Annotated in this window: 50 protein-coding genes and 2 tRNA genes (2 of these 52 cut by a window edge); 18 read left to right on the top strand and 34 right to left on the bottom strand. The window is 67.3% G+C overall.

The genetic code is table 11. The annotated features are described in order from the left end of the window. The 7 genes from B2J86_RS00510 to B2J86_RS00480 all read right to left on the bottom strand — a co-directional run. Positions 1-166: the beginning of a carboxymuconolactone decarboxylase family protein gene (locus tag B2J86_RS00510; protein WP_173024455.1), read on the bottom strand. Its footprint begins 314 nt before the window's first position; the window shows 166 of its 480 coding nt (coding positions 1-166); it begins with the start codon at positions 164-166; the stop codon falls past the left edge of the window. Positions 167-209: 43 nt separating this feature from the next. After that, positions 210-608 carry a DUF488 domain-containing protein gene (locus B2J86_RS00505; protein WP_173024454.1) on the bottom strand — a complete coding sequence of 133 codons (399 nt, stop codon included), beginning with the start codon at positions 606-608 and terminating at the stop codon, positions 210-212. Then, a complete protein-coding gene (locus tag B2J86_RS00500) occupies positions 605-2,170 on the bottom strand; it encodes an FAD-dependent oxidoreductase (RefSeq protein ID WP_173024453.1) in 1,566 nt (521 codons plus the stop codon). The genes B2J86_RS00505 and B2J86_RS00500 overlap by 4 nt, the downstream gene beginning before the upstream one ends. 166 nt (positions 2,171-2,336) lie before the next feature. Continuing rightward, on the bottom strand, positions 2,337-3,509 hold the full coding sequence (locus B2J86_RS00495) for a PLP-dependent aspartate aminotransferase family protein (protein ID WP_173024452.1): 1,173 nt from the start codon (positions 3,507-3,509) through the stop codon (positions 2,337-2,339). Positions 3,510-3,606: 97 nt separating this feature from the next. Continuing rightward, positions 3,607-5,199 (bottom strand): sensor domain-containing diguanylate cyclase, encoded by a 1,593-nt coding sequence (locus tag B2J86_RS00490; RefSeq protein WP_169169900.1) that lies wholly within the window; start codon positions 5,197-5,199, stop codon positions 3,607-3,609. A gap of 88 nt (positions 5,200-5,287) precedes the next feature. Then, positions 5,288-6,655: a 3-deoxy-D-manno-octulosonic acid transferase gene (locus B2J86_RS00485; protein WP_169169883.1), complete on the bottom strand. Its 1,368-nt coding sequence runs from the start codon at positions 6,653-6,655 to the stop codon at positions 5,288-5,290. 12 nt (positions 6,656-6,667) lie between these two features. Continuing rightward, complete coding sequence (locus B2J86_RS00480) at positions 6,668-8,056, bottom strand: phosphomannomutase/phosphoglucomutase (RefSeq protein ID WP_173024451.1); 1,389 nt, start codon at positions 8,054-8,056, stop codon at positions 6,668-6,670. A gap of 147 nt (positions 8,057-8,203) precedes the next feature. Here B2J86_RS00480 and B2J86_RS00475 point away from each other — a divergent pair, with 147 nt between their 5' ends. From B2J86_RS00475 to B2J86_RS00460, 4 genes are all read left to right on the top strand, one after another. Beyond that, positions 8,204-9,757: a DNA-3-methyladenine glycosylase 2 family protein gene (locus B2J86_RS00475; protein WP_173024450.1), complete on the top strand. Its 1,554-nt coding sequence runs from the start codon at positions 8,204-8,206 to the stop codon at positions 9,755-9,757. A 58-nt stretch (positions 9,758-9,815) separates the two neighbouring features. Beyond that, on the top strand, positions 9,816-10,346 hold the full coding sequence (locus B2J86_RS00470; protein ID WP_169169880.1) for a methylated-DNA--[protein]-cysteine S-methyltransferase: 531 nt from the start codon (positions 9,816-9,818) through the stop codon (positions 10,344-10,346). Next, positions 10,343-11,269, top strand: coding sequence for a DMT family transporter (locus B2J86_RS00465; protein ID WP_173024449.1), 927 nt, complete (start codon positions 10,343-10,345; stop codon positions 11,267-11,269). The genes B2J86_RS00470 and B2J86_RS00465 overlap by 4 nt, the downstream gene beginning before the upstream one ends. Positions 11,270-11,675: 406 nt before the next feature. Then, positions 11,676-15,512, top strand: a complete 3,837-nt coding sequence (locus B2J86_RS00460; protein WP_173024448.1) for an EAL domain-containing protein — start codon at positions 11,676-11,678, stop codon at positions 15,510-15,512. 76 nt (positions 15,513-15,588) lie between these two features. Here B2J86_RS00460 and B2J86_RS00455 read toward each other — a convergent pair whose 3' ends face one another. After that, complete coding sequence (locus B2J86_RS00455; protein WP_173024447.1) at positions 15,589-17,484, bottom strand: propionate--CoA ligase; 1,896 nt, start codon at positions 17,482-17,484, stop codon at positions 15,589-15,591. Between the two features lie 205 nt (positions 17,485-17,689). Here B2J86_RS00455 and chrA point away from each other — a divergent pair, with 205 nt between their 5' ends. After that, the gene (gene chrA, locus B2J86_RS00450) at positions 17,690-19,054 is read left to right on the top strand and encodes a chromate efflux transporter (protein ID WP_173024446.1); all 1,365 of its coding nucleotides are present in this window, start codon (positions 17,690-17,692) and stop codon (positions 19,052-19,054) included. Positions 19,055-19,118: 64 nt separating this feature from the next. Here the strand turns inward: chrA and B2J86_RS00445 are convergent, their stop codons facing one another. After that, complete coding sequence (locus B2J86_RS00445) at positions 19,119-19,724, bottom strand: isochorismatase family protein (RefSeq protein WP_169169875.1); 606 nt, start codon at positions 19,722-19,724, stop codon at positions 19,119-19,121. 159 nt (positions 19,725-19,883) lie between these two features. On the opposite strand from B2J86_RS00445, the gene B2J86_RS00440 reads away from it, so the two are divergent. After that, positions 19,884-20,435, top strand: a complete 552-nt coding sequence (locus B2J86_RS00440; protein ID WP_173024445.1) for a C40 family peptidase — start codon at positions 19,884-19,886, stop codon at positions 20,433-20,435. Positions 20,436-20,485: 50 nt separating this feature from the next. Here the strand turns inward: B2J86_RS00440 and B2J86_RS00435 are convergent, their stop codons facing one another. Further along, entirely contained in the window at positions 20,486-20,854 is a 369-nt protein-coding gene (locus B2J86_RS00435) for a hypothetical protein (RefSeq protein WP_173024444.1), read from the bottom strand. Between the two features lie 259 nt (positions 20,855-21,113). On the opposite strand from B2J86_RS00435, the gene B2J86_RS00430 reads away from it, so the two are divergent. Both B2J86_RS00430 and B2J86_RS00425 read left to right on the top strand, forming a co-directional pair. After that, positions 21,114-21,365, top strand: coding sequence for a GlsB/YeaQ/YmgE family stress response membrane protein (locus tag B2J86_RS00430; RefSeq protein ID WP_169633072.1), 252 nt, complete (start codon positions 21,114-21,116; stop codon positions 21,363-21,365). Between the two features lie 20 nt (positions 21,366-21,385). Beyond that, positions 21,386-21,883 (top strand): hypothetical protein, encoded by a 498-nt coding sequence (locus B2J86_RS00425; RefSeq protein ID WP_173024443.1) that lies wholly within the window; start codon positions 21,386-21,388, stop codon positions 21,881-21,883. Positions 21,884-21,939: 56 nt separating this feature from the next. On the opposite strand, the gene B2J86_RS00420 is transcribed toward B2J86_RS00425, so the two are convergent. Next, entirely contained in the window at positions 21,940-22,713 is a 774-nt protein-coding gene (locus tag B2J86_RS00420) for a DUF4114 domain-containing protein (RefSeq protein ID WP_173024589.1), read from the bottom strand. A gap of 231 nt (positions 22,714-22,944) precedes the next feature. Continuing rightward, positions 22,945-23,901 (bottom strand): class I SAM-dependent methyltransferase, encoded by a 957-nt coding sequence (locus tag B2J86_RS00415; protein ID WP_173024442.1) that lies wholly within the window; start codon positions 23,899-23,901, stop codon positions 22,945-22,947. A gap of 162 nt (positions 23,902-24,063) precedes the next feature. Between B2J86_RS00415 and B2J86_RS00410 the strand changes: the two genes are divergently transcribed. Further along, positions 24,064-24,315 (top strand): GlsB/YeaQ/YmgE family stress response membrane protein, encoded by a 252-nt coding sequence (locus B2J86_RS00410; RefSeq protein WP_169170234.1) that lies wholly within the window; start codon positions 24,064-24,066, stop codon positions 24,313-24,315. Positions 24,316-24,360: 45 nt separating this feature from the next. Here B2J86_RS00410 and B2J86_RS00405 read toward each other — a convergent pair whose 3' ends face one another. The 4 genes from B2J86_RS00405 to aceE are packed head-to-tail and all read right to left on the bottom strand — an operon-like array spanning position 24,361 to position 30,952. Then, positions 24,361-24,582: a DUF3079 domain-containing protein gene (locus B2J86_RS00405; RefSeq protein ID WP_173024441.1), complete on the bottom strand. Its 222-nt coding sequence runs from the start codon at positions 24,580-24,582 to the stop codon at positions 24,361-24,363. 30 nt (positions 24,583-24,612) lie between these two features. Beyond that, positions 24,613-26,490: a dihydrolipoyl dehydrogenase gene (lpdA, locus tag B2J86_RS00400; protein WP_169633069.1), complete on the bottom strand. Its 1,878-nt coding sequence runs from the start codon at positions 26,488-26,490 to the stop codon at positions 24,613-24,615. A 12-nt stretch (positions 26,491-26,502) separates the two neighbouring features. Further along, positions 26,503-28,197 (bottom strand): dihydrolipoyllysine-residue acetyltransferase, encoded by a 1,695-nt coding sequence (gene aceF / locus B2J86_RS00395; protein WP_173024440.1) that lies wholly within the window; start codon positions 28,195-28,197, stop codon positions 26,503-26,505. 19 nt (positions 28,198-28,216) lie between these two features. Beyond that, positions 28,217-30,952: a pyruvate dehydrogenase (acetyl-transferring), homodimeric type gene (aceE, locus tag B2J86_RS00390; RefSeq protein ID WP_169633067.1), complete on the bottom strand. Its 2,736-nt coding sequence runs from the start codon at positions 30,950-30,952 to the stop codon at positions 28,217-28,219. 168 nt (positions 30,953-31,120) lie between these two features. Between aceE and B2J86_RS00385 the strand changes: the two genes are divergently transcribed. The 5 genes from B2J86_RS00385 to B2J86_RS00365 all read left to right on the top strand — a co-directional run bounded on the left by B2J86_RS00385 (position 31,121) and on the right by B2J86_RS00365 (position 38,024). Then, positions 31,121-33,676 carry a PAS domain S-box protein gene (locus B2J86_RS00385; protein ID WP_169168572.1) on the top strand — a complete coding sequence of 852 codons (2,556 nt, stop codon included), beginning with the start codon at positions 31,121-31,123 and terminating at the stop codon, positions 33,674-33,676. Next, complete coding sequence (locus B2J86_RS00380) at positions 33,673-34,299, top strand: response regulator transcription factor (RefSeq protein WP_169168571.1); 627 nt, start codon at positions 33,673-33,675, stop codon at positions 34,297-34,299. Before B2J86_RS00385 ends, B2J86_RS00380 begins: the two co-directional genes overlap by 4 nt. 71 nt (positions 34,300-34,370) lie before the next feature. Continuing rightward, complete coding sequence (folD, locus tag B2J86_RS00375; protein WP_169168570.1) at positions 34,371-35,225, top strand: bifunctional methylenetetrahydrofolate dehydrogenase/methenyltetrahydrofolate cyclohydrolase FolD; 855 nt, start codon at positions 34,371-34,373, stop codon at positions 35,223-35,225. A gap of 59 nt (positions 35,226-35,284) precedes the next feature. After that, positions 35,285-37,315, top strand: coding sequence for a M3 family metallopeptidase (locus B2J86_RS00370; protein ID WP_173024439.1), 2,031 nt, complete (start codon positions 35,285-35,287; stop codon positions 37,313-37,315). Between the two features lie 49 nt (positions 37,316-37,364). Beyond that, positions 37,365-38,024, top strand: a complete 660-nt coding sequence (locus tag B2J86_RS00365; RefSeq protein WP_169168568.1) for a glutaredoxin family protein — start codon at positions 37,365-37,367, stop codon at positions 38,022-38,024. Between the two features lie 55 nt (positions 38,025-38,079). On the opposite strand, the gene rpiA is transcribed toward B2J86_RS00365, so the two are convergent. Then, positions 38,080-38,769: a ribose-5-phosphate isomerase RpiA gene (gene rpiA / locus B2J86_RS00360; RefSeq protein WP_169168567.1), complete on the bottom strand. Its 690-nt coding sequence runs from the start codon at positions 38,767-38,769 to the stop codon at positions 38,080-38,082. Between the two features lie 36 nt (positions 38,770-38,805). On the opposite strand from rpiA, the gene B2J86_RS00355 reads away from it, so the two are divergent. After that, positions 38,806-39,876 carry a quinone-dependent dihydroorotate dehydrogenase gene (locus B2J86_RS00355; RefSeq protein ID WP_169633064.1) on the top strand — a complete coding sequence of 357 codons (1,071 nt, stop codon included), beginning with the start codon at positions 38,806-38,808 and terminating at the stop codon, positions 39,874-39,876. An 87-nt stretch (positions 39,877-39,963) separates the two neighbouring features. On the opposite strand, the gene B2J86_RS00350 is transcribed toward B2J86_RS00355, so the two are convergent. The 15 genes from B2J86_RS00350 to uvrB all read right to left on the bottom strand — a co-directional run bounded on the left by B2J86_RS00350 (position 39,964) and on the right by uvrB (position 51,244). Continuing rightward, on the bottom strand, positions 39,964-40,278 hold the full coding sequence (locus B2J86_RS00350) for a hypothetical protein (RefSeq protein WP_169168565.1): 315 nt from the start codon (positions 40,276-40,278) through the stop codon (positions 39,964-39,966). Beyond that, positions 40,275-40,670 (bottom strand): phage holin family protein, encoded by a 396-nt coding sequence (locus tag B2J86_RS00345; RefSeq protein ID WP_169168564.1) that lies wholly within the window; start codon positions 40,668-40,670, stop codon positions 40,275-40,277. Before B2J86_RS00345 ends, B2J86_RS00350 begins: the two co-directional genes overlap by 4 nt. 51 nt (positions 40,671-40,721) lie before the next feature. Continuing rightward, the gene (locus B2J86_RS00340; RefSeq protein WP_169168580.1) at positions 40,722-41,033 is read right to left on the bottom strand and encodes a DUF883 family protein; all 312 of its coding nucleotides are present in this window, start codon (positions 41,031-41,033) and stop codon (positions 40,722-40,724) included. Positions 41,034-41,176: 143 nt separating this feature from the next. Then, complete coding sequence (locus tag B2J86_RS00335) at positions 41,177-42,274, bottom strand: NAD(P)/FAD-dependent oxidoreductase (protein ID WP_169168563.1); 1,098 nt, start codon at positions 42,272-42,274, stop codon at positions 41,177-41,179. A gap of 177 nt (positions 42,275-42,451) precedes the next feature. Next, positions 42,452-42,526 (bottom strand) — tRNA-Val (locus B2J86_RS00330). A gap of 35 nt (positions 42,527-42,561) precedes the next feature. Further along, positions 42,562-42,636 (bottom strand) — tRNA-Val (locus tag B2J86_RS00325). A 25-nt stretch (positions 42,637-42,661) separates the two neighbouring features. Next, positions 42,662-43,390, bottom strand: coding sequence for a DNA polymerase III subunit epsilon (gene dnaQ / locus B2J86_RS00320; protein WP_169168562.1), 729 nt, complete (start codon positions 43,388-43,390; stop codon positions 42,662-42,664). A gap of 1 nt (position 43,391) precedes the next feature. Further along, complete coding sequence (gene fdx / locus B2J86_RS00315) at positions 43,392-43,730, bottom strand: ISC system 2Fe-2S type ferredoxin (protein ID WP_169168561.1); 339 nt, start codon at positions 43,728-43,730, stop codon at positions 43,392-43,394. Positions 43,731-43,751: 21 nt separating this feature from the next. Beyond that, positions 43,752-45,635: a Fe-S protein assembly chaperone HscA gene (hscA, locus tag B2J86_RS00310; RefSeq protein ID WP_173024438.1), complete on the bottom strand. Its 1,884-nt coding sequence runs from the start codon at positions 45,633-45,635 to the stop codon at positions 43,752-43,754. A 67-nt stretch (positions 45,636-45,702) separates the two neighbouring features. Next, positions 45,703-46,221, bottom strand: a complete 519-nt coding sequence (gene hscB / locus B2J86_RS00305; protein ID WP_169633062.1) for a Fe-S protein assembly co-chaperone HscB — start codon at positions 46,219-46,221, stop codon at positions 45,703-45,705. Between the two features lie 65 nt (positions 46,222-46,286). Then, the gene (iscA, locus tag B2J86_RS00300; RefSeq protein WP_169168558.1) at positions 46,287-46,610 is read right to left on the bottom strand and encodes an iron-sulfur cluster assembly protein IscA; all 324 of its coding nucleotides are present in this window, start codon (positions 46,608-46,610) and stop codon (positions 46,287-46,289) included. A 7-nt stretch (positions 46,611-46,617) separates the two neighbouring features. Then, the gene (iscU, locus tag B2J86_RS00295; protein WP_169168557.1) at positions 46,618-47,022 is read right to left on the bottom strand and encodes a Fe-S cluster assembly scaffold IscU; all 405 of its coding nucleotides are present in this window, start codon (positions 47,020-47,022) and stop codon (positions 46,618-46,620) included. Positions 47,023-47,064: 42 nt separating this feature from the next. Continuing rightward, positions 47,065-48,285, bottom strand: a complete 1,221-nt coding sequence (locus tag B2J86_RS00290) for an IscS subfamily cysteine desulfurase (protein ID WP_169168556.1) — start codon at positions 48,283-48,285, stop codon at positions 47,065-47,067. Positions 48,286-48,384: 99 nt separating this feature from the next. After that, on the bottom strand, positions 48,385-48,921 hold the full coding sequence (gene iscR / locus B2J86_RS00285; RefSeq protein WP_169168555.1) for a Fe-S cluster assembly transcriptional regulator IscR: 537 nt from the start codon (positions 48,919-48,921) through the stop codon (positions 48,385-48,387). Positions 48,922-49,150: 229 nt separating this feature from the next. Beyond that, positions 49,151-51,244: an excinuclease ABC subunit UvrB gene (uvrB, locus tag B2J86_RS00280; RefSeq protein ID WP_169633061.1), complete on the bottom strand. Its 2,094-nt coding sequence runs from the start codon at positions 51,242-51,244 to the stop codon at positions 49,151-49,153. A 114-nt stretch (positions 51,245-51,358) separates the two neighbouring features. Between uvrB and B2J86_RS00275 the strand changes: the two genes are divergently transcribed. Continuing rightward, on the top strand, positions 51,359-52,555 hold the full coding sequence (locus tag B2J86_RS00275) for an amino acid aminotransferase (RefSeq protein ID WP_173024437.1): 1,197 nt from the start codon (positions 51,359-51,361) through the stop codon (positions 52,553-52,555). 126 nt (positions 52,556-52,681) lie between these two features. Here the strand turns inward: B2J86_RS00275 and ygiD are convergent, their stop codons facing one another. Continuing rightward, a complete protein-coding gene (ygiD, locus tag B2J86_RS00270; RefSeq protein ID WP_173024436.1) occupies positions 52,682-53,539 on the bottom strand; it encodes a 4,5-DOPA dioxygenase extradiol in 858 nt (285 codons plus the stop codon). A gap of 159 nt (positions 53,540-53,698) precedes the next feature. On the opposite strand from ygiD, the gene B2J86_RS00265 reads away from it, so the two are divergent. After that, positions 53,699-54,592: a CaiB/BaiF CoA-transferase family protein gene (locus B2J86_RS00265; RefSeq protein ID WP_173024435.1), complete on the top strand. Its 894-nt coding sequence runs from the start codon at positions 53,699-53,701 to the stop codon at positions 54,590-54,592. Positions 54,593-54,912: 320 nt separating this feature from the next. Here B2J86_RS00265 and B2J86_RS00260 read toward each other — a convergent pair whose 3' ends face one another. Beyond that, complete coding sequence (locus B2J86_RS00260; protein ID WP_173024434.1) at positions 54,913-55,725, bottom strand: DNA-binding transcriptional regulator; 813 nt, start codon at positions 55,723-55,725, stop codon at positions 54,913-54,915. Between the two features lie 228 nt (positions 55,726-55,953). Here B2J86_RS00260 and B2J86_RS00255 point away from each other — a divergent pair, with 228 nt between their 5' ends. Next, positions 55,954-56,153 carry the start of a bifunctional 3-(3-hydroxy-phenyl)propionate/3-hydroxycinnamic acid hydroxylase gene (locus B2J86_RS00255; RefSeq protein ID WP_173024433.1) on the top strand. The gene runs 1,570 nt beyond the window's last position, so only the first 200 of its 1,770 coding nucleotides appear in the window; its start codon is at positions 55,954-55,956; its stop codon lies off the right edge, out of view.

Below are 56,153 nucleotides of genomic sequence, written 5' to 3'. Positions count from 1 at the left end.
TGTGCATATCCAGGCAATACGCACAGCCGTTGATCTGCGAGACGCGCGTCTTCACCAGCTCCAGCAGTGCCGGCTCCAGCCCCGACTGGCGCACATATTTTTCCAATCCCTGCATGGCCTGGAAGGCACCGGGCGCGGCTTTTTGGTAGTTGATTCGTTGTTTCATCGGGATCTCCTGAAAACTGCCTGCGGCGTGGCGCCCTTCCCGCTCAGGGCGGCCGTGCGCGCGATGGGCCAATGGACGGCGCCAGCAGCAGCGCCCGCACCACCACAGCGTTGTTGTGCGCCTCGTCGTGCGCGCCGTACACCAGCGTCAGCGGCCCTTTGCGCGCCAGCGTGCGCAGGGCGTCGACCTGCCCGGCGTGGGGCTGCAACTCGGCGGTGTAGCGCCGCTGGAATTCCGCCCAGCGCGCCGGGTCGTGGCCAAACCACTGGCGCAGTTCGGTGCTCGGGGCCAGCTCCCTGTTCCACTGGTCCAGCGCCAGGGCCTCTTTCTTGACGCCGCGCGGCCACAGCCCGTCGATCAGAATGCGCATGCCGTCTTCGGGCGCCGGCGGCTCGTAGGCGCGCTTGATCCGTACATGGCTGGCGGGAATGCGGGCACTCATGGCAGCGCCTTTTCGGCCGCCGCCGCACGGTGGGCCGCCAGGGTGCGTTCGAGCTCCACCTCGGCGCGCAGGCCCGCCAGATCCCGGTGGACCGTGGCCACCGCCAGGGTCCGACCGCCGCGCCGGTAGGTGACGGTGCAGTCCTGCGCGTCCAGGTCGCCGTCGATGGCGGCTTCGTCAAAACGCTCGGCGTGGCCCACATAGGCCAGGCCAAAGTCGTATTGCTCGGTCCAGAAAAACGGCACGGCGTCGTAGCGCTCGCGCCGCCCCAGCAGGTTGCGCGCGGCGGTCTGGCCCTGGCGCCCGGCCACCACCCAGTGCTCGACGCGGATGCGCTCGCCGCTCAGGGCGTCGGGCCAGCGCACGATGTCGCCCGCGGCAAAAATGCCCCGCACGCTGGTCTGCAAATAGTCATCGACCAGCACACCGTGGTCGACGGCAAGGCCCGCCTGCTCGGCCAGATCCAGTGCCGGGCGTACGCCAATGCCGACCACCACCAGGTCGGCGGCCAGCTTATCGCCGTTGCCCAAGAGCACTTCATTCGCACCGATGCGCGCCGGCTCGGAGCCCAGATGGAACACCACACCGTGCTGCTCGTGCAGGGCCTGCAGGTAGCGGCCCACCTGCGGCCCCAGCACCTTCTCCATCAAACAGGTTTCGCGCCCCACTACGTGCACTTCTATGTTGCGCGCGCGCAGCGACGCGGCCACCTCCAGGCCGATGAAGCTGGCACCAATCACCACGGCGCGCTGCGCGTTCTGGGCCGCAGTGGCCAGCGTCTCGCCGTCGGCCTGCGTGCGCAGGCAGTGGACATGCGGCAGCTCGGCGCCGGGAATGGACAGCCGCACCGGCTCGGCACCGGTCGCCAGCAGCAGCGCGCCATACGCCACCCGGCTGCCATCGCCGAGCAGCAAATGGCGCTGCGCCACGTCGATGCGCGCCACGCGCGTGCCCAGGCGCAGGTCGATGTCGTGCTCCCGGTAGAAGCCGGCCGAGCGCAGTGGCAGCCACTCGGCCGGCGCCGTGCCGGCAAGGTAATTCTTGGACAGATTGGGCCGATCGCAGGGCAGCGCCGCGTCGGCGCTGAGCAGCGTGACAGGGCCGGCATAGCCTTCGCTGCGCAGCGTTTCGGCGGCCGCGTGGCCGGCCGCGCCACCGCCGACGATCACGATGGACGGGGGCAGACCCCGATGGGCGGGCAGCTGGCGCGTGGGCGCGGGCAGGCGCTTGCCGGTCACATAGGCCTTGCCCTCGCGCAGCTCCACCGGCCAGCACGCGATGCCGTCCAGCGCTGGCGCGCGCAGCGCCTCGCCTGTGCGCAGGCTGAAGGCCGCGTGGTGCCACGGGCAGCGCACCGTCTCGCCCACCAGCAGGCCCTCGGCCAAAGGCCCGCCATAGTGCGTGCACGTGGCGCCCACGGCAAACACTTCATCACCCCGGCGCACCAGGAGCACGGCCTCGCCGTGGGCATGGCCCAGCAGCCTGTCGTTGGGCGGAATGCGCTCCAGGGCTACGCCCTGGGCGAAGTCGTCGCCCGGCAAGGGGGGGTCGGTATCACTCATGGCACGCTCCTGTGAGAGACGCGGCGCCGCACCCTGCCGGCGGTCCTGCCGCACAGCACTCCACGCGCAAAGGGGGGCGCCGGCACCGCATGCACCACCCGCACAGGGCTACAGCCTACGCCGGCCGCGCCAAAGTGTCACGCAACAGGAACATTTACCGCAGGTCTCAAACGGCATGCTGCAGCGCGCGCGCCAGGTCGGCGATCAGATCGTCGGGGTGCTCGATGCCCACGCTCAGGCGGATGAAGCCCTCGCTGATGCCATGGGCCGCGCGCAGCTCGGCACCGAGCGCGCTGTGCGTGGTCGACGCGGGGTGGCAGGCCAGGCTGTCAACATCGCCCAAGGACACGGCCTGCGCAAACAGCTGCAGCGCGTCGAGCACGGCGGCGGCCGCCGCGCGCTCGTTGCGCGCCAGCTCGAAGCCCACCATGCCGCCAAACCCGCCCTGCAGCAGGCGCTGCGCCAGCGCATGCTGCGGGTGGGTGGGCAGGCCGGGGTAGTGCACGGCGCGCACGGTCGGGTGCGCCGCCAGAAAATCGGCCACTGCGGCCGCCCCCGCGCAGTGCGCCGCCATGCGCAGCGGCAGCGTCTTGATGCCGCGCAGGAACAGGAAAGCCTCCTGTGGCGCGAGGTTGCCGCCCACATGCGCCAGGCCGGTCTTGCGCACGGCGGCAACCAGCGGCGCGGCCCCCGCGACCACGCCGCCCGTGGCGTCGCCGTGGCCGCCCAGGTACTTGGTCATGGAGTGCAGCACCAGGTCGATGCCGAGTTCGAGCGGGCGCAGCAGGCAGGGCGTGCAAAAGGTGTTGTCGGCCACCGTGGTCAGGCCGCGTGCGCGCGCCAAGGCAACCACCTCGGCCAGGTCGTGCAGGCGCAGGTCGGGGTTGGTCAGCGTTTCGACCCACACCAGGCGCGTGGCCGGGGTGAGGCTGGCGGCCAGGCCCTGCTGGGTGGCATCGACCGCGCGGAGGCCCCAGCGCTCGCCCATCGACCGAAAGAGCGCCTCGGTGCCGCCATACAGCGGCCCGAGAAAAGCGATCTCGTCGCCCGGGCTCAACAGGCCCAGCACCACCGCCGACGTGGCCGCCGTGCCGCTGGCGAACGCCACTGCCGCGGGCGCCCCTTCGAGGTCGGCCACCTTGGCCTCCAGCGCCGCCACCGTGGGGTTGCCGAAGCGGCTGTAGCGGTAGCCCTCGGCCGTCCCCGCAAACAGCGCGGCGCCCTGCGCCAACGTGCCGTAGTCGAACGCCGTGCTTTGCGTGATGGGCGTGGTGATGGCCCCGCTGTGGGGGTCGGGGTGCTGGCCGGCGTGGACGGCGCGCGTGCGCAGGTGGGTCATGGCAGAACTCCTGGTGGGGCGCTGGCTGCGGGCGCCATAACTACTTAATTGATAGCACCCAACGCTTTACTGGCGAGCGTTTATAGCCTATTTTCCTCTATCGCACGCCAGCGGTCTCTTCTTCCTGGCCCGCCAGCACCACGCGGTTGCGGCCGGTGTGCTTGGCCCGGTACAGCGCCTGGTCTGCCGCCTTGAGCACCTGCGCCGCCTCGCCCACGTGCAGCGGCCACTGCGCCACGCCTAGCGAGATGGTGATCTGGCCCACGGGCAGGATGGACGTGCGCTCCACCAGCTGGCGCAGCCGCTGCGCCACCTGCTCGGCCGCCGCGGGCGCCACGTCGGGCAGCAGCATCACGAACTCTTCGCCGCCCAGCCGGCACAGCACGTCCTGCTCGCGCGAGCAGCTGCGCATCAGCTCGGCCAGGCGCTGCAGCACCAGGTCGCCGGCATCGTGCCCATGGATGTCGTTGACCTGCTTGAAATGGTCGACATCGAGGGCCACAGCGGCAAACGGCCGTTGCTCGGCCTGCCACAGCGCCAGCGACAGGTCCAGGCCCCGGCGGTTGTCCAGGCCGGTCAGCGGGTCGGTGCGCACGTCGCGGTGCAGCTTGCCGATCTTCTGGTGCAGCAGGTTGACCCCCACCAGCATGGCCCGCCGCAGTTCCGAGGTCTCGAAATACCACGAGCGCACGTGGCGCAGACTGTCTGCCGTGCCTGCACGGTCCATGTGGCGCGCCCCGTCCGCCAGCTGCCACAGCGGCCGGGCGATCAGCCAGGCCGACCACCAGATCAGGCCCATCAGCACGGCCGCCAGCGGCAGCGTCTTGTAGAGCACGCCCTGCATCAGCCCATCGAGCGCCGACAGCGCGGACGCGACGGGGCGCTGCGCCACCACGCCCCAGCCGGCCGTCGCAACGGGGGCATAGCCGGCCAGCATGTCGACCCCCAGGCTGTTGACCACACGCTGCTCTCCGGGCTCGCTGCGCAGAACGGCGTCGATGACCGCGTTGCCGGCCACCTGTTGCCCCAGGCGCGCCGCGTCGGGGTGGTAGATCAGGCGCCGGCTGTGGTCGACGACGTACAGGTAGGAGCCGTCGCGGTAGTAATGCTCGCCCAGCAGGCTGTGCAGGATGCTGGTTTGCTTGAGGTAGATGCTGCCGCCCACCAAGCCGTGGTAGCGCCCGGCGCGGTCGATGACCGGGTGGGAGATGAACACCAGCAGGTTGCCGGTCTGCGCCAGGTAGGGCAGGCTGACAGTGGGGCTGCGCACGCGCAGCGCTTCCTCGATGCCGGGGGAGTGCAGCTGGCGGCCCTTGAGCTGCAGCGTTTCGGGAGAGGTCGCGCGCACCCAGCCGCCGTCGTCCGCGAACAGCACCGAATTGAAGCTGTTCGTCTGCAGGCGCAGGCGCTCGGCCTCGTCCGCCAACAGGCCCTCGTCGCCAAACCGCTCGGCCACCACGCCGGCGCTGTAGGCCAGCTGCTGCTGGGCAGACTGCAGAAAGCCCTCGACCGAGTCCGCCAGCTTGCGCGCATAGACGCGGTTGCTCTCGAGCGCGTTGTCGATCAGCTGCTGGCGCTGCACGGTGTAGCTCGCATACAGGCCGTTGGCCAGGGTCAGGGCCGCGCTGACGGTGGCCAGCAGCAGGATCAGGCTGCGCAGGTGGATGCGGAACAGGGGGGCACGGGTCATGGATGGCGTGGCCGCGCGGGAGCGGCCGCAGTCAGGCAAAGGCGTTCATTCTCGCCCGGACGTGGCGGGCGGGCACTTTGGAACGTGTTTACGATTTATCGGTGGCTGCAGCGGCCAGCAGGGCTGCCACGGCCGCCGCCGTGGCCTGGGCGGCGCCGCGGTGGGTGCGCGCAAAGCCTGCGGCCTGGGCACGGGCACGGTCCAGGCGCGGCGCATCGAGCGCCAGCGCGCAGGCCGCTTCCACGCCCTGCCCCAGGTCGGCCACGCGTTCGGCGGCGCCGGCCGCGCAGGCCAGCTCGGCCGCCTCGGCAAAGTTGAAGGTGTGCGGCCCCAGCACCACGGGACAGGCGCAGGCGGCGGCCTCGATCAGGTTTTGCCCGCCCAGCGGCGCAAAGCTGCCGCCCAGCAGCGCCACATCGGCCAGGCCGTAGTAGAGCGCCATCTCGCCCAGCGAGTCGCCCAGCCAGACATCGGCGCCCTCGGGCTGCGTAGCCCAGTGGCTGCGGCGCGAGACGACCAGGCCCGCGTCGCGCAGCAGCTGGGCCACGGTGTCAAAGCGCTGCGGGTGGCGCGGCACGATCAGCCACTGCACGGCGGCAGAGGACAGCCGTGCTTCGCTATCGATAGCTGCACACGCTGGTGCAGACTGGGCCAGAGCCCGTTTTGGCTGAATTTCTTCCAGCCACATCGCTTCTTCGCCCTCGCGGCTGCTGGCCAGCAGCACGACGGGGCGTGGCGACTGCGCGCGCCACTGCCGGCCCTGGGCCAGCTGGGCGGCATCGGGCACGACGTCGAACTTAAGGTTGCCGAACACGCCCTGCACCGACGCGCCGAGGCTGCGCAGGCGCGCGGCATCGGCCTCGGTCTGCGCCCAGACGGCGGCCAGCGCGGCATAGGCGGGGCGCGCCAGCCAGGCCATGCGCCGGGCCTGGCGCAGCGATTTGTCGCTGAGCCGCGCATTGGCCAGCACCAGCGGGATGCCACGCCGCCGGCAGCCTGCCACCAGGTTGGGCCAGACCTCGGTTTCCATCAGGATGCCGATGGCCGGGCGGAACTGGCGCAGAAAGCGTGCCACGGCCGCGGGCGTATCCCAGGGCTGCCAGACCTGCAGGTCGCCGGGATGCAGCAGCTTTTCGCCCTCGGCGCGGCCGGTGGCGGTGCCGTGCGTGAGCAGCAAGCGCATGCCGGGCCGCTGCCGGCGCAACTCGGCCAGCAGGATCGCGGCAGCGCGCGTCTCGCCCAGCGAGACGGCGTGGATCCAGACCAGGCGGGCGTCCGGGTCGCTGCTGCCCCCGGGCGCCAGGCTGTCGAGCTGCGGCGGGTAGCGGCCAAAGCGCTCCCCGACATGGCGGGCGTAGCCGGGCTCGGCCACGGCGCGGCGGCGCAGCTTGCGCCGCAGCAGCGGCTGGGCGGCCCAGGCAAGGGCCGAATACAGCCAGCGTGCGGCGTGGGCCATGGAAATGCGTGCTCAGTGCGCCGCGCCGCCGACCTCGGCGCCGGGCTTGACGCGGTGCAGCAGCGCGAGCATGTCGGCACGGATGCGCTCCAGCGCCTCGGGCGTGTGGCCCTCGAAGCGCAGCACCAGCACGGGCGTGGTGTTGCTGGCGCGGATCAGGCCAAAGCCGTCGGGCCAGTCCACGCGCAGGCCGTCGATGGTGCTGATCTGCGCGGGCGCGGCCAAGGCGGCGGGGGCCAGCGCCTGCAGCGCGTCGCTCAGGCGGTGCGGCTCGCCCTCGGCGCAGGCGACGTTGAGTTCGGGCGTCGAAAAGCTCGTCGGCAAGCCGTTGAGCACGGCGCTGGGGTCGGCCGAGCGGCTCAGGATTTCGAGCAGGCGGGCGCCGGCATAGGTGCCGTCGTCAAACCCGTACCAGCGCTCCTTGAAGAAGATGTGGCCGCTCATCTCGCCGCCCAGGGGCGAGTCGAGCTCCTTCATGCGCGCCTTGATCAGCGAATGCCCGGTCTTGTACATCACGGGCACGCCGCCGGCCGCCACAATCGCAGGCGCCAGACGCTGGGTGCACTTGACGTCGAACAGGATCTGGCCGCCGGGCACGCGCGCGAGCACGTCCTGCGCGAACAGCATCATCTGCCGGTCGGGGAAGATGTTGCTGCCGTCCTTGGTGACGATGCCGAGGCGGTCGCCGTCGCCATCGAAGGCCAAGCCCAGTTCGGCGTCGCTGCTGTGCAGGGCCTGGATCAGGTCGCGCAGGTTCTCGGGCTTGCTCGGGTCGGGGTGGTGGTTGGGGAAGTTGCCGTCGACCTCGGAAAACAGCTCGACCACCTCGCAGCCGAGCGCGCGGAAGATGTCCGGCGCCGAGGCGCCGGCAATGCCATTGCCGCTGTCGACGACGATCTTCATCGGGCGGGCCAGCGCAATGTCACCGACGATGCGCGCACGGTAGGCGGGCAGCACGTCGGCCTCGCGCAGGCAGCCGCCGGCGGCCAGCTGCCAAGTCTCGTTCTCCATGGTGCGGCGCAGCGCCTGGATCTCGTCGCCAAAGATGGCGCGGCCGTTGAGCACCATCTTGAAGCCGTTGTAGTCCTTGGGGTTGTGGCTGCCCGTGACCTGGATGCCGCTGGCGCACAGCGTGCTGGCGGCGAAGTACAGCATGGGCGTGGTGCAGCGGCCGATGTCGATCACGTCCAGCCCGGTTTCTGCCAGCCCGAGCATCAGCGCCCGCGCCAGGGCCGGGCCGGACAACCGGCCATCGCGCCCCACGGCGACCGTGGTCTGGCCCTCGGCGCGCGCTGCCGTGCCAAAGGCCCGGCCCAGCCCGCGCGCGAGGGCTTCGTCCACCGTGGTGGGCACGATGCCACGGATGTCATAGGCCTTGAAGACGGAGGAAGAGGGTTGCACGGGCGGGCCTTCGCAGGAGGTGAAAAATGGGCTGCATTGTAGGCGTCGCCACCGCCGGCTGCGCCCGCGCCACCCTGGCGGCGCGGGCCCTGGCGCATGTCCGAAAACGGCCAGCGGTGGCACGGCGCCGCCCTATGATGGACTGCCATGCGCACTTCTGTCCCCACCTCCTCCCCACAGCCCGACGCCACGGCGGACGAGGGCCGCTACCTGGCCCTGAAAGCCCGCGACGCGCGCTTTGACGGGCGCTTTTTCACCGGTGTCACGTCCACCGGCATCTATTGCCGCCCGGTCTGCGCCGTGCGCACGCCCCGGCGCGAGAACTGCCGTTTCTTCACGCTCGCGGCCCAGGCCGAGAGCGCGGGCTTTCGCCCCTGCCTGCGCTGCCGGCCCGAGCTGGCGCCGCAGGCGCTGGTGTGGTCGGTGCAGGACGCCTCGGGCATTCTGGTGCGCCAGGCCGTGCGCCTGCTGGCCAGCCCCGACTTCTGGGGCGGCGCGGCGCCGAGCGAAGGCGCGGTGGCGCGGCTGGCCGCGCGCCTGGGGGTCAGCGACCGCCACCTGCGCCGCATTTTCGAGGCCACGCTGGGCGTCTCGCCGCTGCAGTACCTGCAGACCCAGCGCCTGCTGGCGGCCAAGCAGCTGCTGGCCGACACGGCCCTGCCGATCACGCAGGTGGCGCTGGCCAGCGGCTTTGCGAGCGTGCGGCGCTTCAATGCCGCCTTTGCCACGCACTACGGCATTAGCCCCACCGCCGTGCGCCGCGCCGGCACCGCGCGCGCGGGCGACGAGGGCGCCCTGGTGCGCCTGGGCTATCGCCCGCCCTTGGATGCCGCGGCGCTGCTGGCCTTCTTCGCGCAGCGGCAGATCGCGGGCATGGAATGGGTCGAACCCGGCGAGGCCCTGGTGCTGCGCCGCACGGTGCGGATCGCGCATGCGGGCACGGTGGCCACCGGGTGGCTGAACGCACAGTTCGAACCGGCGCGCCACCGCCTGGTGCTGCAGACCAGCGACAGCCTGCACCCGGTGCTGCCGCTGGTGATTGCGCGCGTGCGCGCCTTGCTCGACCTGGACGCCGACCCCGAGGCCATCAACGCCACGCTGCATGCGCACTTTCCGCACGGCGATGGCCTGCGCGTGCCGGGCGCGTTCGATGGCTTCGAACTGGCGGTGCGCGCCGTGCTGGGCCAGCAGATCACCGTGGCGGCGGCGCGCACGCTGGCGCAGCGCCTGGTCGAGCGGTTTGGCGCGCCACTCGCCACGCCGTGGGCGCAGCTCACCCGGCTGTTCCCGGCCCCCGCCGTGCTGGCAGAAGCCGATGGCGATGCGCTTGGGCAATTGGGCATCGTGCGCCAGCGCCAGGCGGCCATCGTGGCGCTGGCCCGCGCCGTCGGCAGCGGCCAGCTTCAGCTGCACAGCAGCGCCGACGTGGGCGCCACCACGGCGCAGCTCTGCCAGCTTCCCGGCATTGGCGACTGGACCGCGCAGTACATCGCGATGCGCGCACTGCGCTGGCCCGACGCCTTCCCGAGCGGCGACGTGGCGCTGCACAAGGCGCTCGCGGTGCAGGGGGAAAAAAGCCCGGCGCGCGCTGCCGCCGAAGCATCGCTGGCCTGGCAACCGTGGCGCAGCTACGCCGTCATCCGCGCCTGGGCGGGCAGCCAAGGGCCCGCGCAGGGAACCGTGAAACTATCAAATCAATAGCTATCAGCGCTTACCCCATAAGCGCCAGAGCACGATTTGTCATTTAATCGAGACCACCATGCAATTCCATCCATCCACCGTGCAGACGCGCACACCCTCGCCGCTGGGCGACATCCGCCTGGCTGCCTCGCCGCTGGGCCTGGTCGGCCTGTGGTTTGACGGCCAGCGCCACCTTCCCGCCCAGCTCGACGGCCCGCAGGCCTGGCCGCAGGATGACCAGCACCCGGTGCTGCAGGCGGCGGTGCAGCAAATCCACGCCTACTTGCGCGGCGAGCGCACGCAGTTCGACCTGCCGCTCGACATCGCCGGCGGCACGCCGTTCCAGCAAACGGTGTGGCGCGCGCTGCTCGGCATTGCGCGCGGCCAGACCCTCAGCTACGCCGCGCTGGGCGCGCAGATCGGTTGCCCCACGGCCGTGCGCGCCGTGGGCACGGCCGTGGGACGCAACCCGCTGAGCGTGGTCGTGCCCTGCCACCGCGTGCTGGGCAAGGACGGCAGCCTGACCGGCTACGCCGGGGGTCTGGAGCGCAAGAGCGCCCTGCTGCGGCTCGAAGGCGCTCTCCTTTCGGCCCCCGAGGTGCCAGCATGAACGTGCCGGCCACCAAGCCGGCGTCGGCCTGGCTGGGCGAGTTCGTCTTGCTCTCGTCTCTGTGGGGCGCGTCCTTTCTGTTCATGCGCCTGGGTGCGGCGGAGTTCGGCGCGCTGCCCACGGCCGGCCTGCGCGTGGCCCTGGCCACGGTGTTCCTGTGGCCCATCCTGGTGCACCAGGGCCAATGGCCGGCGTTGCGCGCGCACTGGAAGGCCATCCTGCTGGCCGGGCTGATCAACTCGGCGATTCCGTTCGCGCTGTTTGCCTGGGCCGTGTTGCACATTACCACCGGGCTCACCTCCATCCTGAACGCCACGGTGCCGCTGTTCGGCGCGCTCGTGGCCTGGGTGTGGCTGGGCGACCGCATCAACCGCCTGCGCTGGCTGGGCCTGGCCCTGGGTTTCCTCGGCGTGGCCCTGCTGGCCTGGCGCGCTCCCGGGGGCGCGGGCTTCAAGTCGGACAGCGCGCTGTGGGCCATGGCGGCCTGCCTGCTGGCGGCGGCCTGCTACGCCGTGGCAGCGAGCTACGCCCGGCGCTACCTCACCGGCATTCCCCCGCTGGCCACGGCCACCGGCAGCCAGCTCGGCGCCGCGCTGGGCCTGGCGCTGCCCACGCTGTGGCTCTGGCCCGCCACGACGCCGGGACTCCGCGCCTGGGGCGCGATCGTGGCGATCGCCGTGCTGTGCACCGGCATTGCCTACATCCTGTACTTTCGCCTGATCGCCAACGCCGGCCCCAGCCGCGCGCTGGCCGTGACCTTCCTGGCGCCGGTGTTCGCAGTGTTCTATGGCGCGGTCTTCCTGGGCGAGACCATTACGCCCTGGATGCTGGGCTGTGGCCTGGTGATCGTCTGCGGAACCATGTTGTCAACCGGACTTATCAGGACACGCGCCGTGGCGAAGCCGGTGCTGGAACGGCCTTAAGAACGTGTTTACGGTTTATCCAAGGCCGCACAAACGCCTTTTCGGGAGGGGATGCAAGGCGCAGTGCGCAGTCCATCGCCCGGCTAAGGGCAAGTGCTGCAACGCCGCAGACCCGAAAAGGCATTTGCCCTGCGGGTTGGGGCGCAATCAGGCGATTTCTTTGGCCCGCTGCTGGCATGGGTATGGGCCCATGCGGCGCAACGTGCCTGCGAACTCATCCCGATTGCGCCCCAACGCGGCCTCGGATAAACCGTAAACACGTTCTACACTCGCCCGATGGTTTTTACGCCGTTTACCATTTTTCTCCGCAGGCCGCGCGCCTGCGGTTTTTTGCTTTTGGACCACCCCACCATCCCCCCTGCACCCGGCAGCAACGCCTTTCGGGACACCGGCCGGAGCGCTGTCCGTGGCGCTTAGCGTTGCCCTGGCCATCGGGCTGCTGGCGCTGTTGGCACTGGCGCTCAGCGCGCTGCCCGTCCCTGCGCTGCTGCACGCGTCCGTGCGCACCCGCCTGGCCATCGGCCTGACGACGGGGCTGGTCACCACCGCCAACATGGTGCTGCCCGCGCTGCACGGCGTGATGGGCCCGGTGACTGCGCCTCCGGTGGGCTCCGCCATCGCCATGCTGGTGTTCGGTCCGGTGGCGGGCCTGGCGAGCGCGGCCACGGTGCTGCTGTTCCACTGCGCGCTGTACCCCGCTACTTGGACGACAGGCTTTGCGATCCTGGCGACCACCGCACTGGTGGCCTTCGGGTCGCACCGGTTGCGCGCGCGCCACGGCCCCCTGCTGGCCCTGGGGGCGCTGGCTGCCGCGCTGCCCCTGGCGTTGCAGGCCGGCATCGAGATCGGCGCTGGCACCACGACCATGGCCGGCGCGCTGTCCTGGCTCGAGGGCGTACCCTGGCGCTTTGCCGCTGCCGTGCTGGTGCTGGGCGGCGGCGTGGAACTCGTGCTCAGCCGCGCCCAGACGGTGCAGGCACTGCAGCGTGCGCACCACGCGCTGCAGCGCAGCGAACAGGAGACGCTGCTCACTCTCGAAGCCGCCCGCGGCGGCCGCTGGGAATGGAACGTCGAAGCGCAGACGCTCACCTGCCACGGCCGCTTTTATGACGCGTTCGACGTGCACCGCGGCGGCGCCAGCGGCCAGGCCGCGCGCTGGGATGCGCTGCGCCACCCCGAGGATGCCGGGCGCATGGCCGGTGACCTGCAGCGCAGCCGGGCGGGACTGGAAGACGCTTTCAGTGCGGAATTCCGTTTGCGCGACACCCACGGCCGCTGGCGTTGGCTGGTCTCGCGCGGCGCCGTCGCCGAGCGCGATGCGCAAGGCCGCGCCCTGCGGCTCATCGGCATGGCCATCGACGTGACGGACTACCGCGACCTCGAGAGCGCGCTGCACACCTCGCAGGCCAAGTACACGGCCGTGTACGAGACCATGCCCGACGCGGCCGGCATCATGCGCGTTGCCGACGGCCATTACCTGGAAGTCAACCCCGCGTTCTGCCAGCTGCTCGGCCACCCGCGCGAGCAGGTGGTGGGCCGCACCGCACAGCAGCTGGGCATCTGGGCCACCGAGCAAGAGGGCCCGAAGCTGCTGCAGGCGCTGCAGCGCGATGGCAAGGTCGAGCGCCTGCCCCTGGTCGCGCAACGCCGCGGCGTGCGCATTCCGGGCCTCATGTCGGCGCAGTCGGTGCACCTCAACGACGAGGACTGCGTGGCGTTCGCGTTTCGCGACATGACCGAGGAAACCCGCATCCACGACACCCTGCTGTCGCGCAACAGCCTGCTGCAGCAGGCCGGGCGCCTGGCGCGGCTGGGCGCCTGGGACGACGTGCGCGGCCAGGGCATCGCCTACTGGTCGGACGTCTGCTACGACATCCACGGCCTGCCCTCGGGCGCCCCCCTGCCGCGCGACTACATCGCCGAGTACGTGGCGCCGGCCTGGCGCGACGCCCTGCGCGACACGGTCCGCGCCAGCATCCGGCAGAGCTCCGACTGGAGCATGGAAATCGAGATCGTGCGCGCCGACGGCCGCCCGGTCTGGGTGCGCTTGCGCGGCGAGCCCGTGGTCGAAGCCGGCCGCGTGGTGCGCATCCGCGGCGTGATCCTGGATATCGACGAATCCAAGCGTGCCGAACAGCTCCTGCGCCAGTCCGAGGAGCGCTTTGTGCGCATCTTCCAGCTGCTGCCCTACCCCATGGGCCTGACCCGGCGCGGCGACGGCCGCTACGTCGATGTCAATGCCGCATGGGAGCAGGCCCTGGGCTACACCCGCGCCGAAGCCATCGGCCAGTCGGCCATCTCGCTGGGCATCTACACGCCCGAGGGGCGCTCGGCCCTGATCGATGCGGTGCAGGCGAACGGCCGGCTCGAGAGCTACGAAGCAGTCATGACCCTGCGCAGCGGCGAGCAGCGCACGGTGTTGCAGTCGATGCGCGCCACAGAATTCGATGGCGAGCCCTGCTGGCTGTTCGCGCTGCACGACATCACGGAACGCAAGCGCAGCGAAGAGCAGGTGCGCGAGCGCGAGGAACTGCTCTCGCTCACCATCTCGGCGGCCTCGCTGGGCCTGTGGGACTGGAACCTGCAGACCGGCCTGGTCACGGGCGACAGCCGTTGGCGTGCCATGCGCGGCATGAAAGCGGACAGCGAAGCCGGCACACCGCCGGTGTCATGGACTGCCGCAATGGGCTCCTCCGACATCCAGAAAATCACCGCCGAACTGGCGCGGCACACGGCCCACCCGGCCACGCCGTTCGATGCCACCGTGCACATCACGCACCCGCGCGAGGGCGGGCGCTGGGTGCGTGCCCTGGGCAAGATCGTGAACACGGACGCCGCGGGCCAGCCGCTGCGCATGGTGGGCGTGGGCATTGACGTGACCTCGCAGCGCGAACAGGAGGAGCGGCTCCAAAGGCTGGCCCACTACGACGCGCTGACCGGTCTGCCCAACCGCGTGCTGCTGGCGCGCCGCCTCGAAGAGGCCATGGTCCACGCGCGCAGCCGCGGCACGCTGCTGGGTGTGGCCTACCTGGACCTGGACAGCTTCAAGCCCGTGAACGACCGCTTTGGCCACGAGGCCGGCGACCGCCTGCTGGTCGTGGCCGCCGCGCGCCTGACGCGTGCGCTGCGCTCGCTCGACTGCGTCGCGCGCCTGGGCGGCGACGAATTCGTCATCCTTCTGCCCGATCTGGCCGACGGGGCCGCCTGCGAGCGCGCGCTGCGCACCGTCATGCAGAGCATTGCCGCGCCCTACACGCTGGACACCGAGCGCGTCACCGTCACCGCAAGCATCGGCTACACCCTCTACCCGCAGGACGACGCCGATGCCGACGCCCTGCTGCGCCACGCCGACCACGCCATGTACGCGGCCAAGCAGGCCGGGCGCAACCGCTACCACCAGTTCGACGCCGCCCATGAGCGCGCCACGCAGCAGGTGCAGGAGCAGCTGGTGCAGCTGCGCGCGGCCCTGGCCGACGGCGAGTTCACGCTGTTCCTGCAGCCCAAGGTGGACATGCGACTGGGCACGGTGGTGGGGGCGGAGGCGCTGGCGCGCTGGCAACACCCCGAGCGCGGCCTGCTCTCGCCGGCGGCCTTCCTGCCGCTGCTGCACGACTCCGAACTGGAATTCGCCTTCGGCGCCTGGGTGGTGGACGCTGCACTGGCCCTGATCCGAGCCCTGGGCCAGGCCGGCCTGCAGCTTCCGGTGAGCATCAACATCGCGGCGCCCCACCTGCAGCAGAGCGGCTTTGCCGACTGGATGGCACAGCAGCTCGACCGCCATCCCGGGGTGCCGGCCCGGCTGCTCGAGATAGAGATCACCGAGACCGCCGCGCTCTACCACATCGACTCCGTGGCCACCACGCTGCGGGCGCTGCGCGAACTGGGCATCCTCACCTCGCTGGACGACTTCGGCACGGGCTACTCGTCCCTGACCTACCTGCGCCGCCTGCCGCTGAGCATGCTCAAGATCGACCAGAGTTTTGTGCACGGCATGGTGGGCGACGCCGGCGACCTGGCCATCGTGCAGGGCGTGGTGGGCCTGGCGCGCTCGTTTGGCTACCGCGTCATTGCCGAAGGGGTCGAGACCGTCGGCCAGGGCCAGATGCTGCTGGACATGGGCTGCCCGCTGGCGCAGGGCTATGCCGTCGCCCGTCCGATGCCGCTGGCCGACTTCATCGCCTGGGCCGCGCAGTGGCAGTCACCGCCCGAATGGCAGTACCACGGCCTGCCAGAAAAAGCATAAAAAGGCCGCTAACGCCTATCCAGCAAGCGTTAGCAGCTATTGATTTTGAATTTTCGCGCCCGACGGGCGCACTTCCTCAGTCGCCGATCAGCTCGCGCACCTGCTGCAGCGCGGCCGGGTCTTCCATGGTGGTCAGGTCGCCCGGGTCGCGGCGCTCGGCCACGGCCTGCAGGGCGCGGCGCAGCAGCTTGCCGCTGCGCGTCTTGGGCAGGGTGTTCAAGAAATGCACGCGCGCCGGCCGTGCCACGGCGCCCAGTTGCGCATCCACCCGCTGCATCACCTCGCCCTCCAGCTTCAGGCGCGCGGCCGGGTCCTGCAGGCCCGAGGCATCGCGCGGCACGGCGAACGCCATCGCCACCTGGCCCTTGAGGCTGTCGGCCACGCCCACCACGGCCACCTCGGCAATGTTGGGGTGGGACGAGATCGACTCCTCGATCTCGCGCGTGCCCAGGCGGTGGCCGGCCACATTGATCACGTCGTCGGTGCGGCCGAGGATGAAGTAATAGCCATCGGCGTCGCGGATGCCCCAGTCGAAGGTGCTGTAGACCATGCGGCCGGGAATGCTCTTCCAGTAGGTGCTGACAAAGCGCGCGTCGTCGCGCCACACGGTCTGCATGCAGCCCGGCGGCAGCGGCCCCTCGATGGCGACCACGCCTTTCTGGTCGGCGCCCGTCAGTTCCTCGCCGCTCACCTCGTCGATCAGTTTGACGTTGTAGCCGTACATGGCCTTGCCGGGGCTGCCAAAGCGCGCGGTCTGCGGCTCGACGCCGTTGGCCAGCGTGAGGATGGGCCAGCCGGTTTCGGTCTGCCAGTAGTTGTCGATGATGGGCACGCCTAAAGCGTCGCTGATCCACTGCGCCGTGGGCTCGTCGAGCGGCTCGCCGGCCAGCCACAGGGCCTTGAGGCTGCTGACGTCGTGCTTCTTGAGCCAGGACGGGTCCTGTTTTTTCAGCACGCGCACCGCCGTGGGCGCCGAGAACATGTGCGTGACCTGGTATTTCTCGACGATACTCCACCACACGCCCGCGTCGGGCCGCGTCGGCAGCCCCTCGTACAGGACGGTGGCCATGCCGGCGAGCAGCGGGCCGTAGATGATGTAGCTGTGCCCGACGACCCAGCCGATGTCGCTGGTGGCAAAGAACACATCGCCCGCCTTCGCATCAAAGATGTGCTTCATGCTGGCCGCCAGCGCCACAGCGTAGCCGCCAGTGTCGCGCTGCACGCCCTTGGGCTTGCCCGTGGTGCCACTGGTGTAGAGCGTGTAGCTCGGGTGCGCGGACTCGACCCATTCGCAGGGCACGGCGGCGTCCAGGTGGCGCGCGCGCAGCGCCGCCCAGTCGTGGTCGCGGCCGGCGCGCATGGCCATGGGCGCGAGCCCCCGATCGACCATGAGTACGGCGGTGGGCTTGTAGCGCGACAGCGCGATCGCCTCGTCCAGCAAGGGCTTGTAGGGCACGACCTTGCCGCCGCGCGAGCCGGCATCGGCACTGACCACCGCCATGGGTTCGGCATCCTCGATGCGCGATGCCAGCGCGCCCGCGGCAAAGCCCCCGAACACTACCGAATGGAGCGCGCCGATGCGCACGCAGGCCAGCATGGCAAAGGCGGCCTCGGCGACCATGGGCATGTAGATGAGCACCCGGTCGCCCTTTTTCACGCCCAGGGCCTGCAGCGCCGCGGCCATGCGCTGCACCTCGGCGTGCAGCTCGGCAAAGCTGTAGCTGCGCTCGGTGTTCGTTTCGGTGGAAATGGCGATCAGCGCTGCCTGGTCGGCGCGCGTGGTTAGATGCCGGTCCACCGCGTTGTGGCACAGGTTGGTGGTGCCGCCCACGAACCAGCGCGCAAACGGGGGCCGGCTGTAGTCGCACACCTGCTCGGCCGGCGTGCGCCACTCGATCAACGCCGCCTGCTCGGCCCAGAAGGCATCGCGCTCGTCGATGGAGCGGCGGTAAAAGTCGGCGAATTTGCGCATGGGTGCTCCTTGGGGCCGGTGTCTGTGCCTGCTGGCAGGCGGATTATGAATTCATAATTATTCAGCACGGCCTTGCGGCAAACTGACGCAGCGACCACCGGCGGAACCGGTGGGCCGCGTGCAGGCCGACGACAATGGGGCCTGCCGGGCTGCGGCCTTCGCCCACACGCCGCGGCCCCTCCTTCTTCGCTGCTTGTACCGCTCCATGACGCCCCTCGCCACCCGCCACGCCCAGCCCCCACCCACCGCACCCGTGCCTTTTGCGCAAGCGCTGCTGTTCTGGTTCAAGCTCGGCTTCATCAGCTTTGGCGGGCCGGCGGGGCAGATTGCCATCATGCACGCCGAACTCGTGGAACGGCGCCGCTGGATCAGCGAACGGCGCTTCCTGCATGCGCTCAACTACTGCATGCTGCTGCCCGGCCCCGAGGCCCAGCAACTGGCCACCTACATCGGCTGGCTGATGCACCGCACCTGGGGCGGCATCGTGGCCGGGGCGCTGTTCGTGCTGCCGTCGCTGTTCATCCTGATCGCGCTGTCGTGGGTGTATGTGCGCTTTGGCGACGTGCCCGTCGTGTCCGGCATCTTCTATGGCATCAAGCCCGCCGTGACGGCCCTCGTGCTGCATGCGGCGCACCGCATCGGCACGCGCGCGCTCCAAAACGGCTGGATGTGGGGCATCGCGGCCGCATCGTTTGTGGCCATCTTTGTGCTGCATGCGCCGTTTCCCGCCATCGTGCTGGCCGCAGGGCTCATCGGCTTCTTCGGGGCGCGGCGCTGGCCCGCCGTCTTCGCGCTGGGGGGTGGTCCGCAGGGGGGCCAGGCAGGCTATGGTCCGGCCCTGATCGACGACGACACGCCCACGCCGGCGCACGCCCGCTTCTCGCGCCGCCATCTGGCCCGCGTGCTCGGGGCAGGCTTGGCGCTGTGGCTCGCGGCCATGGCGCTGCTGCTGGCCACGCAGGGCTGGGAGGGCGCGCTCACGCAGATGGGCTGGTTTTTCACCAAGGCGGCGCTGCTCACGTTTGGCGGCGCCTATGCCGTGCTGCCCTACCTCTACCAGGGCGCGGTCGAGCACTACCACTGGCTCAGCGGGCCGCAAATGATCGATGGCCTGGCGCTGGGCGAGACGACGCCCGGTCCGCTCATCATGGTCGTGGCCTTCGTGGGCTTTGTGGGCGGCTGGCTGCAGCAGGTGTGGGGAGCAGACGCACTGTTTGCGGGCGCCGCGGCGGCGGCGACGGTGGTGACGTTCTTCACCTTCCTGCCGTCCTTCGTCTTCATCCTGGCCGGTGGCCCGGCCGTGGAGGCCACCCACGGCAAACTCGGGTTCACGGCCCCGTTGAGCGCCATCACGGCCGCCGTGGTCGGCGTGATCCTGAACCTGGCGCTGTTCTTTGCCTACCACCTGCTCTGGCCGCGCGGCTGGGACGGGCCGTTCGATGCCCTGTCGGCGCTGATTGCGCTGGGGGCGGCGTGGGCGCTGTTTCGCTGGCGCATCGGCGTGCTGCCGCTGCTGGCGACCTGCGGCGCCGCAGGGCTGGCAGCGCGGTCACTGCTGGCCCTTTTTTAGCTCTTCATTCGATAGCATCCAGCGCTTGATGCACAAGCGCCAGAGCCCTAAAACAGGCTGATCTTCACTTGATCAGCCCCAGCACGTCCTTGAACGCGGGGTGCTCGCAGCTGCCCAGCCATTCGAACGCCACCATCTCGGTCGTCACCAGCTCGACGCCGGCTCCCGCGAGGCGGTCGAATGCGGCATCGCGGCTGCGCTCGGTGCGCGAGCTGCAGGCATCGGTCACGACCCACACCTCAAACTCGTCCTCGATCAGGTCGAGCGCGGTCTGCAGCAGGCACACATGCGCCTCGCAACCGGCGATGACGATGGCACCGCGCTCGGTAGCGAGCGGAGCGGCGGGTTTTTGCAGGTGTTTGGGCAGGCTGCGGGCGTTGCCGCCCTGGGGTTTGGCCGGCGGGCGCAGCCATTCGCCCAGGCCTTCTTCGGCGGCGCTGAAATGCATCTTGGACAGGGTCTTGTGGCACAGGGCGCGCAACTGCGCATCGTTCGGGCCCAGGCGCGAGGGGTTTTGCTCGGTGCCCCAGACCGGCACATCGAGCATGCGGGCGATCTCGGCCAGGCGGCGGGCATTGGCCAGCACGGCCGGGCCTTCGAAGATCGCCGGCATCAGGCGCTCCTGGTAGTCCACCAGGACGAGTTGGGATTCGGTGGCGTCAAGCAGCATGGCAAAACTTTCGGTGTCGGGAAACAAAATCTGGCTGCCATTGTCGCAGCGCCTAGCGCATCCAACCTGGCAAAACGGGGCAGCACCCTGCCCTCAAGCGCCCCAGGCACCGCTGTCGGAACCCGGACCGGCGCCGTGGGCGTGGTACCCTTGCGCCCCATGTCCAGATGGTTATGCATTCTTTTGCTCGCAGGGGCAACCGCCGCCCATGCCGCCCCGCCCCACGCAACGGGCGATGAGCGCGACAGCCAGATCGCCGAAAAGACCCTCCTGACCCAGCTCGACGCCGTGCGCCACAACGTCGTAGACCGCACCTCGGACCTGGTCGTCACCGCCATGGGCTTTCTGGGAGTGCCCTACCGCCGCGGCGGCAACAGCGCCGAAACGGGTTTCGATTGCAGCGGCTTCGTGCGCGCGATCTACGGGCAGACCGTCGGCTTGATATTGCCGCGCCGCGCCGACCAGCAGGCAGCGGCCACCGAATCGATTGACAAGAAGGAACTGCAGCCCGGCGACCTGGTGTTCTTCAATACCATGCGCCGCGCCTTCAGCCACGTGGGAATTTACGTCGGCGACGGCAAGTTCATCCACTCGCCACGCAGTGGCGCACAGGTGCGCGTGGAAGACATGCGCACCAGCTACTGGCAGCGCCGCTTCGATGGCGCACGCCGCGTCACCACGGCCGAACTGCAGACCCAACCCCTGGATTGACTCCAGCGGGGGAAACACCAAGGGCGCGATGGCCCGCCGACCAGTGGAACTTAAGGACCGATCACCGTGGTCGTCTCGGTCGCCTGCACGGGCTGGCCGACTTCATTGACCGGGCGCGCCTGCGGGTTGCGCAGCATTTCCTGGGCCTGTGCCATGTCCTGCTTGTAGTTGGCGCGGGCATCTGCCTCGCAACTCTTGCGCTGGGCGGTCGGCTCGCCACGGCACTCTTGCAGCGCGACCTTCAGCCCGCCGCCGGCTTCCCGGATGGCAGACTGGTAGCGCTGCTGCGGCGTCGTGTCAGGCCGCTCACCGCGCATCAGCTCTGCCGTGTTGTCTTGCGCCAGCGCGGTGGTCGAAATGCCCCATGCCCCGCCAAGTGCGGAGGCAGCCACCAAGGCCATCCAGTGTTTCTTCTTCATTATCATCGTCACTCCCGTGTTGCTGGCGCCGGCAGTGTGCCTGCGCTGTGGCCCGTGGGCTTGGTGTTCCTTGCCTCTAAGCCAGAAACACACCATAGCAAGGGCCGCATCGGCGCGTTGCAGGACGGCGGCACACCCCCCTGTGGGACGGAACGCACAGCGGCGCAACATCCCTGGACAGGAACAGAGGCGCTGCTGTCCGACAGACCCGGGGGGTTGTGCGGCTTAGAGTCAGTCCTCGTTTCCCCCCCGATTGCCCATGCTCTCCCTGCTCACGTCCATCGTCATTGGTTGCGCCACCGGGCTGCTGGCATGGACGGCGAGCCGCACCAGATCCCAGTGGGGCTGGCCCGCGGCCGCGCTCGTGGGCGTGATCGGTGCCTTGCTGGCCGGCTACCTCGGTGTAGCGGTCGACTGGTACCGTCCCGGAACCCTGGGGGGCTCGGTCGCATCGCTGCTGGGCGCAATGGCGCTGCTGGCCGTTTACCGGTTTCTGCAGCGCAAGCTCTGACTGCTCACACGGTGTCGCTCATGGGCCGCTCTACTGCCAATCCAGCCGCCGACGGCGCCGTGCAAGCCGCCGTGCAGCGCGCCCACCGCCTGCTGCACCGCCGCGCGCTGATGGCCGCCGTCGCCAGCACCGTGCCGGTGCCCGGCCTGGACTGGGCCGTGGACGCAGCGCTGCTGTCGCGCCTGCTGCCACGCATCAACGCTGAATTCGGCCTGTCGCCGCAGCAGCTCGACCAGCTCGATCCGCACAAGCGCGAGCAAGTGCAAAAAGCGGTGGCCATGGTCGGCTCGGTGCTGATTGGCAAGTTTGTGACCAAAGACCTGGTGCTCAAGGCCACCCAAGCGCTGGGCATGCGCATGACCGGCAGGCAGTTGGCCAAATACGTGCCCCTGGCCGGCCAGGCTGTGTCTGCGGCGTTGGGCTACGCGACGCTGCGCTACCTGGGCGAGCAGCACATCCAGGATTGTGTGCGGGTGGTGCAAGCGGCACAGCTGGCCCTGCCCGCCCCCGCCCGTTGACAAAAGAAAAAGGGTGGCCAAAGCCACCCTTGCGCACTAGCCACGGTGCCCCGAGGTCAACCCGCGTTCTTTGGCTTGCGGCGTGACGCACCTGCCAGGCCTGCGAGGGCCAGGCCCAACAACGCCAGAGAACCGGGCTCAGGTACCTGGATCGATTCGATTTTCACCACCATGTCCTGGAAGTCGTTGTCGGTGCCATCTTCAAACGCGAAGACCCAGTTGGTGGAAGCGCCGCCTTGGAAGGCCAGAACACGGGTGGCGCCGTCGCTGTTCAGACTGTCAATGGAATAGGCGATCCTTCCATCCCCGGTCTGAAAATAAAACCCAAAGCTGGACGGGTTGATCAGTGCGTTGGTGAAGACGCCGCAATTGATCTGCGTTCCGCACGCGCTCTGGGCGGAAATGCCGCCGCCGATGTACATCACACCATTGTCGATACCGATGCCCGCGGTGCTCATTTGGGACGTGGACGCACCCCCGACCGCACCGCCAAAGAACAGATCGACGCGATAGATATTGGACGAGTCGGTGCCAAACCACATGCCAAACTTTTGGCTCGCAGCGCCGCTGGTTTGCTCCATGACCAGCGTGGGGATGGTGGTGGCGACACCGGTGGCAGACCCCCACATGCCGGCGCTGCTTTGGTGGTTGGCCGCGCTCACGGCACCCGCACCAAACACACTGTCCAACACCGTCTGGAGCGGCTGCTCGCCTGGAGACGAGCCATTGATAGCCACCGGGCGCACATTGGTATTCACGATCGGCGCCGCGTGGATAGCTGCCGAAACAAGCGCTCCTGCAATGGCGGCTGCAAGGGGTCTGAATTTCATGGTCTGTCTCCCTGTAAGTAGATGCTGAAATTTCTGGATTCAACTTACATAGGCAAACACCGTGCCACACCATAAAATCAACCACTTACGCGAATAGCGTGGGAACTTTGTAAGAAATCTCGACGCTTTTACCCGCCAAAACTCACACCGCTTACCGCACCCCGCGCACTGGAAACAGATGCAGCAAAATCCAACATCCCTGCCGAGCAGCCCAATCGCTGTCTCCGCCCGTCAAAGGGGCGCTTGGTAAACCAGCACCTTCAAAGCCTTTTGTGGCGAGACGTCCGCAAACACCGCCGGATTCGGCACCCGTTCCAACAGCGCCAGTTCCGGCACCAATTCCTGCATCTGGTCCTGCAGAAAATCCACGCCCAGTTCAGGCGCATTCAGGCACAGCAGCGCATGGCCGCCCGGCGCCAGCAGGTCGGGAAGCCGGCGCATCAGGCGGGCGTAGTCCTTGGTGGCAACAAAGCTGCCCTTCTGGTAGCTGGGCGGATCGACAATGACCAGGCCATACGGCCCGCCGCGGGTGATCTTGCCCCAGGTGCTGAAGATGTCGTGCGCGAGGAAGCTGGCACGGCCCGTCAGGCCATTGAGCTGGTGGTTCTGCTGGCCGATGGCAATGGCGCCGCGGCCCATGTCTACGTTGACCACGTGTTTCGCGCCCGCCTGCAGCGCCACCACCGAGAACGCGCAGGTGTAGGCAAACAGGTTGAGCACCTTGAGGCCGTAACGGCCGCCGCTGCGTGCGGCGGCATATTCGCGCACCCAGCGGCGGCCCTCGGCCATGTCGAGAAAGAGGCCGTGGTTCTGGCCCTTGAGCACATGCACGCGGAATTGCGCGCCCTGCTCGGTGACCACGTGCGGGTCGGGCACGCTGCCGGCCATCAGCCGCGTTTCGGTCAAGCCCTGCGTGCGCAGCTGCCCGTTGCGGCACTGGAACACCCAGTTGAGCGGTTGCCCTGGCGCCACTTCCTGCCACCGCGCGGCCAGCGCCGCGCCGACCGTGGAGAGCTCGCGTTCAGTCGACTCGTGCGCGGGCGCAAAACTGGTGAGCACGAAGACGGGCGGAAAGGCGTCGAGCACCCACTGCTCACAACCGGGGTACAGGCCGCCGCGGCCGTGGAAAATTCGGCACGCGTCGGTCGGCAGGGGCATCTGGGCGATGGCGGTGAGCAAGGCTTGCATAGGGCGAGAAGTTTTGGCGAGAGCCGTTCAAGGATGATTTTTCGGCCTCATGGAGGCCCAGGCGCTGCCGTTCTGAATGTGCTGCGTCTGCCGCGCAATTAATGCCACACCGTTTGCCGGGAATCTCTGTACGATCGTTATTTTTACTGAGGAAGGCATCCCATGCTGTCCATCATTGGAACCATTGTTGTGGGCCTCATCGTCGGACTGATTGCGCGCGCCGTGAAACCGGGCGACGACAAGCTGGGCTGGATCATGACCATCGTGCTCGGCATTGCGGGTTCGCTCGTGGCCGGTTATGCGGGCACTGCGATGGGCTGGTATGCACCGGGCACCCCGGCGGGCTGGATTGCCTCGGTCCTCGGTGCGATCGTGCTGCTGGTGATCTACGGCTTCATCAAGAAAAAGGCTTAAGCCAGGCGCTTGGCTGGCCCGCGCTGCGCACACCGGGTGCGTGCATCAAGAGGCGGACGGATCGGTGGCCGTCGGGCCACCACCGGCCGCTTCTTCGGGGGCCTCTGCGCCCCACTGCGCCCAGTCTTCGCCAAACAGTTCCACAGGGTGCGGCGTGCGGTCCGAGCCGTTGCCGCAGCGCATGTCCTTGGCCAGACAATAAAGATCGCACCCCCAGCACACGCGCTCGGGATGCGCGGGTGCATTGGGGAACTTCTTTGCCGCCATGGCCGGCTTTCAGTAAAAAAAAGGCGCTGCCTATTTCCGCGCCGGCGGCACGTCAGTGCAGCTGCCGTGCGCAATCTCGGCCGCCATGCCAATGCTCTCGCCGAGCGTCGGGTGCGGATGGATCGTTTTGCCGATGTCCACCGCATCGGCGCCCATCTCGATCGCCAGGGCAATCTCGCCAATCATGTCGCCCGCGTGCGTGCCGACCATGCCGCCGCCGAGGATCTTGCCGTGTCCATGGGCCTCGTCGCTGTCGTCGAACAGCAGCTTGGTGAAGCCTTCGTCGCGGCCATTGGCGATCGCGCGGCCCGAGGCCGTCCAGGGGAACAGGCCCTTCTTGACTTTGATGCCCTGCGCCTTGGCCTGGTCCTCGGTCAAGCCGACCCAGGCGACCTCGGGGTCGGTGTAGGCGACGCTGGGGATCACGCGGGCGTTGAAGGCGGCCGCGGCCAACTCCTTGTTGCCCTGCAGCTCGCCGGCGATCACTTCGGCCGCGACGTGCGCCTCGTGCACCGCCTTGTGCGCCAGCATGGGCTGGCCCACGATGTCGCCGATGGCGAAGATGTGCGCCACGTTGGTGCGCATCTGGATGTCGACCTCGATGAAGCCCCGGTCGGTGACGGCCACCCCCGCCTTGTCGGCGGCGATCTTCTTGCCGTTGGGCGTGCGGCCCACGGCCTGCAGCACCAGGTCGTAGACCTGCGGCGCGGGGGCGGTGCCGCCCGGCTCGGCGCTTTCAAACGCCACCTCGATACCTTCGGGCAGCGCGCGCGCGCCCACCGTCTTGGTCTTGAGCATGATGTTGTCGAAGCGCGGCGCGTTCATCTTCTGCCAGACCTTGACGAGGTCACGGTCGGCGCCCTGCATCAGGCCGTCGAGCATCTCGACCACATCGAGGCGCGCGCCCAGCGTGGAGTACACCGTGCCCATTTCGAGGCCGATGATGCCGCCGCCCAGGATCAGCATGCGCTTGGGGACTTCGGTGAGTTCCAGCGCGCCGGTCGAATCGACCACGCGCGGATCGTCGGGCATGAAGGGCAGGCGCACGGCCTGGCTGCCCGCGGCAATGATGGCTTTCTTGAAGGCGATCACCTTCGTGGTGCCGGTCTTGTCCTGGCCCGTGCCGGTGGTCTCTTCGACCTCGACGTGGTGCGCGCCGACGAAGGCGCCGTAGCCGCGCACGGTCGTGACCTTGCGCATCTTGGCCATGGCCGTCAGGCCGCCAGTGAGCTTGCCAATCACCTTTTCCTTGTGGCCGCGCAGCTTGTCGATGTCGAGGCTGGGCGCGCCGAAGCTCACGCCTAGGTCGGCCATGTGGCTCACCTCGTCCATGACGGAGGCCACGTGCAGCAGCGCCTTCGAGGGAATGCAGCCCACGTTCAGGCACACGCCACCCAGCGTGGCATAGCGCTCGACGAGGACGACCTTCAGGCCCAGGTCGGCCGCGCGGAAGGCGGCGCTGTAGCCACCGGGGCCGGCGCCGAGCACGAGCACGTCGCATTCGAGGTCGGCCGTGCCGGCAAACTCGGCCGCTCCTGGAATAGGAGCAGCTGGCGCTGGCGAAACCTTGGTTTCAGCCGGATTTGATACTGAAACGCTGGATGGACCTGCGCCGGCAGCTACAGATGCAGGAGCAGGAGCAGCCACCGGCGCGGGCGCTGCGGCATCGGCCGCCGCCTCGAGCGTCAGCAGCACGCTGCCTTCGGCGATCTTGTCGCCGAGCTGCACCTGGACCGTCTGCACCACACCGGCGTGGCTGGAGGGAATTTCCATCGAGGCCTTGTCCGACTCCACCGTGACCAGGCTCTGGTCCACGGCCACGGTGTCGCCGGGCTTGACCATCAGTTCAATGACCGTGACCTCGGCAAAGTCGCCAATGTTCGGAACCTTGATTTCAATGCTTGCCATCGTGCGGCTCCTTTACAGCAGGATGCGGCGGTAGTCCGCCAGCACCTGACCGAGGTAGGCGTTGAAGCGCGCGGCCGAGGCCCCGTCGATCACGCGGTGGTCGTAGGACAGCGACAGCGGCAGCACGAGGCGCGGGACAAACTTTTCCTTGTCCTCGTTCCACAGAGGCTTCATGGCGCCGCGCGAGAGGCCCAGGATGGCGACTTCGGGGGCGTTGATGATGGGCGTGAAATGCGTGCCGCCAATGCCGCCGAGCGAGGAGATCGACATGCAGCCGCCCTGCATGTCGGCCGCGCCGAGCTTGCCCTCGCGCGCCTTCTTGGCCAGTTCCGACATTTCCTGGCTGATCTGCAGGATGCCCTTCCGGTCGGCGTCCTTGAGCACCGGCACGACCAGCCCGTTGGGCGTGTCGGCGGCAAAGCCGATGTTGAAGTACTGCTTGTAAACCAGCGCGTCGCCGTCGAGGCTGGCATTGAAGTCGGGGAACTTCTTGAGCGCCGCCACCACGGCCTTGATGACGAAGGCCAGCATGGTGACCTTGGTGCCGCTCTTCTCGTTTTCCTTGTTGGTGGAGACGCGGAAGGCTTCGAGCTCGGTGATGTCGGCCTCGTCGTTGTTCGTGACGTGGGGGATCATCACCCAGTTGCGGTGCAGGTTGGCGCCGCTGATCTTCTTGATGCGCGAGAGCTCCTTGCGCTCGATGGCGCCGAACTTGGCAAAGTCCACCTTGGGCCAGGGCAGCAGGTCCAGGCCTGCGTCGCCACCGCTGGCGGCAGCGGCCTTGGGTGCGACTGCGGCCTGGGCCTGGGTCTGCACGCTGCCGACCATGACGGACTGGGTGAAGGCCTGCACGTCGGTTTCGGTGATGCGGCCCTTGGGGCCACTGCCCTGCACTTCGGCCAGCGGCACGCCGAGTTCACGGGCAAACTTGCGCACCGAGGGCGATGCGTGTGGCAGCGCGCCCGTGGGTGCCACGGTGGGGTTGTGTGCCGGCACGGCGGCCTGCGGAGCCGAAGGCGTGGCAGCGGACTGGGGCGCTGCGGCCGGGGCCGCAGCAGGCGCTATGGCAGCAGCCACGGCCGCCGGAACCGGCGCAGCGGCGGGTGCCGCGGCAGCGCCCACGCCTTCGATCTGGCCGACCATATCGCCGATGTTGACCTTGTCGCCCACTTTGATGCTGAGCGCCGTGAGCACGCCCGCGGCCGGCGATGGGATTTCCATCGAGGCCTTGTCGGACTCCACGGTGAACAGCGATTGCTCCAGGGCCACGGTGTCGCCGACCTTGACGAGCATCTCGATCACGGTGACATCCTTGAAATCACCGATGTCGGGGATGCGCAGATCCACCGTGCTCGCGGCGGCCGGCGTTGCCGGAGCAGGCGCTGCAGCGGGCGCAGGCGAAGGTGCCGCCACGGCGGGTGCCGCAACCGGTGCAGCCGCTGCGGGCGCCGGTGCGGGCGCTGCCGCGTCGGCGGTTTCCAGCACCACGATGACCGAGCCCTGCTTGATCTTGTCGCCCAGGGCCACGCGCAGCTCCTTGACCACGCCCGCGTGGCTGGACGGAATCTCCATCGAGGCCTTGTCGGACTCCACAGTGACCAGCGACTGCTCTGCCTTGATCGTGTCGCCCGGCTGGACCAGCACTTCGATCACGGCCACTTCGTCAAAGTCGCCGATGTCGGGAACTTGAATATCTACCATTGCCATAGTTGTCTCCCGTTCGTCTTCAGGCGTGCAGCGGGTTGATCTTGTCGGTGGCGATACCGTACTTGGCAATCGCTTCGGCCACCTTGGTCACCGGCACCTGGCCCCCATCGGCCAGTGCGCGCAGTGCCGCCAGCACAATGTAATGGCGGTCGATCTCAAAGTGCTCGCGCAGCTTGCGGCGGAAGTCCGAGCGGCCAAAGCCGTCCGTGCCCAGCACCTTGTAGTGGCGGCCCTTGGGCATGTAGGGGCGGATCTGCTCTGCATAGGCCTTCATGTAGTCGGTCGATGCGACCACGGGGCCGGTGCTCTTGGCGAGCTGCTCGGTCACGAACGGCACGCGCGGGGCTTCCAGCGGGTGCAGCAGGTTCCAGCGCTCCACCTCCTGGCCGTCGCGGGTCAGTTCGTTGAACGACGGGCAGCTCCACACATCGGCGGCAATGCCCCAGTCCTTTTCGAGCAGTTCTTGCGCGAAGAATGACTCGCGCAGGATGGTGCCCGAGCCGAGCAGCTGCACGCGCAGGCCGCTTTGCGGCACCTTCTGGCCAGGCTTGCACAGGTACATGCCCTTGATGATCTGCTCTTCCGTGCCGGCTTCGAGGCCCGGCATCGGGTAGTTCTCGTTGAGCAGCGTGATGTAGTAGAAGACGTTTTCCTGCTCCTGCACCATGCGGCGCATGCCGTCGTGCATGATCACCGCCACTTCGTGGGCGAAGGTCGGGTCGTAGGTCACGCAGTTGGGGATGGTGTTGGCCAGGATGTGGCTGTGGCCGTCTTCGTGCTGCAGCCCTTCGCCATTGAGCGTGGTGCGGCCCGAGGTGCCGCCGAGCAGGAAGCCGCGCGCCTGCATGTCGCCCGCCGCCCAGGCCAGGTCGCCGACGCGCTGGAAGCCGAACATCGAGTAGTACACGTAGAACGGGATCATGATCCGGTTGCTCGTGCTGTAGCTCGTGGCCGCCGCGATCCAGCTGCTCATGCCGCCGGCTTCGTTGATGCCTTCCTGCAGGATCTGGCCGGCCTTGTCCTCGCGGTAGTACATGACCTGGTCTTTGTCGACCGGGGTGTACTGCTGGCCCGCAGGGTTGTAGATGCCGATCTGGCGGAACAAGCCTTCCATGCCAAAGGTGCGCGCTTCGTCGACCAGGATCGGTACGACACGCGGACCCAGTTCCTTGTCGCGCAGTAGTTGCGTGAGAAAGCGCACATAGGCCTGCGTGGTCGAGATCTCGCGGCCCTCGGGGGTCGGGTCGAGGATGGCCTTGAAAGTGTCGAGCGGCGGCACATTGAACTGCTCGTCGGCCTTGGTGCGGCGGTGCGGCAGGTAGCCACCCAGGGCCTGGCGGCGCTCATGCAGATAGCGCATCTCGGGCGTGTCGTCGGCCGGCTTGTAGAACGGCAGGTCGGCGATCTGGCTGTCGGGGATCGGGATGTTGAAGCGGTCGCGGAAAGCCTTGATATCCTCGTCGCCCAGCTTCTTGGTCTGGTGCACGGTGTTCTTGCCTTCACCGATCTTGCCCATGCCAAAGCCCTTGACGGTCTTGACCAGCAGCACGGTGGGCTGGCCCTTGGTCTCGTTGGCAGCGTGGAAGGCGGCATAGACCTTCTGCGCATCGTGGCCACCGCGGCGCAGGTTCCAGATCTCGTCGTCGCTCATGTGCTCGACCATCTTCAACGTGCGCGGATCGCGGCCGAAGAAGTTCTTGCGGACGTAGGCGCCGTCGTTGGCCTTGAACGCCTGGTAGTCGCCGTCGTTGCACTCCATCATGATCTTGCGCAGCGCACCGTCCTTGTCCTTGGCGAGCAGATCGTCCCAGCGGCTGCCCCAGATCAGCTTGATCACGTTCCAGCCCGAGCCGCGGAATTCGCCTTCGAGCTCCTGGATGATCTTGCCGTTGCCGCGCACCGGGCCGTCCAGGCGCTGCAGGTTGCAGTTGATGACGAAGATCAGGTTGTCGAGCTTCTCGCGCGAAGCCAGGCTGATCGCGCCCAGCGATTCGACCTCGTCCATCTCGCCGTCGCCGCAGAACACCCAGACCTTGCGGTTCTCGGTGTTGGCAATGCCGCGCGCGTGCAGGTACTTGAGGAAGCGCGCCTGGTAGATGGCCATCAGCGGGCCGAGGCCCATGGACACCGTCGGAAACTGCCAGAACTCGGGCATGAGCTTGGGGTGCGGGTAGCTCGACAGGCCCTTGCCATCGACCTCCTGGCGGAAGTTGTTCAGCTGCTCTTCGGTGAGGCGCCCTTCCATGTAGGCGCGGGCATAGATGCCGGGCGAGACGTGGCCCTGGATGTAGAGACAGTCACCGCCGTGCTCTTTGCCAGGTTCGTTGCTCTCGGCGTGCCAGAAATGGTTGAAGCCGGCCGCGAACATGTTGGCCAGCGAGGCGAAGGAGCCGATGTGGCCGCCCAGGTCGCCGCCTTCGGGCGGGTGGATGCGGTTGGCCCTGACCACCATCGCCATGGCGTTCCAGCGCATATAGGCGCGCAGGCGCCCTTCGAGCTCCAGGTTGCCAGGGCAGCGCGCTTCCTGGTCTTTTTCGATGGTGTTCACATAGCCCGTGTTGGCAGAGAACGGCATGTCGATGCTGCTTTGGCGCGCGTGCTCGAGCAGCTGTTCGAGCAGGAAATGGGCGCGTTCTGCGCCTTCCTTGTCGATCACGGCGGACAGCGCATCCATCCACTCTCGGGTCTCTTGCTGGTCGGCGTCGGGGGCTGGCAATGCGCCGCTGCCGGCGCGAGGATCGGGCTGTGCTGACATGGTTTGTCTCCTGGAGATATAGACCGCAATTTAGTGCGTGCCGCCAAGTTTCTCATATTTTTTTCTTATTTCAAATTATGCTTTTAGATTTCATAATACGATAAATTGCTGCAAACGCACATTTTCCGCACCATCGCGGTGCACCCTGCGCTCCCCTACACTCGGCCCATGCACTCGCCCTCTCTCGCCCCCGCGCCATCGCGCACTGCCGCGCTCGCGCGCTCGTGGCGCGCATGGTGGCGCAGTCTCTCGCCCACGCGTCAGGACCGCTTTGCCGCGCTGGCTCCGCTGGCGGCCGTGCTGCTGTTCATGGCGGCCATCGTGGCGGCTTTCTGGTATCTGCGCATGGAGGAAGGCGAGCGCGAGCAGGAGGCGCTGCGCCGCGATGTGGAGTACGCACAGCAGCGCGTGCGCCTGCGCCTGCTCGAGCGCCAGGAACAGATCATGCGCATTGCACGCGATCTGTCGAACCAGGAGCTGGAGCGCCCCCAGTTCGACCAGCGCGCAGAGGCCCTGATCAGCCAGTACCCCGAGCTCCAGGCCATAACCTGGATCGATGCGCGCGGCCACATCCGTGCCAGCCACGCAGCGCCCACACTCTCGGGCGGCCAGATGCGCGTGCCCGGCGAGGTGCTGAAGAAAGGCGACACCGCCGACGCCTTCGACCTCACGCGCGACCTGCAGCAGCCGGTCTATGTGCAACCCGCCGCCGGCAGTGGCGAGCCCACGCCTTTGCTGCAGCTGCAGGTGCCACTCAATGTGCAGGGCAAGTTTGGCGGCGTGGTATTGGGCGAGTATTCCATCGACAGCCTGCTGCGCTACGGCACTCCCACCGAGGTACTGGCGCGCTATGCCGTGACGCTGCTCGACGCGCAGCACCAGGTGCTCGCCGGCACGCCGCTGGCGCCTCGCAGCGCCACCATGCCCTGGCAGCCCTGGAGCAAGCGCGCCAACGAATACGAAGTGCCCGTCTCGCCCGTGGGCAACGGCTTGGTGCTGCGGGCCCAGGCGTACCGCACCTCGCTGGGCGTGGTCGGCAGCGGCTTGTTCTGGCTGGTGGTCACGCTCAGCACCATGACGGCCTGGATGCTGATTGCCACCTGGCGCCACACACGCCGGCGCATGCAGGCGCAGATGGCCCTGGTGGCAGAAACCAATTTCCGCCGCGCCATGGAAAACTCGGTGCTCACCGGCATGCGCGCGCTCGACCTGCAGGGCCGCATCACCTACGTGAACGCAGCGTTCTGCCAGATGACAGGCTGGAGCGAGGCCGAACTGGTGGGCCAGACACCGCCGTTCCCCTACTGGCCCGACGCCGACCTGGACACGCTGCACGCGCGCCTGCAGGACGAGCTCAACGGCAAGACCGTGTCCGGGGGCTTCCAGGTGCGGGTGCGGCGCAAGAACGGCGCCATCTTCGATGCCCGGCTCTACGTCTCTCCGCTGATCGACGCGCGCGGCCAGCAGACCGGGTGGATGACCTCGATGACCGACATCACCGAGCCCAACCGCATCCGCGAGCAACTCTCGGCATCGCATGAGCGCTTCACCATCGTGCTCGAAGCGCTTGACGCCTCGGTCTCGGTGGCCCCCCTGGGCAGCGAAGAGCTGCTGTTCGCCAACAAACTCTACCGCCAGTGGTTTGGCTCACAGACCGACGGACACCTGCAGCTCGTGGCCCAGGCCGGCGTGCTGCCTGCCAAGAACGCCGGCAGCGACAGCGCAGACGGCGAAGACGGGCTCATGGGGCTGCCCACCGACACCCTGACCAGCGCCCACACCGAGAACGCCGAAATCTTCTTGCCCGAACTGGGCAAGTGGCTGGAAGTGCGCTCGCGCTACCTCAGCTGGGTCGACGGGCGCCTGGCCCAGATGGTGATTGCCACCGACATCACGCCCCGGCGCCAGGCCGAGGAGCAGACCGCCCGGCAAACCGAGCGCGCGCAGTCGGTCAGCCGCCTGATCACCATGGGCGAGATGGCATCGAGCGTGGCGCACGAGCTCAACCAACCGCTCACCGCCATCAACAACTACTGCAACGGCATCGTCTCGCGTATCCACAGCGGCCAGATCACGCAGGAGGCCCTGCTCGCGGCGCTGGAGAAAACCTCGCACCAGGCGCAGCGCGCCGGGCAGATCATCCAGCGCATCCGGGACTTCGTGAAGAAGAGCGAGCCCAACCGCACGCTGGCCGATGTCTCCAGCATGGTCGGCGAAGCGCTGGAGCTGGCGGACATCGAACTGCGTCGCCACAACGTGCGCCTGACGCACTATGTCGCGGCACGGCTGCCGCAGGTCATGGCCGACTCCATCCTGATCGAACAGGTGCTGATCAACCTCATGAAGAACGGCGCCGAATCGATTGCCCAGGCACGCCGCACGCCGGCAAGGCGCAGCGTGGAACTGCGTGTCGTGCCCAAGCAGATCGAGGGCCAGCAGGTGGTCGAGTTTTCGGTGCAGGACACCGGCCAGGGACTGGCGCAGGAAGTGCTCGAGCGCCTGTTCGAAGCCTTTTTCTCGACCAAGCAGGAAGGCATGGGCATGGGCCTCAATTTGTGCCGCAGCATTGTCGAATCCCACCAGGGGAGAATGCAGGCGGAGAACATCTACAATGGTTCCGAAGTCACGGGCTGCAGGTTCTCTTTTTGGCTTCCGCTTGCTGCGCCTGACAACGATGCTACGAATTCTGTAGCTAATGTACATCCCCCGAGGACAATTGCATGAGCTTGATTCCGAAAAAAGGCACTGTGTATGTGGTCGACGACGACGAAGCCGTGCGCGATTCGTTGCAGTGGCTGCTCGAAGGCAAGGATTACCGGGTGCGCTGTTTTGATTCGGCGGAATCCTTTCTCTCACGCTACGACCCGCGCGAAGTTGCCTGCCTGATCGTCGACATCCGCATGGGTGGCATGACGGGTCTGGAGCTGCAAGACCGCCTGATCGAACGCAAGTCCCCTCTGCCCATCGTCTTCATCACGGGCCACGGCGACGTGCCCATGGCCGTGAACACCATGAAGAAGGGCGCACTCGACTTCATCCAGAAACCGTTCAACGAAGAAGAGCTGATTGCCCTGGTGGAGCGCATGCTCGACCATGCGCGCGAAGCCTTCACCGGCCACCAGCAGGCGGCCAGCCGCGATGCGCTGCTGTCCAAGCTGACGAGCCGCGAAGCGCAGGTCTTGGAACGCATCGTCGCCGGCCGCCTGAACAAGCAGATCGCCGACGACCTGGGCATCAGCATCAAGACCGTGGAGGCGCACCGCGCCAACATCATGGAAAAACTCGGCGCCAACACCGTCGCCGACCTGCTCAAGATTGCGCTCGGCCAAACCACCGCCAAAGCCTGACCGCTACACTTTCAATAGCTTCTAGCGCTTACTCCATAAGCGCTAGAGGCTTTTTTCATTGATATTTGACCATGACAGCCCAAACGATAGACGGCAACGCCCTTTCCCGCCAACTGCGCACCGACGTCGCCCAACGCGCCGCCACCCTGAAGGCCCGCGGCGTCACGCCTGGCCTGGCCGTGGTGCTGGTCGGCGACAACCCGGCCTCGCAGGTCTATGTGCGCAATAAGGTCAAGGCGTGCGAGGACAGCGGCCTGCACTCGGTGCTCGAGAAGTACGGCGCCGACATGACCGAGGCTGCGCTGCTGGCACGCGTCGAAGCGCTCAACAACGACCCGTCCATCCACGGCATCCTGGTGCAACTGCCCCTGCCCAAGCACATCGATGCGCAAAAGGTGATTGAAGCCATCTCGCCCGCCAAGGACGTGGACGGCTTCCACATCGCCAGCGCCGGAGCGCTGATGACCGGCATGCCAGGTTTTTGGCCCTGCACCCCATACGGCTGCATGAAGATGCTCGAATCCATTGGCTACGACCTGCGCGGCAAGCACGCGGTCGTCATCGGACGCAGCAACATCGTGGGCAAGCCGATGGCGCTCATGCTGCTGGCCCAAAACGCCACCGTCACCATCTGCCACAGCGCCACGCAGGACCTCAAGGCGCAGACCCTGCAGGCCGACGTGATCGTCGCCGCGGTGGGCAAGCGCAACGTGCTCACGGCCGACATGGTCAAGTCCGGCGCCGTCGTCATCGACGTCGGCATGAACCGCAACGACGAAGGCAAACTCTGCGGCGACGTGGACTTTGACGGCGTCAAGAACGTGGCGGGCCACATCACCCCCGTGCCCGGCGGCGTCGGCCCCATGACCATCACCATGCTGCTGGTCAATACCCTCGAAGCGGCAGAGCGCGCCGCCGGCGCCTGACACACCTCCCGCGCCCCTACCACCTTGAACCGCCCCCAGGCGACGCCATCTAAGCCCGCATGAGCAATCCCCTCCTCGACTTCTCCGCCCTGCCCGCATTCGACCGCATTGCCCCCAGTGACGTGGCGCCCGCCATGGACGCGCTGCTGGCGCGCGCCAGCCAGGCGCTCGAAACCGTCACGGCGCCCGCGTTTCCCGCGCGCTGGGACGACATCGCGCGCGTGCTGGACGTGGCCACCGAACAGCTGGGCCGCTCGTGGGGCGTGGTCAGCCACCTCAACAGCGTGGCCGACACGCCCGAGCTGCGCGCGGCCTACAACGAAGCGCTGCCGCGCGTGACCGAGTTCTGGACGCGCCTGGGCGCCGACGAGCGGCTCTACGCCAAGTACAAGGCCATCGACCCGGCCGGGCTCAACACCGAACAGCGCCAGGCACTCAAGAACGCGGTGCGCAACTTCGTGCTCTCCGGCGCCGAGCTGCAAGGCGCGACCAAGGAGCGCTTCGCGCAGATCCAGGAGCGCCAGGCTGAGCTGCAGCAGAAGTTCAGCGAAAACGCGCTCGATGCGACCGACGCATACGCCTACTACGCCCGTGCCGACGAGCTCGACGGCGTACCCTCCGACGTCCAGCAGACCGCGCAGGCCGCCGCGCGCGCCGAGGGCAAGGACGGCTTCAAGCTCACGCTCAAGATGCCTTGCTATCTGCCGGTGATGCAGTTTGCCCGCAGCAGCGCGCTGCGCGAGACGCTGTACCGCGCCTACGTCACGCGCGCCTCCGACCAGGCCGCGGGCGAGGCCGTGAAATACGACAACACGGCCCTGATCCAGGAAATTTTGGCGCTGCGCCAGGAAGAGGCGCACCTGCTGGGCTACGCCAATTTCGGCGAGGTGTCCGTCGTGCCCAAGATGGCCGAGTCGGCCGACGAGGTGATCGCCTTCCTGCGCGACCTGGCGCACCGCGCCCGGCCCTACGCCGAAAAGGACGTGGCCGACCTGCGCGCCTTTGCCGCGGAGAGCCTGGGCCTGGGCGACCCGCAGGCCTGGGACTGGCCCTACGTTGCCGAGAAGCTCAAGGAAGCGCGTTACGCCTTCAGCGAGCAGGAGGTCAAACAGTACTTCACCGCCCCCAAGGTGCTGGCGGGGCTGTTCAAGATCGTCGAGACACTGTTCGAGGTGGCCATTCGCCCGGATGACGCGGCGGTCTGGAATCCCGCCGTGGCGTTCTACCGCATTGAGCGGGCCGGGCAGCTGGTGGGCCAGTTCTACCTCGACCAGCCTGCACGCACCGGCAAACGCGGCGGCGCGTGGATGGACGACATGCGCACGCGCTGGCTGCGACCCGACACCGGCGAGCTGCAGACGCCGGTCGCGCACCTGGTCTGCAACTTTGCCGGCGGCGTCGATGGCAAGCCGGCGCTGCTCACGCACGACGACGTCATCACCCTGTTCCATGAGTTCGGCCACGGGCTGCACCACATGCTCACGCAAGTGAACGAGCGCGACGTGTCGGGCATTGGCGGCGTCGAATGGGACGCGGTTGAACTGCCCAGCCAGTTCATGGAAAATTTCTGCTGGGAATGGGACGTGCTCAAGCACATGAGCGCGCACGTGGACACGGGCGAGCCGCTGCCGCGCACCCTGTTCGACAAGATGATGGCGGCCAAGAACTTCCAGAGCGGCATGGGCACGCTGCGCCAGATCGAATTCGCGCTGTTCGACATGCTGCTGCACACTTCGCACGATCCGGCGCACGACTTCATGCCGCTGCTGGCGCAGGTGCGCCAGGAGGTGTCCGTGCTGCAGCCCCCGGCCTTCAGCCGCACAGCGCACACCTTCAGCCACATTTTTGCGGGCGGTTATGCGGCCGGCTACTACAGCTACAAATGGGCCGAGGTGCTGAGCGCCGATGCCTATGCCGCGTTCGAGGAAACCGTCGGCCCCGACGGATCGCCCTGCCAGGAGACGGGGCGGCGCTACCGCCAGGCCATCCTGGAGGCCGGCGGCAGCCGCCCGGCCATGGAATCGTTCAAGGCCTTCCGCGGCCGCGAGCCCAACCTGGAGGCGCTGTTGCGCCACCAGGGCATGGCCTGAGCACGCCTTGCACCTTCACCCACTGCGCTGAACGTTCTGGAGATTGAGCATGCCCCTGCCCCGCCCCTTCCTTGCCCTGGCCACCCTGCTGTGCACTCTGGCCTGGGCCGGCCCGGGACAGGCCCAGCCGGTCTACCGCATCGTCGGGCCGGACGGCAAGGTGACCTTTTCCGACCGCGCGCCGGGCAACGACGCGGAGCCCGCCCGGGCCGGGCGGGCCGGCGCCGCACCAGAGGCCGGTCAGGCCACTGCCCTGCCCTACGAGCTGCGCCAGATCGCCACGCGCTTTCCGGTCACGCTGTACACGGGCGCCGACTGCACGCCGTGCGCCAGCGCGCGCAATCTGCTAGTCCAGCGCGGCGTGCCCTTCACCGAGCGCACCGTGGCCAGCAACGAAGACATCGACGCCCTGCAGCGCCTCAGTGGCGGCTCCAGCCTGCCCTTTGGCACCATCGGGGGCCAGCAGCTGACGGGTTTTTCGGACAGTGAATGGACGCAGTACCTGGATGCGGCCGGCTACCCCAAGCAGTCGCAGCTGCCCCCCCAGTACCGCCGAGCCGCGCCCACCCCTCTGGTGGCCATCCAACGCACGCCATCCCCTGCTCCCGCAACGGCGGCAGCCCCTGGCAATGCGCCGCCTGCCGTCCGCCAGGAACCGGCAGTGCCGCGCGGGCCGACGCCGCCCAACCCTGCGGGCATCCGCTTCTGAGGCACCGGCGCTCCACGCTACGTCCCCAAGCCGGCAATTCTCGCCGCGCAAACGCTCAATAGGCCAGCGTTTGCACCCCGTGCGCCGTGCCCAAAAGGCACACCGACGCCTTCTGGTGCGCAAAGATTCCTACGCAAACCACGCCGGGCCACTGGTTCACCTCGGACTCCAAGGCCAGGGGATCGGTGATCGACAGCCCTGTCACGTCCAGGATGTGCTGGCCGTTGTCGGTCACCAGCGGCGCCCCGTCCTTCAGGCGCAATGTGGCATGGCCGCCGAGCGCGGCAAACCGGCGGGCGATGTGCCGAGCCGCCATTGGAATGACCTCCACCGGCAGGGGAAACTTTCCAAGCACGGCAACGCGCTTGGACTCGTCCGCGATGCAAACAAAGCGCTGGGCGAGCGCGGCCACGATTTTTTCGCGCGTCAGCGCCGCGCCGCCGCCCTTGACCATGAAGCCGTGGTCATCGATCTCGTCGGCACCATCGACGTACACCGCCAGTTGCTCCACTTCGTTGGCATCCACCACGTCGATTCCCAGGGCGCGCAGGCGATCGGTGCTGGCGACCGAACTGGAAACGGCTGCGCGGACCTGGTCCTTGATGCCAGCCAGTGCGTCGATGAACTTGTTGACTGTGGAGCCGGTGCCGACGCCCACGATGTCGCCGGGCACGATATAGCGCAAGGCAGCCTGGCCGACTTGGGCCTTGAGTTCGTCTTGGGTCAGGGGGGAGGAGGTCGTCATGGGCGAGAATAAGAAGGTTAGCCCTGAATTATCCCCATGTCCCTGATTCCCTACGCCCTCACCCGCCCGTTTTTGTTTGGCATGGATGCCGAAGCGGCCCACGATCTCACCATGGACATGCTGGCCCGCGGTCAGGGCACGCCCCTGCAGTGGGCCTGGTGCCATGACACCGTGGACGACCCCGTCGAACTGGCGGGCCTGACATTTCCCAACCGCGTCGGCATGGCCGCCGGGCTGGACAAGAACGCACGCTGCATTGACGCACTCAGCGCCATGGGATTCGGTTTTGTCGAGGTCGGTACCGTGACGCCCCAGCCACAGCCCGGCAATCCCAAGCCGCGCATGTTCCGCCTGCCCGAGGCACGGGCGCTGGTCAATCGGCTGGGCTTCAACAACGATGGGCTCGAAGCGTTCGTGCACAACGTCCAGCGCGCCCGATTTCGCTCGCAACAACGGGCCCACCCCATGCTGCTGGGTCTGAATATCGGCAAGAACGCCAGCACGCCGATGGAAGAAGCCACGAACGACTACCTGAGTTGCCTGGACGGTGTCTACCCGCACGCCGACTATGTGACCGTCAACATCAGTTCGCCCAACACGCAGAACCTGCGCACGCTGCAAAGCGACGCCGCCCTCGACGCGCTGCTGGGCGCGATTGCCGAGCGGCGCGAAGTGCTGGCACGCCAGCATGCGGGCACCGGCGGCAAGGAAAAGCGCGTGCCCATCTTTGTGAAGATCGCCCCGGACCTCGAGGAGGCCCAGGTCGCCGTCATTGCCAGCGCGCTCGAGCGCCACGGCATGGACGGCGTCATCGCCACCAACACCACCATACGCCGCGACGCCGTGCAAGGCCTGCGCCATGCGCAAGAGGCGGGAGGACTGAGCGGCGCCCCGGTCCTGGAGGCCAGCAACCAGGTCATACGCCAGCTGCGCGCGGCCCTGGGCAGCCGCTACCCCATCATCGGTGTGGGCGGCATCATGAGCGCGGAAGATGCCGTGGCCAAGGTGCGGGCGGGCGCAGACGTGGTGCAGATTTATACGGGGTTGATCTACGAAGGCCCTGCACTCCCCAGCCGCGTCGCACGCGCTCTCAAGACCATGGCCTGACGTCCGCCCGGGCCTGCGGACTGCCGCGCAACGCGGTTTGCCTTCGATCCGCGGCGCTCCTGAAGCACTTTTTTCCTGCCTTCCAGGCTAGCGCAAGCGCGTTAGCAACGGCAGCACGACACCGGCCCATGCCACGAGCCGCTTGGGTCCGAGCACCAAGGCCAGACCGGCCAAGGCGGCCAGTGCGGCCGGATGCTGCTTGGCAAACACCGCAACGCGCAAAGGCAAAGGCGCATCCGCGCCCAGCCCTCCCTCGGCCTTGCGCATCGCCAAGAACTGCTCGCGCCGCGCACGCCGTGCGCGCAGGCGTTCGCGTTGCGCGGCCATGCGCTCGATGATGCGTTGCTGCGCGGGCGTGGGAACAGGCAGATTCTTGTCAGAGAAAGATTCAGACTTGCTCACAGCTGCTCCTTGATGTCGTGCCAATCCTGGGCCAGTTCGCGGCGCGTGAGCGCAAACGCGCCCCCGGCCGCGTGCACCGTGGCCCACAGCGCCACCAGCGCACCAAGCCACAGCGCAAGCCACACGCCCGCGACGCTCCATGTCGCCACGGTGCGGTGCGGTGTGTCCCAGAACTGAACCACGAGCGCGAGCGACAGCAGCACCAAGGCCACCACCGTCAAGCCTGCGATCGCCAGCGCCAGCAGCACGGTGTTGCGCAGTCGGCGCTTGTGTTCTCGCCACTCCAACTGCGCCAGCTCCAGGCGGTCTTCTGCAGCCAGGGCGCCCTCCATGACAGCGGCACGCCAGCGTGCGACCATGGCCTCCAGACCAAGCAGGGAAATCCAGTTCATGCACGTCCTCCTGTCAGAGACCGGGCGGCCTGCGCAGCCGCCCACACAAGTTCAACGGCGCGACAGCAGGAAGCCGACCAGCGCGCCAACGGCGAGAGCGGCCCCGGCCACGCGCCACGGCTCGTCGTGTGCATAGCGGTCTGCCGCACGGGCGGCCTCCTTGGCTTGGCGCGCGGCCTCTTGCGCAGCTTCCACCGCGGCATCGCGCACGTTGTGCATGCCATCGTCCATGCGCTGGCGCAGGAGCTTGATCTGGGGGATGCTGTCGAGATCTCGGCTGGACAGCAACCCACGCAAATCGGAAACCAGTTTCTCAAGTTCGCTTTGGGTGGAAGAAATGGTGTCGGAAGCAGAGGTCGTCATATCAGCCTTTCGTTGTGTGAAAAACAGGAATCGATAGCGCGCAGCCTCGTGGCGGTGCTGCAGAACCCATCTTAGCGAGCTGTTCGGGCGCCAGGTACCCAAAGAGCGCATGGCGGTGCTTTTTGAGCCCCTGTCCGACAAATTCACGGCATCTTCGCTACCTGCTCCGCGATGGCCAGCGCGCTGGTCAGGCCTGGCGACTCGATGCCAAACAGGTTGACGAGCCCGCGCACGCCATGGTCGCGCTCCCCCTGGATCACGAAATCGGCGGCCGGTGCACCAGGGCCACTGAGCTTGGGCCGCATGCCGGCATAGCCCGGCACCAAGCTGCCTGCGCGCAGGCCGGGCCAGTACCGGCGCACTTCGCTGTAGAAGGCATCGCCCCGGGCCGGGTCCACGGTCAGGTCGTCGGGCGCCTCGACCCACTGCACATCGGGGCCGAACTTGGCCTGGCCGCCCAAGTCCAGCGTCAGGTGCACGCCCAGGCCAGCGGCTTCGGGCACCGGGTAAACAAGGCGGCTGAAAGGCGCCGTGCCGCTGAGGGTGAAGTAGCTGCCCTTGGCGTAATAGGGCGTGGGGACATGCCGTGGATCCAGCCCCTCGAAGCGCCGCGCCAGCAGCGGCGCCGCCAACCCGGTGGCATTGACAACGGTGCGTGCCTGCAGCTGCGTGCCATCCTCCGCTATCAACAAAATAGCATCTTGCGCGCACCGGGCATGGGCCAGAGGTGAATTCAATGCCACAAGCCCGCCCGCATGCTCCAGGTCGGCCTGCAGCGCCAGCATCAGGGCGTGGCTGTCGACGATGCCGGTGCTGGGCGAATGCAGCGCCGCCACGCACTCCAGGGCAGGCTCCAGCGCCCGCGCGGCATCGCGGTCGAGCCATTGCAAATCCACCACACCATTGGCGGCCGCGCGCGCGACGATGCCGTGCAGCTGCGCCAGCTGCTCGGCGCGGGTGGCCACGATCAGCTTGCCGCAGCGGCGGTAAGGAATGCCGCGCGCAGCGCAGTAGCCGTACAGCATCTCGCGGCCCTGCACGCACAGGCGCGACTTGAGCGACCCCTCGGGATAGTAGATGCCCGCATGGATGACCTCGCTGTTGCGCGAACTGGTGCCTGTGCCGATGGCCGGCGCGGCCTCCAGCACGATGACCTCGCGGCCACGCAGCGCCAGGGCGCGCGCAACCGCCAGGCCCACCACCCCTGCGCCGATGACGGCGCAATCCACGGAATCTGTCATTAGTAAGCTCCTGCAAGAGACCAGGGCGCCGGCCCTGGTGCGCCCGCACCGCGCAAGGTGCGGGTCGTCGCCGCCGTCCCGCAGTGCATTGTCTGTACCAATGCACGGCACCCCACGGACCCGACGTGCAAAAGGCAAAAAAAAAAGACCAGCCACTGATGGCCGGTCTTTCGTTTTTGGTGGGCGATACATGGATCGAACATGTGACCCCTGCCGTGTGAAGGCAGTGCTCTACCGCTGAGCTAATCGCCCGATGAGACTGCCGACATCGGCACACTCATAAACACTGGTGGGTGATACATGGATCGAACATGTGACCCCTGCCGTGTGAAGGCAGTGCTCTACCGCTGAGCTAATCACCCGTGCTGTCTCTGTGACAGCCCGCAATTATGGCACAGCTTTTGGAGCGCTCTCTGAAGTCTTCCAAATTGTTTTGCCGCCGCTGGCCTTGTCCAGCTGCACCAGCATCTGTTCGTGGGCGGCGATCTCGGCATCGCTGGCCTGCAGGACCTGCAGCGCGATGCTGCGCAGGTCCACGGCGGCCACGTTGATGGCAGCACCACCGTCATCGCCCTCGTCGGCGATGAGCAGCGCATCCTGGCCGCGCGTGAGGTTGATGTACACGTCCGCCAGCAGCTCGGCGTCCAGCAGAGCGCCGTGCAGGGTGCGCCCCGAGTTGTCCACGCCCAGCCGATCGCACAGCGCATCGAGCGAGTTGCGCTTGCCGGGGTACATCTCCTTGGCCATGGCCAGGGTGTCGGTGACTTCGCCCACAAAGCTGCGCAGTCCCGGGCGGCCGATGAGCTCGAGTTCCTTGTTGAGAAAGCCCACGTCGAACGCGGCATTGTGGATGATGACCTCGGCGTCCTGCAGGTACTCCAGCAGCTCATCGGCCACGGCGGCGAACTTGGGTTTGTCCTTGAGAAACTCGTTGCTGATGCCGTGCACCTTCAGCGCGTCGGGGTGGCTGTCGCGCCCAGGGCTCAGGTAGAAATGCTTGTTGTTTCCGGTCAGCTTGCGCGCAAACAGTTCGACGCAGCCAATTTCGATGATGCGGTCTCCGCCCTCGGCGGACAGGCCGGTGGTTTCGGTGTCGAGAACGATCTGCCGGCTCATCTCAGTGGTTTTCCTTGGCGTGGTTGATCGAGTACTTGGGAATTTCCACCGTCACATCCTGGGCCGCCAGAATGGCCTGACAACTCAGGCGCGACTGCGGCTCCAGCCCCCAGGCGCGGTCGAGCAGGTCTTCCTCCTCTTCCTCTGCCTCGTTGAGCGAGTGGTAGCCCTCGCGCACGATGACATGGCAGGTGGTGCAGGCGCAGCTCATGTCGCAGGCATGCTCGATGTTGATGCGGTGCTCCAACAGGGCTTCGCAGATCGAGGTGCCCGCGGGGGCGGTGATCTCGGCACCGGCGGGACAGTATTCAGGGTGGGGCAGTATCTTGATGACAGGCATAAAGCGCTCTTGGGAACTGTTTTAAAGGGTTTGCACGTTTTTGCCGGCCAGCGCCTGGCGGATGCCCCGGTCCATGCGCTGCGCGGCAAAGGCTTCCGTGCCTTTGGCCAGGGCCTGCGTTGCGGCTTCCAGCGTGGCGGCGTCGCCGCCGTCGCGCAGGCTGTGCAGACGGACCATCAGCGCATCCACGGTGGCGCGCTCGGATTGCGCCAGCAGGTCGCCGTCGGCATCCAGCGCGCTTTGCGTGGCGATCAGCATGCGGTCGGCATCCACGCGCGCTTCGGCCAGCGCGCGCGCCTGGATGTCCTGCTCGGCCGTGGAGAAGCTCTCTTGCAGCATCTGCGCAATCTGCTCGTCGCTCAGGCCGTAGCTGGGCTTGACGTCGATGTGCGCCTCGACACCGCTGAGCTGCTCGCGCGCGCTGACGCTGAGCAGGCCGTCCGCGTCCACCGTGAAGGTCACGCGGATGCGTGCGGCGCCGGCCGCCATGGGCGGGATGCCGCGCAGCTCAAACCGCGCAAGGCTCCGGCAGTCCTGCACCAGGTCACGCTCACCCTGCAGCACATGGACGGCAAGCGCCGTCTGGCCGTCCTGGTAGGTGGTGAAGTCCTGCGCTTTGGCGGTGGGGATGGTCTCGTTGCGCGAGACGATGCGCTCGACCAGGCCACCCATGGTTTCGATGCCCAGCGACAGCGGAATCACGTCGAGCAGCAGCAGGTTGCCCGCCGTGTTGTTGCCGGCCAGTTGGTTGGCCTGGATCGCCGCGCCCAGCGCCACGACTTCGTCGGGGTTCAGGTTGGTCAGCGGCGTGCGGCCAAAGAAATCGCCCACCGCGCGCTGCACCTGGGGCATGCGCGTCGAGCCCCCGACCATGACCACGCCCTGCACCTCGTCAGCCGCCAGCTGGGCGTCGCGCAACGCGCGGCGCACGGCCGCGAGCGAGCGCGCAGTCAGATGCGCGGTGGCCGCATCCAGGTCGGAGCGTTTTACGTCAAATTGCACTCCAGCGCCCGCCAGTTCTGCGCTGAAAGCTATATTTTCAGTAGCAGTCAATGCCTCTTTGCAGGCCCGCGCAGCCAGGCGTGCAGCGGTCTTGTCCGCGGGGCTGTGCACCTGCAGGTCCAGCTGCTGCAGCACCCATTCGGCCAGCGCCGCGTCGTAGTCGTCACCGCCCAGGGTGGAGTCGCCACCGGTTGCTATCACCTCGAACACGCCCTGCGTCAGGCGCAGGATGGAGATGTCGAAGGTGCCCCCGCCCAGGTCGTACACGGCATAGACGCCTTCGCTGGCGTTGTCCAGTCCATAGGCGATGGCCGCCGCCGTGGGCTCGTTGATGAGGCGCAGCAGATGGATGCCTGCGAGCTTGGCCGCATCCTTGGTGGCCTGGCGCTGCGCATCGTCAAAGTAGGCCGGCACGGTGATGACGGCGCCATACAGGTCGTCGTTGAACGTGTCTTCTGCGCGGTAGCGCAGCGTGGCCAGGATGTCGGCACTGATCTCGACCGGCGACTTGACCCCGCCCGCCGTGGCCACGCTGAGCATGCCGGTGGAGGCCGCACCCGCGCCTGCCTCGGCCGCGCCCAGCAGGTCGTAGGGCAACTTCTCGGCGTTCGCAATGTCGTGCAGACCCCGCCCCATGAAGCGCTTGACGGAGGCGATGGTGTTGCGCGCATCCTGCTGCTGCTGCGCTGCGGCTTCGTGGCCAATCTGGCGTTTGCCTCCTTCGAGGTAGCGCACGATGGACGGCAGCAGCACCCTGCCCTGCCCGTCGGGAAGGCATTCGGCCACGCCGTTGCGCACGGCGGCCACCAGGGAGTGCGTGGTGCCGAGGTCGATGCCGACGGCAATGCGCCGCTGGTGGGGATCGGGAGATTGGCCGGGTTCGGAGATCTGCAACAGCGCCATGGATTCCTGTCTTCTGCGTGGGAGGAGCCTGCCTGCGCGGCAAGCCCTCGGGATATCGGGTGGGGCCTTATTGTCCCAGTTGGTCCTGGCGGCGCCCGATGTCCCCGGCAAAACGCGCAATGAACATGAGGGCTCTGACCTGCTCGGCGGCGGCCGCGAAGTCGCCGCGCGCGTCGATCAAGTCTGCGCAGCGCGCCAGCGCGGCACGCCGCGCCTGCTGCACTTCGCCGTCGAGCGCATCGATTTGCGCCATGCTGTGCGCGTCGTCCAGCGCCTCGCGCCACTCCATCTGCTGCATCAGGAAATCGGCCGGCATGGCCGTGTTGTCCTCCGCGCGGATCGGCGCGCCCTGCAGTTCGCACAGGTAGGCGGCACGGCGCAGCGGGTCCTTGATGCGCTGGTAGGCCTCGTTGATGCGCACAGACCACTGCATGGCCACGCGCTGCGCGGCCGCACCCTGGGCGGCGAAACGGTCGGGGTGCGCCTCGCGCTGCAGTTCCTTCCAGCGCGCGTCGAGCACGCTGCGCTCCTGGGCAAAGCGCCGGGGCACGCCAAACAGTTCAAAGTCGTCGGATTGCAGGTTCATATCAACAAAAAACCGCCAGCACGGTGTGCGGTGGCGGTTTCACACAGGGCCGAAAAACGCGAGCATCAAACCCGGAAGCTCTCTCCACAACCGCACCGGTCGCGCTCGTTGGGGTTGCTGAAGCGGAAGCCCTCGTTGAGGCCTTCGCGCACAAAATCGAGCTCGGTGCCATCGATGTAGGCCAGGCTCTTGGGATCGATCAGCACCTTGACGCCGTGGTTCTCGAACACAACGTCTTCCGGGGCGGCCTCGTCCACGTATTCGAGCTTGTAGGCCAGGCCCGAGCAGCCGCTGGTCTTCACGCCCAGCCGCACCCCCAGGCCCTTGCCGCGCCGTGACAGGTAGCGGCTGACATGCCGGGCTGCCGCTTCGGTCAGCGTAATGGCCATGGCGTCCTCAGACCGTGGCGGCCGCTGCTGCGCCGTGCCGGGTCTTGTAATCGTTCACTGCGGCCTTGATGGCGTCTTCGGCCAGGATGGAGCAGTGGATCTTGACCGGCGGCAAAGCCAATTCTTCGGCGATCTCGCTGTTCTTCAGCGCCGCCGCCTCATCGAGCGTCTTGCCCTTGACCCATTCGGTCACGAGCGATGACGATGCAATGGCCGATCCGCAGCCGTAGGTCTTGAAGCGCGCATCTTCGATCACGCCGGTTTCAGGGTTGACCTTGATCTGCAGCTTCATGACGTCGCCGCAGGCAGGCGCACCGACCATGCCGGTGCCAACCGAGTCGTCGCCCTTGTCGAACGAGCCCACGTTGCGCGGGTTCTCGTAATGGTCAATCACTTTTTCTGAGTAAGCCATGGTGTTCTCCTCTTCAATTCGTGTGCAATGCGGCCGGGACGCTCAATGCGCCGCCCACTGGATGGTGCTCAGATCCACGCCGTCCTGGAACATTTCCCACAAAGGACTCAGCTCGCGCAACTTGGCGACGTTTTCGCGGATGGTGGCGATGGCGTAGTCAATTTCTTCTTCGGTCGTGAAACGGCCGATGGTCATGCGCAGGCTGCTGTGGGCCAGCTCATCGCTGCGTCCGAGCGCGCGCAGCACATAGCTGGGCTCCAGGCTGGCCGAAGTGCAGGCCGAACCCGACGACACCGCCAGGCCCTTGATGCCCATGATCAGCGACTCGCCTTCGACATAGTTGAAACTGATGTTCAGGTTGTGCGGTACCCGGTGCTCCAGGTCGCCGTTGACGAACACCTGCTCAATGTCCTTGAGCCCGTCGAGCAGGCGCTTCTGCAGTGCGCGCGCCTTGGCCTGGTCCTGCGCCATCTCTTCGCCGGCCAGGCGAAAGGCCTCGCCCATGCCAACGATTTGGTGCGTGGGCAGCGTGCCCGAGCGCATGCCGCGCTCGTGGCCACCGCCGTGCATCTGCGCCTCGAGGCGCACGCGCGGCTTGCGGCGCACATACAGCGCACCAATGCCCTTGGGTCCATAGGTCTTGTGCGACGCCAGGCTCATCAGGTCCACCGGCAGGGTTTGCAGGTCGATCTCGATCTTGCCCGTGGCCTGCGCAGCATCGACGTGAAGGAGAATGCCCTTTTCACGGCACAGTGCGCCAATGGCCGGAATGTCCTGGATCACGCCGATCTCGTTGTTCACGAACATCACGCTGATCAGGATGGTGTCGGGGCGGATGGCCGCCTTGAGCGACTCGAAGTCGAGCAGACCGTTTTCCTGGACGTTCAGGTAGGTCACCTCGAAGCCCTGGCGCTCGAGTTCACGCATCACGTCGAGCACGGCCTTGTGCTCCGTCTTGACCGTGATCAGGTGCTTGCCCTTGCCCTTGTAGAACTGGGCCGCGCCTTTGATGGCGAGGTTGTTCGATTCGGTGGCGCCGCTGGTCCAGACGATTTCGCGCGGGTCGGCATGGATCAGACCGGCCACCTGGGCGCGCGCCTTCTCGACGGCCTCCTCGGCCTCCCAGCCCCAGGCATGGCTGCGGGAGGCAGGGTTGCCGAAATGTTCGCGCAACCACGGAATCATCGCGTCGACCACGCGCGGATCGACCGGTGTGGTGGCGCCGTAATCAAGGTAGATGGGAAAGTGCGGGGTCATGTCCATGGCTGGCTCAGTAAACGGTTCCGGTTGGCAAAACAGGAAAATTCGGGGCTTGCGATGCTGGGACGGGCCTTGCAGCCCGGTCCAGAACAAAAATGCGGCTCAAGACTTGGCGAAAACGTTGCCCAGGGCAAAAACCGAATTCGGTGCGTTCACGCGGATCGGCTTGACCACCGGGGTGGTGGAAATGGCACGGCGCACGGCGGGCTTGTCTTCGATCTGCACGCCCTTGGCCAGTTGCTCGTCCACCAGCTTTTGCAGCGTGACCGAATCCAGGAATTCGACCATGCGCTGGTTGAGCGCGGCCCACAGTTCGTGGGTCATGCAGCGGCCGGCTTCGCCCAGGCAGTTTTCCTTGCCGCCGCACTGGGTGGCGTCGATGGGCTCGTCCACGGACACGATGATGTCGGCCACGGTGATGTCAGCGGCTTTGCGCGCCAGGGTGTAGCCGCCGCCAGGTCCGCGGGTGGATTCCACCAGCTCGTGGCGGCGCAGCTTGCCAAACAGCTGCTCCAGGTACGACAGCGAAATGCGCTGGCGCTGACTGATGGCAGCCAGGGTGACGGGGCCGTTGTTCTGGCGCAGGGCCAGATCAATCATGGCGGTGACCGCAAAACGGCCTTTGGTAGTGAGACGCATCGCAAGCTCCTTCGTAGGCTTGTTGGTTCAAGAAACCCCTGTTTCGCTAGCTGATCGGCTGCGGGGGCGCCGTCTCCACCCAGTACCCTGAGGGTCTTGTCGCTCAGGGCTCTTCATCGCGGGGTATTTGTTGAGTGTTTGAGGCAAGTATACCACAAATCCCCACTTAATTGGTCGGATAAGAATACCGATCGGTCACGATGTTTTCATTCTGGTCGCAAAACCCCTTTCACTTCTGGGGCAAAGCAATCACGTTGTCGCCACCGTGGGCGCCAAAGGCCTGGTCCTTGAGCCGGCTCAACTGGTCACGCACGCGGGCCGCCTGCTCGAACTCAAGGTTGCGCGCATGGTCCAGCATCTGCTTTTCGAGGCGCTTGATCTCGCGCGCGATGTCCTTTTCGGACATGTCCTCGACCCTGGCGCGCTGCAGTGTCTCCTGCTCCAGGCGCTCGGCATCCTTGCCTGCCTTCTCGCTGTAGACCCCGTCAATCAGGTCTCGCACCCGCTTGACAATGCTGCGCGGCGTGATTCCCTGGGCTTCGTTGTGTGCGATCTGCTTGGCGCGCCGGCGTTCCGTCTCGCCCATGGCTTTTTTCATCGAGTCGGTGATGCGGTCGGCGTAAAGGATGGCCTTGCCGCTCACGTTGCGCGCCGCACGGCCGATGGTCTGGATCAGGCTGCGTTCGGCGCGCAGGAAGCCTTCCTTGTCGGCGTCGAGGATCGCCACCAGCGACACCTCGGGAATGTCCAGGCCTTCGCGCAGCAGGTTGATGCCGACCAGCACATCGAATGCGCCCAGCCGCAGGTCACGGATGATCTCCACGCGCTCGACCGTGTCCACGTCCGAGTGCAGGTAGCGCACCTTGACGCCGTTGTCACTCAGGTAGTCGGTCAGCTGCTCGGCCATGCGCTTGGTCAGCGTGGTGATCAGCACGCGTTCGCCCAGGTCGGCGCGGATGCGGATTTCCTGCAGCACATCGTCCACCTGGGTCGCGGCCGGCCGCACCTCCACGAGGGGATCGACCAAGCCGGTCGGCCGCACCAATTGCTCCACCACCTGGCTCGAATGGACCTTCTCATAGTCGGCCGGCGTGGCCGAGACGAACACGACCTGGCGCATGCGCCGCTCGAACTCCTCGAACTTGAGCGGCCGGTTGTCCAGCGCGCTGGGCAGCCGGAAGCCATATTCGACCAGCGTCGTCTTGCGTGCGCGGTCGCCGTTGTACATGGCGTTGAGCTGCCCGATCATCTGGTGGCTCTCGTCGAGGAACATCAGCGCATCCTTGGGCATGTAGTCGGTCAGTGTGCTGGGCGGATCGCCCGGCGCGCTGCCCGACAGGTGGCGCGAGTAGTTCTCGATGCCCTTGCAGTGCCCCACTTCGCTGAGCATTTCCAGATCAAAGCGCGTGCGCTGCTCCAGCCGCTGGGCCTCGACGAGCTTGCCGTCGCCCACCAGCTGCTGCAGCCGCTCGGCCAGTTCGGTCTTGATGGCCTCGACCGCCATCAGCACCTGGTCGCGCGGCGTCACATAGTGGCTGCTGGGATAGACGGTAAAGCGCGGAATGCTCTGGCGCACGCGCCCCGTGAGCGGGTCGAACAGCTGCAGGCTCTCGACCTCGTCGTCGAACAGCTCGATGCGCACCGCCAGCTCCGAATGCTCGGCCGGAAACACATCGATGGTGTCGCCGCGCACGCGAAAATTGCCACGCGCGAAGTCGGTGTCGTTGCGCTGGTACTGCATGCGCACCAGCTGCCCGATCACCTCGCGCTGCCCCAGCTTGTCGCCCACGCGCAGCGTCATCACCATGCGGTGGTAGCTCTCGGGGTTGCCGATGCCGTAGATGGCCGAGACCGTGGCCACGATGACCACGTCGCGCCGCTCGAGGATGCTCTTGGTGCACGAGAGGCGCATCTGCTCGATGTGCTCGTTGATGGCGCTGTCCTTCTCGATGAACAGGTCGCGCTGCGGCACGTAGGCCTCGGGCTGGTAGTAGTCGTAGTAGCTCACGAAGTACTCGACGGCATTCTTCGGAAAGAACTCGCGAAACTCGGAGTACAGCTGCGCCGCCAGCGTCTTGTTGGGCGCGAAGACGATGGCCGGACGGCCCATGCGCGCGATCACGTTGGCCATGGTGAAGGTCTTGCCCGAGCCGGTCACGCCCAGCAGCGTCTGGAACACCTCGCCGTCGCGGACACCCTCGACCAGCTTGTCAATCGCCTCGGGCTGGTCGCCCGCCGGCGGATAGGGCTGGTACAGCTCGAACGGCGAATCCGGAAAGCTGACGAACTGCCCGGTGGCGGGCGCGGCAGAGACTTCGTGCATGGCGTGTGGTGTGGCTGCGCAGCCTGCGCGGCGCCGCTAAAATTCATGGGTTAACCCGAAAGCCTACCGTAGCTTGGGGCTAGCAGACCAATTTCCACCTCCCAAGGACTTTTCATGTCTCTGTTCTCCGCCGTCGAAATGGCCCCCCGCGACCCCATCCTGGGTCTCAACGAACAATTCAACGCCGACACCAACCCCCACAAGGTCAACCTCGGCGTGGGCGTGTATTTCGACGACAACGGCAAGCTGCCGCTGCTGCAGTGCGTCCAGGCCGCCGAAAAGGCCATGATGGACAAGCCCGCCGCACGGGGCTACCTGCCGATCGACGGCATCGTGGCCTACGACACCGCGGTCAAGGGCCTGGTGTTCGGCGAAGCCAGCGAACCCGTCACCGCGGGCCGCGTGGCCACGGTGCAGGCCATCGGCGGCACGGGCGGCCTGAAGATCGGCGCCGACTTCCTGAAGAAGGTCAGCCCCGATGCCAAGGTGCTGATCTCCGACCCCAGCTGGGAAAACCACCGCGCCCTGTTCACCAACGCCGGCTTCACGGTCGAGACCTACGCCTACTACGACGCCGAAAAGCGTGGCGTGGACTTCGACGGCATGCTGACGAGCCTGAATGCTGCCGCCCCCGGCACCATCGTGGTGCTGCACGCCTGCTGCCACAACCCCACGGGCTACGATATCACCGCCGAGCAGTGGGACCAGGTCATCGCCGCGGTCAAGGCCCGCGGCCTGACGGCGTTTCTCGACATGGCCTACCAGGGCTTTGGCCACGGCATCGCCGAGGACGGCGCCGTGATCGGCAAGTTCGTCGCCGCCGGCCTCAACTTCTTCGTCTCGACCTCGTTCTCCAAGAGCTTCAGCCTGTACGGCGAGCGCGTGGGCGGCCTGTCGGTGCTGTGCGCGGACAAGGAAGAAGCCGGCCGCGTGCTGAGCCAGCTCAAGATCGTGATCCGCACCAACTACTCCAACCCGCCCATCCACGGCGGCGCCGTGGTCGCTGCCGTGCTGGGCAACCCCGAGCTGCGCGCCCTGTGGGAAAGGGAGCTGGGCGAAATGCGCGTGCGCATCAAGGCCATGCGCCAGAAGCTGGTCGACGGACTCAAGGCCGCGGGCGTGAAGCAGGACATGTCGTTCATGACGCAGCAGATCGGCATGTTCAGCTACTCGGGCCTCTCCAAGGACCAGATGGTGCGCCTGCGCAGCGAGTTCGGCGTCTACGGCACCGACACCGGCCGCATCTGCGTGGCCGCGCTCAACAGCAAGAACATCGACTATGTCTGCCAGTCGATTGCCAAGGTGATCTGAGCGCTGAACGCAGCGTGACCCTGGACGAATGAAAAAACCGCCCGAGGGCGGTTTTTTCATGCTCATTCAGGGCCCTAGCCCAATGCCATAAAGCGCCGTCAGCTATTCATTCAATAGCATCCACCCTCAACCCCACACCACCGAACGCATCGAAATCGAGGCCGCCTGGTAATTGGCATTGAAGAACCGCGGCATCTCGCCCGCATCGGCCGCGCCCGCGGCGTAGAGCAGCGGCAGGTAATGCTCATGCGTTGGGTGGGCCTGCAGCGCCACCGCGCCCAGCTTCTGAAAATCCTGCAGCGCGCCCAGATCACCCTTCTTGATCTGCTCCTGCACCACCGTGTCGAACTCCACCGCCCAGTCGTAGGCCTCGTGCGCGGCCGTGCCGCGGCGCGTGGCGCGCAGGTTGTGCACGATGTTGCCGCTGCCCACGATCAGCACACCGCGCTCGCGCAGCGCCTTGAGCTGCAGGCCCAGCGCGTAGTGCTCGGCCGGCGCCCGGCTGTAATCCATGCTCAGCTGCAGCACCGGGATCTCGGCCGCGGGGAACATGGGTTTGAGCACCGACCAGGTGCCGTGGTCCAGCCCCCATTCGCCCTCGTCCACGCCGAGCGCCTTGCCGGTGGACGGCGCCTTCAGCTGCGCGGCCAGGGTACGCGCCACGGCGGGCGCGCCCGGTGCGGGGTACTGCTGGTCGAACAGCGCCTGCGGAAAACCGCCAAAGTCGTGGATGGTCTTGGGCCGGGCCATGCCCGTGAGCTGCCAGCCGCGCGTGAGCCAGTGCGCCGAGATGCACAGAATCATCTGCGGCTGGGGGGCGCGCGCCGCGATTTCGGCGCCGAGCGCCTGCCAGCTGCGGCGGTAGGCGTTGTCCTCGATAGCGTTCATGGGGCTGCCATGGCCGACGAACAGCACCGGCAGGCGAGGCGAGGGTTTCAAGGACTGCAGCGCAGGCAATACGGCGGCGTCAGACAAGGGGGTCATGAAAGCTCCTGGAAATGTGCTCAGGCCCGCCAAGGCGGCCAGGGAGGTTCTGCGGTGCATGGTGGGGCTGATAATCTTTCGGTTTGGAGCCTCTGAGGGAGCGGGCCCGCCGCCCGAAGTTCCAGGCGCAGCCGATTTCCTTCACGCCCATCTTGCCCCATGAGCCAGCCGACCACACCCCAGCCCCTCCAAGGTTCGCGCATCCTGAGCCTGGCGCTCAACCTGCCCGGCCCGGCAGCCCTGCTGCGCTGCGCCCGCATGGGCGGCGAATGCACCAAGCTCGAGCCGCCCGCGCCTGCCGGCCAAGCCAGCGCCGATCCGATGGGCGTCTACAGCCCTGCGGCCTATGCCGCGCTGCACCCCGGCGTGCGTGTGCTGCAGGCCCAGCTCAAGACGCCCGAAGGCCAGGCCGTGCTGCAGGCCGAGCTGGCGCGCACCGACGTGCTGATCACCTCGTTTCGCCCCTCGGCGCTGGCCAAGCTCGGCCTGGGCTGGGAGACGCTGCAGGCCCGCTACCCGCGGCTGTCGCTGGTGCGCATCGTCGGCGCCGCCGGCGCCCGCGCCGAAGAGCCGGGCCACGACCTGACCTACCTGGCCGAGGCCGGCCTGCTCACCGGTACCGAGATGCCGCCCACGCTCTACGCGGACATGGGCGGCGCGCTGGTGGCCAGCGAGGCCGTGCTGCAGGCGCTGCTCGAGCGCGCGCGCACAGGCCGCGGCGTGTGCATCGAGGTCGCATTGGCCGACGCGACGGCCTGGCTCGCCCAGCCGCGCGACTGGGGCCTGACCACGCCGGACGGAGACGTGGGCGGCAAGCACGCGGGCTATCGCATCTACCCCTGCGCCGACGGTCGCGTGGCCGTGGCCGCGCTCGAGCCCCACTTTGCCGCACGCCTGTGCGCCGCCGCTGGGCTGACCGCCTCCGGCGATGCGGACACGCTGCGCGCACCCGCCACCCACCGGTCCGTGGCCGACTTCGTGCGCACCCAGACCCGTGCCCAGCTCGATGCCCTGGCCATCGCGCAGGACATCCCGCTGCACACCTTGGCCTGACCGCATTGGCCCGCATGCGAAAGCAAGGCACCCTCGGCCGCTGGGACGCGCCGCGCGCCCCGGTGGTGTTGCACTGTGCCCTCCCAGCAGCGCGGGTCATGGGCCTGGTCCGCTAGAGGAAATCCCGAGAAGCTACTTCAATTTTGATAGCTTCCAGCGCTTACCCAACAAGCGCTGGAAGCCATTTTTATCAAAACTCCGGCCGGGCTAGCCCCAGCAGGCCATCGGCTGGACGCTGGGCTCTGCCGAGGTTCCAGCCCTGCGCCCGCGGCGGCTCTTGGGCATCCCGGCGACGGCGGGCCGGGCCGGTCCTGCAGCCTTCAGTCGAGCCATTCACGGCTTGACTTTCCGATGGCCGAGGCCAGCGCCTTGAGTGCGGGAACAAAACGCATCTGCAGGTCGGCCGGGGAGACCGCCGCCTTGGGAAATATCATATTGAGCACACCGAGCAGACGCTCCCCGCTGCGCAGCGGCACAGCCACTGCGGCAAAGTGCTGCTCGTGGATCCACTCGCCATCGTTGTAGGCATAACCGCGCTTCTGCGTTTCAAGCACCGTCTTGGCGACGGCCGCTTCATCACGCGCCATAGCACCGATCCAGTCGTTGCGCTGCGCCAGCATCGCCAGCAGTGCATTACGTTCGTCGTCCGAGCACGCCGCGAGATAGGCCCGCCCCAGCGCCGTCACAAACACCGGCATCTTCTCGCCGATCATGGCGCGGTGCTGCGACAGCGCGCTGTAACGGTGCGTCGATTCACGCACCACCATGAAGCCTGACTCCATCGTGCCCAGATCGCAGGGCCACAGCAGTTCGCGCACCGAGGCCCGCATCAGCGGCGCCGCGACCTGCGCGACCCAGGCCTCATCCTCGAAACCCTCGCTGAGGCGGCGCACCTCGAACGTGAGGTAGTACTGCCCTTCGCGCTCGCCGCGCCGCACAAAGCCCTCGGCGCGCAGGGTTTCGAGCAGCCGCTTGACCGTGGTGCGGTGCATGCCGCAGGCCTCGGCCAGCTCGGTCGTTGTGGCCATGCCGGCCGGTGCGCTGTTGAGCGCCTTCAGCACGTCCAGCCCCCGCGCCAGGCTGCGCACGTCCTTGTACTGCGATTCGGTCACCAAGGGCTTGATCTGGGGCATGGGTGGGGGCTTCAAAGTCGACAATCTGCGGAAAAAACGGGGCTCAATGGCCCTCGAAATCAGGGTTAACCCGTTCGTTTGTGTGCACCTGGTGCACGCAGTTTACGACTTGATATAGCGCAAACACAATCGCCTCCACTTGCGCTAAAGGCGCCGGCGACCCGGGCTCTCCCCGGGCCTCCAGGCTTCCGACCCCGCGTGTTTCAACCGCCCCCAGGAGCAAGGCCCATGGCCACGAAAACCGAGAAGACCCCCGCAGGATTCGATGCCGACGTCGTCATCGTCGGCGCAGGCCCCGTGGGCCTGACTATTGCCAACACGTTGGGCGTGGCCGGTGTGCCTGCGCTGCTGATCGAAAAGCTCGACAAGATCATTGACTACCCGCGTGCCATCGGCATCGATGACGAGTCCCTGCGCACGTTGCAGAC

It is taken from the genome of Acidovorax sp. SRB_14 (assembly GCF_012932145.1).
Lineage (GTDB): Bacteria > Pseudomonadota > Gammaproteobacteria > Burkholderiales > Burkholderiaceae_C > Simplicispira.
The sequence above is the reverse complement of the archived record's forward strand: the minus strand, read 5'-3'. Positions and strand labels throughout refer to the sequence as shown.

Coding starts and splice junctions, on each gene's coding strand:
- B2J86_RS00265 (WP_173024435.1), top strand. CDS start 53,699: ATGAGCCAGCCGACCACACCCCAGCCCCTCCAAGGTTCGCGCATCCTG.
- B2J86_RS00290 (WP_169168556.1), bottom strand. CDS start 48,285: ATGGACATGACCCCGCACTTTCCCATCTACCTTGATTACGGCGCCACC.
- B2J86_RS00385 (WP_169168572.1), top strand. CDS start 31,121: ATGCACTCGCCCTCTCTCGCCCCCGCGCCATCGCGCACTGCCGCGCTC.
- hscA (WP_173024438.1), bottom strand. CDS start 45,635: ATGGCGCTGTTGCAGATCTCCGAACCCGGCCAATCTCCCGATCCCCAC.
- folD (WP_169168570.1), top strand. CDS start 34,371: ATGACAGCCCAAACGATAGACGGCAACGCCCTTTCCCGCCAACTGCGC.
- B2J86_RS00455 (WP_173024447.1), bottom strand. CDS start 17,484: ATGCGCAAATTCGCCGACTTTTACCGCCGCTCCATCGACGAGCGCGAT.
- B2J86_RS00340 (WP_169168580.1), bottom strand. CDS start 41,033: ATGACGACCTCTGCTTCCGACACCATTTCTTCCACCCAAAGCGAACTT.
- B2J86_RS00425 (WP_173024443.1), top strand. CDS start 21,386: ATGGGCCGCTCTACTGCCAATCCAGCCGCCGACGGCGCCGTGCAAGCC.
- aceF (WP_173024440.1), bottom strand. CDS start 28,197: ATGGCAATGGTAGATATTCAAGTTCCCGACATCGGCGACTTTGACGAA.
- B2J86_RS00505 (WP_173024454.1), bottom strand. CDS start 608: ATGAGTGCCCGCATTCCCGCCAGCCATGTACGGATCAAGCGCGCCTAC.
- B2J86_RS00365 (WP_169168568.1), top strand. CDS start 37,365: ATGCCCCTGCCCCGCCCCTTCCTTGCCCTGGCCACCCTGCTGTGCACT.
- rpiA (WP_169168567.1), bottom strand. CDS start 38,769: ATGACGACCTCCTCCCCCCTGACCCAAGACGAACTCAAGGCCCAAGTC.
- B2J86_RS00345 (WP_169168564.1), bottom strand. CDS start 40,670: ATGAACTGGATTTCCCTGCTTGGTCTGGAGGCCATGGTCGCACGCTGG.
- fdx (WP_169168561.1), bottom strand. CDS start 43,730: ATGCCTGTCATCAAGATACTGCCCCACCCTGAATACTGTCCCGCCGGT.
- B2J86_RS00465 (WP_173024449.1), top strand. CDS start 10,343: ATGAACGTGCCGGCCACCAAGCCGGCGTCGGCCTGGCTGGGCGAGTTC.
- iscA (WP_169168558.1), bottom strand. CDS start 46,610: ATGGCCATTACGCTGACCGAAGCGGCAGCCCGGCATGTCAGCCGCTAC.
- ygiD (WP_173024436.1), bottom strand. CDS start 53,539: ATGACCCCCTTGTCTGACGCCGCCGTATTGCCTGCGCTGCAGTCCTTG.
- B2J86_RS00430 (WP_169633072.1), top strand. CDS start 21,114: ATGCTCTCCCTGCTCACGTCCATCGTCATTGGTTGCGCCACCGGGCTG.
- dnaQ (WP_169168562.1), bottom strand. CDS start 43,390: ATGAGCCGGCAGATCGTTCTCGACACCGAAACCACCGGCCTGTCCGCC.
- B2J86_RS00410 (WP_169170234.1), top strand. CDS start 24,064: ATGCTGTCCATCATTGGAACCATTGTTGTGGGCCTCATCGTCGGACTG.
- B2J86_RS00370 (WP_173024439.1), top strand. CDS start 35,285: ATGAGCAATCCCCTCCTCGACTTCTCCGCCCTGCCCGCATTCGACCGC.
- B2J86_RS00355 (WP_169633064.1), top strand. CDS start 38,806: ATGTCCCTGATTCCCTACGCCCTCACCCGCCCGTTTTTGTTTGGCATG.
- B2J86_RS00275 (WP_173024437.1), top strand. CDS start 51,359: ATGTCTCTGTTCTCCGCCGTCGAAATGGCCCCCCGCGACCCCATCCTG.
- chrA (WP_173024446.1), top strand. CDS start 17,690: ATGACGCCCCTCGCCACCCGCCACGCCCAGCCCCCACCCACCGCACCC.
- B2J86_RS00335 (WP_169168563.1), bottom strand. CDS start 42,274: ATGACAGATTCCGTGGATTGCGCCGTCATCGGCGCAGGGGTGGTGGGC.
- aceE (WP_169633067.1), bottom strand. CDS start 30,952: ATGTCAGCACAGCCCGATCCTCGCGCCGGCAGCGGCGCATTGCCAGCC.
- B2J86_RS00500 (WP_173024453.1), bottom strand. CDS start 2,170: ATGAGTGATACCGACCCCCCCTTGCCGGGCGACGACTTCGCCCAGGGC.
- B2J86_RS00435 (WP_173024444.1), bottom strand. CDS start 20,854: ATGAAGAAGAAACACTGGATGGCCTTGGTGGCTGCCTCCGCACTTGGC.
- B2J86_RS00485 (WP_169169883.1), bottom strand. CDS start 6,655: ATGGCCCACGCCGCACGCTGGCTGTATTCGGCCCTTGCCTGGGCCGCC.
- uvrB (WP_169633061.1), bottom strand. CDS start 51,244: ATGCACGAAGTCTCTGCCGCGCCCGCCACCGGGCAGTTCGTCAGCTTT.
- iscR (WP_169168555.1), bottom strand. CDS start 48,921: ATGCGTCTCACTACCAAAGGCCGTTTTGCGGTCACCGCCATGATTGAT.
- B2J86_RS00420 (WP_173024589.1), bottom strand. CDS start 22,713: ATGAAATTCAGACCCCTTGCAGCCGCCATTGCAGGAGCGCTTGTTTCG.
- B2J86_RS00495 (WP_173024452.1), bottom strand. CDS start 3,509: ATGACCCACCTGCGCACGCGCGCCGTCCACGCCGGCCAGCACCCCGAC.
- B2J86_RS00470 (WP_169169880.1), top strand. CDS start 9,816: ATGCAATTCCATCCATCCACCGTGCAGACGCGCACACCCTCGCCGCTG.
- B2J86_RS00475 (WP_173024450.1), top strand. CDS start 8,204: ATGCGCACTTCTGTCCCCACCTCCTCCCCACAGCCCGACGCCACGGCG.
- iscU (WP_169168557.1), bottom strand. CDS start 47,022: ATGGCTTACTCAGAAAAAGTGATTGACCATTACGAGAACCCGCGCAAC.
- B2J86_RS00405 (WP_173024441.1), bottom strand. CDS start 24,582: ATGGCGGCAAAGAAGTTCCCCAATGCACCCGCGCATCCCGAGCGCGTG.
- B2J86_RS00445 (WP_169169875.1), bottom strand. CDS start 19,724: ATGCTGCTTGACGCCACCGAATCCCAACTCGTCCTGGTGGACTACCAG.
- B2J86_RS00440 (WP_173024445.1), top strand. CDS start 19,884: ATGTCCAGATGGTTATGCATTCTTTTGCTCGCAGGGGCAACCGCCGCC.
- B2J86_RS00260 (WP_173024434.1), bottom strand. CDS start 55,725: ATGCCCCAGATCAAGCCCTTGGTGACCGAATCGCAGTACAAGGACGTG.
- hscB (WP_169633062.1), bottom strand. CDS start 46,221: ATGAACCTGCAATCCGACGACTTTGAACTGTTTGGCGTGCCCCGGCGC.
- B2J86_RS00380 (WP_169168571.1), top strand. CDS start 33,673: ATGAGCTTGATTCCGAAAAAAGGCACTGTGTATGTGGTCGACGACGAC.
- B2J86_RS00415 (WP_173024442.1), bottom strand. CDS start 23,901: ATGCAAGCCTTGCTCACCGCCATCGCCCAGATGCCCCTGCCGACCGAC.
- B2J86_RS00490 (WP_169169900.1), bottom strand. CDS start 5,199: ATGACCCGTGCCCCCCTGTTCCGCATCCACCTGCGCAGCCTGATCCTG.
- lpdA (WP_169633069.1), bottom strand. CDS start 26,490: ATGGCAAGCATTGAAATCAAGGTTCCGAACATTGGCGACTTTGCCGAG.